The organism is Paraburkholderia caffeinilytica (assembly GCF_003368325.1).
GTDB classification, from domain to species: Bacteria; Pseudomonadota; Gammaproteobacteria; order Burkholderiales; family Burkholderiaceae; genus Paraburkholderia; species Paraburkholderia caffeinilytica.
On record NZ_CP031468.1, the window covers coordinates 115,344 to 173,014 of the forward strand.

The 57,671-nt window shown below is 58.1% G+C and carries 47 protein-coding genes and 3 pseudogenes (2 of these 50 cut by a window edge); 18 read left to right on the top strand and 32 right to left on the bottom strand.

Annotation, left to right across the window (positions count from 1 at the left end):
* The 3 genes in view from DSC91_RS37030 to DSC91_RS37040 are tightly spaced (at most 43 nt apart) and all read right to left on the bottom strand, a layout consistent with a single transcriptional unit that may run on beyond the window.
* On the bottom strand, window positions 1-242 hold the 5' end (the start) of the coding sequence (locus DSC91_RS37030) for an amino acid ABC transporter permease (protein ID WP_115783749.1). Its footprint begins 487 nt before the window's first position; only the first 242 of its 729 coding nucleotides appear in the window; the start codon lies at window positions 240-242; the stop codon falls past the left edge of the window.
* Between the two features lie 8 nt (window positions 243-250).
* Window positions 251-976, bottom strand: coding sequence for an amino acid ABC transporter permease (locus DSC91_RS37035; RefSeq protein WP_115783750.1), 726 nt, complete (start codon window positions 974-976; stop codon window positions 251-253).
* A 43-nt stretch (window positions 977-1,019) separates the two neighbouring features.
* Entirely contained in the window at window positions 1,020-1,910 is an 891-nt protein-coding gene (locus DSC91_RS37040; RefSeq protein WP_115783751.1) for a transporter substrate-binding domain-containing protein, read from the bottom strand.
* 260 nt (window positions 1,911-2,170) lie between these two features.
* On the opposite strand from DSC91_RS37040, the pseudogene DSC91_RS38740 reads away from it, so the two are divergent.
* A pseudogene (locus tag DSC91_RS38740) lies at window positions 2,171-2,300 on the top strand (IS3 family transposase); the annotation flags it as partial.
* 292 nt (window positions 2,301-2,592) lie between these two features.
* Here DSC91_RS38740 and DSC91_RS37045 read toward each other — a convergent pair.
* The 6 genes from DSC91_RS37045 to DSC91_RS37070 all read right to left on the bottom strand — a co-directional run bounded on the left by DSC91_RS37045 (window position 2,593) and on the right by DSC91_RS37070 (window position 8,870).
* Window positions 2,593-3,921: an MFS transporter gene (locus DSC91_RS37045; protein ID WP_115783752.1), complete on the bottom strand. Its 1,329-nt coding sequence runs from the start codon at window positions 3,919-3,921 to the stop codon at window positions 2,593-2,595.
* The gene (locus tag DSC91_RS37050) at window positions 3,918-4,688 is read right to left on the bottom strand and encodes an HpcH/HpaI aldolase family protein (RefSeq protein WP_115783753.1); all 771 of its coding nucleotides are present in this window, start codon (window positions 4,686-4,688) and stop codon (window positions 3,918-3,920) included. The genes DSC91_RS37045 and DSC91_RS37050 overlap by 4 nt, the downstream gene beginning before the upstream one ends.
* Before the next feature lie 54 nt (window positions 4,689-4,742).
* Window positions 4,743-5,906: a porin gene (locus DSC91_RS37055; RefSeq protein WP_115783754.1), complete on the bottom strand. Its 1,164-nt coding sequence runs from the start codon at window positions 5,904-5,906 to the stop codon at window positions 4,743-4,745.
* A gap of 62 nt (window positions 5,907-5,968) precedes the next feature.
* Window positions 5,969-7,291: an MFS transporter gene (locus DSC91_RS37060; RefSeq protein WP_115783755.1), complete on the bottom strand. Its 1,323-nt coding sequence runs from the start codon at window positions 7,289-7,291 to the stop codon at window positions 5,969-5,971.
* Between the two features lie 102 nt (window positions 7,292-7,393).
* Window positions 7,394-8,056, bottom strand: a complete 663-nt coding sequence (locus DSC91_RS37065; RefSeq protein ID WP_115783756.1) for an RraA family protein — start codon at window positions 8,054-8,056, stop codon at window positions 7,394-7,396.
* A gap of 13 nt (window positions 8,057-8,069) precedes the next feature.
* Window positions 8,070-8,870, bottom strand: coding sequence for a carbon-nitrogen hydrolase family protein (locus DSC91_RS37070; protein WP_115783757.1), 801 nt, complete (start codon window positions 8,868-8,870; stop codon window positions 8,070-8,072).
* A gap of 212 nt (window positions 8,871-9,082) precedes the next feature.
* Between DSC91_RS37070 and DSC91_RS37075 the strand changes: the two genes are divergently transcribed.
* Window positions 9,083-10,000, top strand: coding sequence for a LysR family transcriptional regulator (locus tag DSC91_RS37075; RefSeq protein ID WP_115783758.1), 918 nt, complete (start codon window positions 9,083-9,085; stop codon window positions 9,998-10,000).
* A 99-nt stretch (window positions 10,001-10,099) separates the two neighbouring features.
* Here DSC91_RS37075 and DSC91_RS38440 read toward each other — a convergent pair whose 3' ends face one another.
* The 4 genes from DSC91_RS38440 to DSC91_RS37090 all read right to left on the bottom strand — a co-directional run bounded on the left by DSC91_RS38440 (window position 10,100) and on the right by DSC91_RS37090 (window position 13,836).
* Window positions 10,100-10,417, bottom strand: a complete 318-nt coding sequence (locus DSC91_RS38440) for a hypothetical protein (protein ID WP_229758342.1) — start codon at window positions 10,415-10,417, stop codon at window positions 10,100-10,102.
* Window positions 10,356-10,508: an IS4/Tn5 family transposase DNA-binding protein gene (locus DSC91_RS38445; RefSeq protein ID WP_229758341.1), complete on the bottom strand. Its 153-nt coding sequence runs from the start codon at window positions 10,506-10,508 to the stop codon at window positions 10,356-10,358. Before DSC91_RS38445 ends, DSC91_RS38440 begins: the two co-directional genes overlap by 62 nt.
* Before the next feature lie 650 nt (window positions 10,509-11,158).
* Window positions 11,159-12,304 (bottom strand): porin, encoded by a 1,146-nt coding sequence (locus DSC91_RS37085; RefSeq protein WP_115783759.1) that lies wholly within the window; start codon window positions 12,302-12,304, stop codon window positions 11,159-11,161.
* Window positions 12,305-12,696: 392 nt separating this feature from the next.
* Window positions 12,697-13,836, bottom strand: coding sequence for a branched-chain amino acid ABC transporter substrate-binding protein (locus DSC91_RS37090; protein WP_115783760.1), 1,140 nt, complete (start codon window positions 13,834-13,836; stop codon window positions 12,697-12,699).
* 903 nt (window positions 13,837-14,739) lie between these two features.
* On the opposite strand from DSC91_RS37090, the gene DSC91_RS37095 reads away from it, so the two are divergent.
* Window positions 14,740-15,480, top strand: coding sequence for a FadR/GntR family transcriptional regulator (locus tag DSC91_RS37095; protein ID WP_115783761.1), 741 nt, complete (start codon window positions 14,740-14,742; stop codon window positions 15,478-15,480).
* 432 nt (window positions 15,481-15,912) lie between these two features.
* On the opposite strand, the gene DSC91_RS37100 is transcribed toward DSC91_RS37095, so the two are convergent.
* From DSC91_RS37100 to adh, 4 genes are all read right to left on the bottom strand, one after another.
* Window positions 15,913-17,313, bottom strand: coding sequence for an amino acid permease (locus tag DSC91_RS37100; protein ID WP_115783762.1), 1,401 nt, complete (start codon window positions 17,311-17,313; stop codon window positions 15,913-15,915).
* A gap of 986 nt (window positions 17,314-18,299) precedes the next feature.
* A complete protein-coding gene (locus DSC91_RS37105) occupies window positions 18,300-19,076 on the bottom strand; it encodes a gamma-glutamyl-gamma-aminobutyrate hydrolase family protein (RefSeq protein ID WP_115783763.1) in 777 nt (258 codons plus the stop codon).
* 1,353 nt (window positions 19,077-20,429) lie between these two features.
* Complete coding sequence (locus DSC91_RS37110; protein WP_162831544.1) at window positions 20,430-21,125, bottom strand: sigma 54-interacting transcriptional regulator; 696 nt, start codon at window positions 21,123-21,125, stop codon at window positions 20,430-20,432.
* 238 nt (window positions 21,126-21,363) lie between these two features.
* On the bottom strand, window positions 21,364-22,884 hold the full coding sequence (gene adh, locus DSC91_RS37115) for an aldehyde dehydrogenase (protein WP_115783765.1): 1,521 nt from the start codon (window positions 22,882-22,884) through the stop codon (window positions 21,364-21,366).
* A gap of 1,093 nt (window positions 22,885-23,977) precedes the next feature.
* Here adh and DSC91_RS38595 point away from each other — a divergent pair.
* On the top strand, window positions 23,978-24,973 hold the full coding sequence (locus DSC91_RS38595) for a helix-turn-helix domain-containing protein (protein WP_115783767.1): 996 nt from the start codon (window positions 23,978-23,980) through the stop codon (window positions 24,971-24,973).
* A 115-nt stretch (window positions 24,974-25,088) separates the two neighbouring features.
* Here DSC91_RS38595 and DSC91_RS38745 read toward each other — a convergent pair.
* From DSC91_RS38745 to DSC91_RS37170, 9 genes and pseudogenes are all read right to left on the bottom strand, one after another.
* A pseudogene (locus DSC91_RS38745) lies at window positions 25,089-25,778 on the bottom strand (cytochrome c oxidase assembly protein); the annotation flags it as partial.
* Window positions 25,779-25,808: 30 nt separating this feature from the next.
* Entirely contained in the window at window positions 25,809-27,788 is a 1,980-nt protein-coding gene (locus tag DSC91_RS37135) for a primary-amine oxidase (protein WP_115783769.1), read from the bottom strand.
* Between the two features lie 127 nt (window positions 27,789-27,915).
* Window positions 27,916-29,298 (bottom strand): ethanolamine permease, encoded by a 1,383-nt coding sequence (eat, locus tag DSC91_RS37140; RefSeq protein WP_115783770.1) that lies wholly within the window; start codon window positions 29,296-29,298, stop codon window positions 27,916-27,918.
* Window positions 29,299-30,112: 814 nt separating this feature from the next.
* Window positions 30,113-32,572: an NACHT domain-containing protein gene (locus DSC91_RS37145; RefSeq protein ID WP_115783771.1), complete on the bottom strand. Its 2,460-nt coding sequence runs from the start codon at window positions 32,570-32,572 to the stop codon at window positions 30,113-30,115.
* A gap of 305 nt (window positions 32,573-32,877) precedes the next feature.
* Window positions 32,878-33,156: an HU family DNA-binding protein gene (locus DSC91_RS37150; RefSeq protein WP_115783772.1), complete on the bottom strand. Its 279-nt coding sequence runs from the start codon at window positions 33,154-33,156 to the stop codon at window positions 32,878-32,880.
* A 1,283-nt stretch (window positions 33,157-34,439) separates the two neighbouring features.
* Window positions 34,440-37,682 (bottom strand): LPD7 domain-containing protein, encoded by a 3,243-nt coding sequence (locus DSC91_RS37155; protein WP_115783773.1) that lies wholly within the window; start codon window positions 37,680-37,682, stop codon window positions 34,440-34,442.
* A 4-nt stretch (window positions 37,683-37,686) separates the two neighbouring features.
* Window positions 37,687-37,920 carry a hypothetical protein gene (locus DSC91_RS37160; RefSeq protein WP_115783774.1) on the bottom strand — a complete coding sequence of 78 codons (234 nt, stop codon included), beginning with the start codon at window positions 37,918-37,920 and terminating at the stop codon, window positions 37,687-37,689.
* Between the two features lie 5 nt (window positions 37,921-37,925).
* Window positions 37,926-38,291, bottom strand: coding sequence for a plasmid mobilization protein (locus DSC91_RS37165; protein ID WP_115783775.1), 366 nt, complete (start codon window positions 38,289-38,291; stop codon window positions 37,926-37,928).
* Complete coding sequence (locus DSC91_RS37170) at window positions 38,291-38,548, bottom strand: hypothetical protein (RefSeq protein ID WP_115783776.1); 258 nt, start codon at window positions 38,546-38,548, stop codon at window positions 38,291-38,293. The genes DSC91_RS37165 and DSC91_RS37170 overlap by 1 nt, the downstream gene beginning before the upstream one ends.
* 332 nt (window positions 38,549-38,880) lie before the next feature.
* On the opposite strand from DSC91_RS37170, the gene DSC91_RS37780 reads away from it, so the two are divergent.
* On the top strand, window positions 38,881-39,402 hold the full coding sequence (locus DSC91_RS37780) for a hypothetical protein (RefSeq protein ID WP_162831546.1): 522 nt from the start codon (window positions 38,881-38,883) through the stop codon (window positions 39,400-39,402).
* A 344-nt stretch (window positions 39,403-39,746) separates the two neighbouring features.
* Here the strand turns inward: DSC91_RS37780 and DSC91_RS37180 are convergent, their stop codons facing one another.
* On the bottom strand, window positions 39,747-41,801 hold the full coding sequence (locus DSC91_RS37180; RefSeq protein ID WP_115783778.1) for a ParB/RepB/Spo0J family partition protein: 2,055 nt from the start codon (window positions 41,799-41,801) through the stop codon (window positions 39,747-39,749).
* Between the two features lie 220 nt (window positions 41,802-42,021).
* On the opposite strand from DSC91_RS37180, the gene DSC91_RS37185 reads away from it, so the two are divergent.
* The 9 genes and pseudogenes from DSC91_RS37185 (at window position 42,022) to DSC91_RS37215 (ending at window position 46,766) form a co-directional block, all read left to right on the top strand.
* Window positions 42,022-42,435, top strand: coding sequence for an antirestriction protein (locus DSC91_RS37185; RefSeq protein WP_115783779.1), 414 nt, complete (start codon window positions 42,022-42,024; stop codon window positions 42,433-42,435).
* A 62-nt stretch (window positions 42,436-42,497) separates the two neighbouring features.
* On the top strand, window positions 42,498-43,331 hold the full coding sequence (locus DSC91_RS37190) for a DUF932 domain-containing protein (protein ID WP_115783780.1): 834 nt from the start codon (window positions 42,498-42,500) through the stop codon (window positions 43,329-43,331).
* 51 nt (window positions 43,332-43,382) lie between these two features.
* The gene (locus tag DSC91_RS37195) at window positions 43,383-43,682 is read left to right on the top strand and encodes a hypothetical protein (protein WP_097397482.1); all 300 of its coding nucleotides are present in this window, start codon (window positions 43,383-43,385) and stop codon (window positions 43,680-43,682) included.
* Window positions 43,683-43,727: 45 nt separating this feature from the next.
* Window positions 43,728-44,090: a single-stranded DNA-binding protein gene (locus DSC91_RS37200; RefSeq protein WP_115783781.1), complete on the top strand. Its 363-nt coding sequence runs from the start codon at window positions 43,728-43,730 to the stop codon at window positions 44,088-44,090.
* 447 nt (window positions 44,091-44,537) lie between these two features.
* On the top strand, window positions 44,538-44,783 hold the full coding sequence (locus DSC91_RS37785) for a hypothetical protein (RefSeq protein WP_162831547.1): 246 nt from the start codon (window positions 44,538-44,540) through the stop codon (window positions 44,781-44,783).
* Between the two features lie 199 nt (window positions 44,784-44,982).
* A pseudogene (locus tag DSC91_RS38750) lies at window positions 44,983-45,150 on the top strand (DUF7673 family protein); the annotation flags it as partial.
* 154 nt (window positions 45,151-45,304) lie between these two features.
* Window positions 45,305-45,529, top strand: a complete 225-nt coding sequence (locus DSC91_RS38755) for a hypothetical protein (RefSeq protein WP_425272062.1) — start codon at window positions 45,305-45,307, stop codon at window positions 45,527-45,529.
* Between the two features lie 31 nt (window positions 45,530-45,560).
* Window positions 45,561-45,827, top strand: a complete 267-nt coding sequence (locus tag DSC91_RS37210) for an XRE family transcriptional regulator (protein WP_115783782.1) — start codon at window positions 45,561-45,563, stop codon at window positions 45,825-45,827.
* A 405-nt stretch (window positions 45,828-46,232) separates the two neighbouring features.
* Complete coding sequence (locus DSC91_RS37215) at window positions 46,233-46,766, top strand: hypothetical protein (RefSeq protein ID WP_115783783.1); 534 nt, start codon at window positions 46,233-46,235, stop codon at window positions 46,764-46,766.
* A 215-nt stretch (window positions 46,767-46,981) separates the two neighbouring features.
* On the opposite strand, the gene DSC91_RS37220 is transcribed toward DSC91_RS37215, so the two are convergent.
* The 3 genes from DSC91_RS37220 to DSC91_RS37230 form a co-directional block, all read right to left on the bottom strand.
* The gene (locus DSC91_RS37220) at window positions 46,982-47,458 is read right to left on the bottom strand and encodes an RES family NAD+ phosphorylase (protein WP_115783784.1); all 477 of its coding nucleotides are present in this window, start codon (window positions 47,456-47,458) and stop codon (window positions 46,982-46,984) included.
* A complete protein-coding gene (parS, locus tag DSC91_RS37225; RefSeq protein ID WP_051495252.1) occupies window positions 47,458-47,916 on the bottom strand; it encodes a type II RES/Xre toxin-antitoxin system antitoxin in 459 nt (152 codons plus the stop codon). Before parS ends, DSC91_RS37220 begins: the two co-directional genes overlap by 1 nt.
* A 186-nt stretch (window positions 47,917-48,102) precedes the next feature.
* The gene (locus DSC91_RS37230) at window positions 48,103-49,599 is read right to left on the bottom strand and encodes a replication initiation protein (protein ID WP_115783785.1); all 1,497 of its coding nucleotides are present in this window, start codon (window positions 49,597-49,599) and stop codon (window positions 48,103-48,105) included.
* 1,224 nt (window positions 49,600-50,823) lie between these two features.
* Here DSC91_RS37230 and DSC91_RS37235 point away from each other — a divergent pair.
* Together DSC91_RS37235 and DSC91_RS37240 are read left to right on the top strand one after the other, a co-directional pair.
* Window positions 50,824-52,041 (top strand): AAA family ATPase, encoded by a 1,218-nt coding sequence (locus DSC91_RS37235; protein ID WP_115783786.1) that lies wholly within the window; start codon window positions 50,824-50,826, stop codon window positions 52,039-52,041.
* Window positions 52,038-53,012 carry a ParB/RepB/Spo0J family partition protein gene (locus DSC91_RS37240; protein ID WP_115783787.1) on the top strand — a complete coding sequence of 325 codons (975 nt, stop codon included), beginning with the start codon at window positions 52,038-52,040 and terminating at the stop codon, window positions 53,010-53,012. Before DSC91_RS37235 ends, DSC91_RS37240 begins: the two co-directional genes overlap by 4 nt.
* A 433-nt stretch (window positions 53,013-53,445) precedes the next feature.
* On the opposite strand, the gene DSC91_RS37245 is transcribed toward DSC91_RS37240, so the two are convergent.
* The gene (locus DSC91_RS37245; RefSeq protein ID WP_115783788.1) at window positions 53,446-55,395 is read right to left on the bottom strand and encodes a phage integrase family protein; all 1,950 of its coding nucleotides are present in this window, start codon (window positions 55,393-55,395) and stop codon (window positions 53,446-53,448) included.
* Complete coding sequence (locus DSC91_RS37250) at window positions 55,385-56,401, bottom strand: hypothetical protein (RefSeq protein WP_162831548.1); 1,017 nt, start codon at window positions 56,399-56,401, stop codon at window positions 55,385-55,387. The genes DSC91_RS37245 and DSC91_RS37250 overlap by 11 nt, the downstream gene beginning before the upstream one ends.
* Window positions 56,402-56,589: 188 nt before the next feature.
* Between DSC91_RS37250 and DSC91_RS37255 the strand changes: the two genes are divergently transcribed.
* Together DSC91_RS37255 and DSC91_RS37260 are read left to right on the top strand one after the other, a co-directional pair.
* Window positions 56,590-57,282: a hypothetical protein gene (locus tag DSC91_RS37255; protein WP_115783790.1), complete on the top strand. Its 693-nt coding sequence runs from the start codon at window positions 56,590-56,592 to the stop codon at window positions 57,280-57,282.
* Between the two features lie 188 nt (window positions 57,283-57,470).
* A protein-coding gene (locus DSC91_RS37260) for a hypothetical protein (protein ID WP_115783791.1) crosses the window boundary here: on the top strand, window positions 57,471-57,671 show its beginning. It continues 642 nt past the right edge of the window; only the first 201 of its 843 coding nucleotides appear in the window; its start codon is at window positions 57,471-57,473; the stop codon falls past the right edge of the window.

Genomic DNA, 57,671 nt, shown 5'->3' on the forward strand with positions numbered 1-57,671 from the left:
AGCGGCACAAGAAAGAAAAACCAGAACAGCACCATGATGAGCGGAATTGACCGCATGACCGTCACGTAAGCCCAGACGATACGGTCGAGCACCGGGACCCTGATGTGACGAATCACGGCGAGGACTATTCCGATAGCGAGACCGCCGAGAAACGCGAGGAAAGTGAGCTTGAGGGTGAACACCATGCCCTCGCCGAGATACGGGAGTGCGCGCTGGATGGCGCCAAAGTCATACGTAGTCATGCCTGCCTCTATACCTTGCTGACCGTTGCGACGTTCGATTTCACGGAAAACCGCCGCATGACAATCTCAGCCGCGCCATAAATGACTATGGAGAGGACGAAGTACGTCGCTGTGACGACGCTGAACGATTCGAACGTTCTGAACGTGAACTCATTCATCTGCTGTGCCTGCGCTGTCAGGTCCAGCAGCCCAATTGTCATTGCAACCGATGTGTTTTTGAGCAACGCCAATGCCTCACTGGTAAGCGAAGGCGCCATTGTTCGTAGCGATTGGGGTACCAGAATGCATGCGTACGTGGTGAAGCTAGACAGCCCCAGCGCATTTGCCGCCTCGCGCTGTCCTTTAGCCAACGACTGAATCCCCGCGCGGATCTGCTCTGCGACGCGCGCCCCGGTGTACAAGCCGACAGCAATCAGTGCAGGCACGAAGCTGGCCCACGGTGGTGGCATCTGCTTGATTGCATGTCCCAGTCCGACAGGCAAAATCTCAGGGAAAACGAAGTACCAGAGAAACGCCTGAAGTAGCAGAGGGACATTTCTGAATACTTGAACGTAAGCGCGACTTAACGTGCGGAGCATCTTGCTACGCGATGTCCGACCCGACCCAACCAGCACTCCGAGCGCCGCCGAGATGACGGCGGCGCCGAACCAGAGCAGCAAAGTCCAATAAAGGCCTGAGAGCAACCAGTTGAAGTAGTGATTTCCGTCGACGGTTGTTTCGAACAGGAGTTGCATGGGTGCCCCCAGTTGAAGAGCAGCGCTGCTGCTCCGCACAGATTTATGAAGGCAACTTGTCGCTTGGAGCCTTGACGCGCACCTTCAGGTCATCGCTCATCGGGAAGTTCAGTTTGATTCCGCGCGGAGGAATCGGGTCTTCGAACCATTTAGCGTAGATCTTGTTGAATTCACCTGAAGCCATCAGCGACTTCAATGTGTCGTCGACCGTCTTCTTGAAGGTGGGGTCGTCCTTCGCGAACATCAACCCGTAGACCAGCGAGTTATATGATTCCGGGAGGAACGTAAAGGCAGCCGGGTTCTTGGCGTCAGCTTTCTTCGCGGCGAGGAGAATGTCGTCCTCGATGAAGGCAGCCGCGCGACCGCTTTCCAGAACGAGCATGGACTCGCCGTGGTCATGTGCCGGAATGAACTTAAGGTCGAGGTTGTTCTTCTCGCTGATTTCCTTCGCGAAACCCAAAGCGTTTGAGCCCTGGGTGTAAACCACAGTCTTACCCTTGAGATCAGCAGCCGACTTGATGCCCGAATCTGCTTGCACGAGCCAGCGCGTATGGCTGACAAACGTACCGACCGAGAACCCGACCTGTTTTTGGCGGTCAAGGCTGTTCGCCGTACTCGCGCATTCAATGTCGACGTTTCCGTTGTTCACGAGCGCGATACGATTGGCCGAAGTGACCGGAACATTCGTCAGCTTCAACGCCGGCATGGTCTGCTTCAGTTTGTCGACCACTGCGTGACACAGGTCGACCGAGAACCCGACGTAGTTCTGGTTCTGGTCGAGGTACGAGAACGGCACAGAAGCATCCCGCACTCCCAGCCGTATTTCGCCAGTGCTTTTGATTTTGGCGAGCGTGTCGGCGGCGTTGGCCTGCACCGAAAACATCGTACTTCCCGCAACGAGAAGAACCGCTGGAACGAAAAGTCTGAACAGCATTCCGAACTCCTGTGTTGTCGCGTATTCACTGGCGCAACGATGTCTCCCGGCGCCGGCATTCGTAGGTGGATTTATGCGCACCGAACGACTGGGTGCAGGAAAACTGTAGGCATCCAAAAAGAATAAAAAAAGATGACCTTTTCTTTCCCAATAGGAAGGAAAAGGTTTCGTTTATTTTGGTGCTGGATGCCGCGAGAACGGGGAGAACGCACGCGTGCGAAGCGCGAGGGGCGCCCGCCATTACGCCGTGAGATGCGGCGGAGTATCTGCGACCGCAAACCAAGCGTGTCTTGCAGTCCAACATGCGAGGCTACGGCGCGGACAAGGTCTGGAAGCAGATGAACCGGGAACGTATCACGATGGCACGTTGCACAGTCGAGCGGCGGATGAAGCAATAGGTTAGCGCGGCGCGAATCGCAGCAAGCAAGTACGCACGGCCATCCCCGAACCGCTGGACGGATCAAGCGTCAATTCAAGGCCGACTGGCCGCACGAACTGTGGGTTTCGGATTTCACATACGATACGCCCAGCTAACGTCCCTGATGAGCGAGAGGTCGGCGTCCTTGTCATAATCCACTTTCATGCTGAATCCTAGACTGTCATTCGTTAAACAAAACGTGCCTTGAGCACTGCCCCGACAACTGCTGATGCGCTCCCTGCGCTACGAGACGCCCCCGGCTCTCTACTGTATCCCGGAACACGCAGCGCTCTCTATTCTCTCGATGGGTCCCAGCAAAAATATATAACTTAGAATTCCCAACACCACGACCGCCCCGGAGATAAAGAAGGCAGCCGAGAAGCTTCCGGTTTTCTGCGCCACAAACCCGGTCACGATCGGCGCAGACAGGCCGATCAGATTGGCAATACAATTCACGATACCGCCCAGCGCCGCCACACTTCCCTGAGGCGCGATCAGTGCAACAATGCTCGACGCTGTCGGCGCCGTGATGGCGAGTCCCGCAGCGCCTAGCGACAGGAACACCAGCGCCATTTGCAGTGAAGTTGCGAACGCCGCGCCAACTACGGCAAGCGATAAAACCATGCTCCCTACCAAAACAGCCCGGCGCACCTGGGTTGCTTCCTTGCCTCGCATGATCAGCTGGTCTACCAGCCAGCCGCCGATCACGAACTCCGCGATTACTGCCACGATCCAGGGAATCGTCGTGTACATGCCGCTCGCAAGAACGTTTAGGCCTAGTTGTTTTGCGAGGAATCCCGGAAGCCAGGTCAGCAGAACGTAGTAGGTGTACGTGTAACTGGCGTATCCCAGGGCAAGGCCCCAAGTCTTGCGCTGTGTGAGCAAGTAGGAAATCTTCGTGGGGCGATAATTTTCCGAAGCACGCTCGGTCTGAGCTCCGCCCTCCAAAATAAACTCATGCTCCGCGGCCCTCAGCAAGCCACGCGAGCGCATTTCAGAGGGATTTCTGTACAGCGCCCAAAACAAGACTGCATAGCCTACGCTTACGATGCCGGTGAGATGAAACGCCGCCTGCCAACCCCAGCGGTTGACCACATAGGCCATCGCCGGAATGCCAATTACATTCGACAACTTCGCCGCGCCGTCTAGCAGTGACGTGCACATGCCTCGCTCACTGTTCGGAAACCAGTAGCCCGTCGCCTTCCATGCGGCGGGAATCATCGGCGTCTCAGCCACGCCCAGGATCAACCGGGCCACGATCAGCAGTCCCAGGCCGCCCGCTGCGGCGGTCATAAAGGTTGCAACGCCCCACATGACCGTGGCGATTCGCATCACCCACTTGACGCCGACCTTATCGATAAACGCTCCTATGGGTATTTGCAGAAGCGCATAGGTCCACAAAAACGATGAAAAGACAATCCCCAACTGGGACGGATCGAGGTTCAGCGCATGCGCCAACGGTTGGGCGGCGATCGACAGGTTCACGCGGTCCACGTAATTGACAAACGCACCGGTGCCGAGCAAGCCACCAATCAGCCAGCGTGTACGGCCGGGTGCGGACAGGTCTTCGGCACCGTTCGAGATCGAGTTCATTTGTCGTCAGCCCCTGCCGCTTCCTCAAAGAGCTGAACGGTTTGCTCCCAGGCTGTGCGTAGGCCGAGTGCAAGCGCACCGTGCTCCATCGTTAGGACCATCTTGTAGGCGCCGTTTTTGATGGCGAAAGCCTTTTCTTCAACACTCCATGCTGGCAGGATCCACGGCTTATTCGCTTCGTGCGCCGCTTCGGCAATGGCCTTCAGGTCCTGCCAGTCTCCTTCGATGCGTTTGTATGAGCCACGTGAACGACGCAACGACAAGTCCGACGGACCGATGAATACGCCATCTACGGAAGGAAGCGCAAGAATCTCGCGGACTTCCGCCAACGCCTGCGCGTCTTCGATCATGGCGAAACACAAAGTCTCGCAATCTTGCCGTTTCAGCCATTCGTCGTCAAAACCGCCGTAACCCGCCGTGCGGCCACCAGCAAAGCTCCGCGCCCCTACAGGAGGAAACTTGGCGAACGCGCAGATCTTCTCTGCGTGAGCCGCACCCTCTATGTGCGGAATTACGATCGCGTCCGCGCCAAAATCCAACGCTTGCTGGATCGGTTCACGAGACGGACCCAGCACTTTCGCGAACACTTTCAGCTCGAGACCCTTGAGCGCCGGAATGAAACGTTCCAGTGCGGCGAGATCAAAGGTTCCGTGCTCGATATCCAGAACCACCGCCCGGTATCCGATCATCGCCGCTATCTCCGCGGCGGCCAGATTTGGCCCGGACAACCACACAGCCGAACGCATTCGCAGGTCAAAGTCTTTCATGGAATTCCCCACTGAGTAAAAGGAAGATGGTGTTAGTCCAACTCGTGCGGCACGTCAGAACTTGTGGTTGATGCCGGCGCGCAAGAAAAGCTGATGACTGGACCTCGAGGCAGTCAGTCCGTTGATGGACGCAACCGCCGTGGTACCCGTCGAATCGATACCGCTCGCGTCCTGCGCAACGGCCAGAAGATACGCATCTGTCCGTTTCGAAAGGAAGTAGTCGAGCATGGCGTTCACCTGGTGATAATGCGCACGCTCTGCCTTTGTGAAATCGTACGATGCGTCCACCATCAGGGACGGCGTGATGTACTGCATCACGCTGACCTCGAGGTTATGAAACTTCACACTCCCGGCGTTCGGCGTCGACGACGTAGTGACGATGTCGGCGAAACTGGTATACGTGTACATCGCACCGAGAGTCGTTCCCTTAAACGTGTATTTGGTGGCAGTACCGAACACCGAATAGGTCCGCGCCGATGCATATCCACGATAAACCGGGCTCGTGACCGGATTGAGATAGGTTGTACCTGTGACGGGCGTCACGGTGCCGCCATAAGCTGCTGTCGCGGGATTTTTGACGTTTAGATACGCGGCGTTCAGGGTGAATCCGCCCGCGGTGTACCCGCCGCCCGTGCTGAAGATTCTGTTTTTCGTCGTACTGCCCGCCACTCCTCCCGGCGCGATCAGGCCGTTGAACGTGAAGCCGTTCAGATTCGGACTTGCATACTTGAAGGCGTTGTTTTCACGAAAGGCATCGTTCACGTTGTCGTAGTCTCCCGGGTGCGCGCCAGGGTAGCCCGCCCACTGATCAGAGGTCGCCAGCGCACCCAAGTAGTTCGCAACCGAGTCGTACTGACGGCCTGCCGTGAACGTTCCGTAACGGCTGCTGAGGCCGACGAACGCCTGTCTTCCGAACATCAGGCCGCCCTGGCCGAGTGCACCTGAAAAACCATCGAAGCCATTTTCGAGCGTGAAGATCGCGGCCATGCCCCCATCCAGATCCTCGCGGCCCGTGAAACCCACCCGACTCCCCCATTTGACGCTACTGAGCGCTTGATAGGAAGCCTTGCCGCCGCGGTTGCTCGTGTAGTCGACACCATTGTCGATACTGCCGTACAAGATGACACTGCTTTGAGCAAAAACTGACGTATTGGCAATACCCGCAGACACCAGAACGGCAAGCGCGGCTTGCCTGAAAGCGAGATTCGATAAGCGCATTATATTTTGGATTCCTAATTACTTGTGAAGCATTCATTCTTCTAAGATTTTTTCCACGACGGCTACACGCGCATTCGTGGCAGTCGCAATGCGAGGAAGCCACCGATCAGCAGGCAGAGCGCGATGAGATAGAGCCCCCCCGAGATGTGATGAGTCGCATCCCGAATAATGCCCAGCACGAACGGGCTGATGTAACTTGGCACGCTCGAGATAGAATTGATCAACGCGATACCGACCACGGCCGCTTCACTTTTCAGAATCGACGTGGCAGATGACCAGAAGACGCCGAAGCACGACAAAATGCCAAGGTACGACAAGGCAAGCCCCGCGACTGCCACGACCAGCGAGTGTGCGAAGAACGCGCATACGAACAGGCCCAATGCGCCAGCGACGGAACCCATTGCGTAGTGCCATCTGCATTCTCCCCTCCTATCGGATGAATATCCGACCGCGATCATGCCTATGCCGGCGACTAGGTAGGGGATGGCCGTCACCAGCCCGTTCGTGACGAGATCGGTTACGCCCAGGTCCATTACGATCTGCGGAAGCCAGAACGAGAAGCCAGCGTTGCCCACGATCAGGAAAAGGTAGATGAACGTAAGCAACCAGAAAACACGCGAGCGAACCGCTGCACCGATGCCATTGGACATCCCGTGCGGCACCTGCACTTGCGCATCGACACGTATGGCGACCAGGGACCTCTCCTCGGCCGACAGCCAGCGCGCGTCTTTCGGCCGATTGTCCAGATAGAAATACGCCCAAATCCCGACCAGAACGGACGGAATACCTTCGAGCAAAAACATCCATTGCCAGCCACGCAGTTCGTGCGTGCCGTTGAACGTCCGCATGACGAAGCCCGACAGAGGCGCACCAATGATTCCTGACACCGGGATTGCCGCCATGAAGATCGCGATCATGCGGGCCCGCATGTCGGCCGGGAACCAGTATGTCAGGTAGAGAATGACGCCCGGCACCAAGCCGGCTTCAGCGACACCGAGAAGAAACCGCATGAGGTAGAAACTGGTGGACGAGTGAATGAACATCATGCCGGTGGACAACGCTCCCCAGAGGATCATGATCCGGCTAATCGTCACGCGTGCGCCAAAGCGATTCAGCATCACGTTGCTGGGCACTTCAAAGCACAAATACCCGATGAAGAATATCCCTGCGCCCAAGCCATAAACCCGATCGGAGAAGCCCAGATCTGCGCCAAACTGCAGCTTCGCGTAGCCGATGTTCACCCGGTCCAAATACGAAAGGACATACACCAGGAAAAGGAAAGGCATGATCCGAAGCGCGATCTTCTTGAAGATGCGGGCTTCATTCTCTGAAGAACTTACGCAACGAAGTCCGGCAGCAAGTGAACTCAATTTCGAATCAGACATTTTCCCGCCTAGATGCAGATGAATGGGAATGAGCGTCGTGCAATGCGTCGATGGTTACCGCCACTGGGCCACGGGAGCGATCGGGTGGTGGTGTTTCTTGGGCTAGCCTCTACGCGTATCGACGAGGGCGGTGGCTCCGGAGATATCGGGAAGCCGCTCGCCCTTTGCAAGCCGTTCCAGAAGCAACAGTTCCGCCTGCTGCATATCGAGCGCCATGCGGCCGATCTGCGCAGCGCGCCCCGCTTCGAGCACCACGACCCCGCTTTCATCGGCGAGAATGGCGTCTCCCGGATTCACGGACTGCCCGCCTACGCTGATCGGCACGTTGAAGGCGCCTTCGAGGCCAAGGATCTTCGTGGTGATCGGCGATGGTCCACGGCACCACACGGGCATTTCGCAGCGCCGGATTTCCGAGAAATCGGTCGCGACTCCATCGATCACGGCGCCCGCGACACCTGCGCGCTTCGCAGTATTGGTCACGACGCCGCCCCAACAGGCGTGCCGCGTATCCCCGCAACGCTCGATAACGACAAAATCTCCTGGGCGTAGATGCGGCAGGATGTAATGCAGCAAGGTCGAGTCAGCCCCCGGGATTCGCAGAGTAACAGCCGTCCCCGCGACACGACGCTCGGGCAACACCGCGCGGATCGCCGGATCGACGAAGCCACTGTGTTGCACGTGCCCAATCGTAGCCGTTTCAGCTTGCGCCAATAATTGGAGGGTTTCGGTATCAATTTGACGAGGCAGATCTTTCAGGATGAACATGGTGGCTGCCTCTTCACAGTACGTGGTGGCTGGCAACGGGGACATTGCGGCGAACGCTCGCGGTATAGTCATCGTCGAGCGTTGCGACGATGAATCCCACGCGGTCCGATGCCTGTGCAACCACGCTGCCCCAAGGATCGATCACCATGCTGTGACCCCAGCACGCTTTCGTGCCGTTGCCATGCGTGAAGACCTGACCGCAAGCCACAAAATAGGTTTGCGTCTCGATAGCGCGAGCACGCGACAACACTTCCCAGTGGTCCTTGCCCGTTTGCAGGGTGAAGGCGGCCGGCAGCACGATGATGTCGCATCCTTCGTCGCGCAGCTTTCTAAACAGCTCCGGAAAACGGATGTCGTAGCAGATCGCGCAGCCGACTTTCTGACCGTCGACTTCATAGGTCACGATTTCCGTACCGCGCCCGACCCGCGACGACTCGAGATAGGTGATACCGCCCGGAACTTCGACGTCGAACAGATGGATCTTCCGGTATTTTGCGATGACCTCACCGGTCGGGCCGAAGACAGCGGTGGTGTTGTATCGGGCGGCGCCCTCGCTTTCAACCACGCTTCCTGCGTGGAGCGTGACCTTCAGTTCCCGCGCCAGCGCGGAGAAGCGGTGGAAAATGCCCCCTTGCGGAAACGGCTCGCCGCTTTCCCGTTGGAGGGAATCGCTTGCGCTCAGGCAGGCGAAGTATTCAGGCAGCACGATCAGTGTTGCTCCGTCCGCGGCCGCGGCACGCACCAGGCGCTCAGCTTCTGCGCAATTGGCGTCCTTGTCGTCTTGTGAATTCATTTGGATTGCAGCAATTTTCATGGCGGTTCTCTGTTGGGATGATGTGTTGCTATCCTCCCGCCTTTGATCTTCCCCGTAAAACGAGAAAATCTATTCAAATTCTCAAATTTTTCCGATCAGTGCCCCACGGTACAATCTAAAAAGTGCCGAGTCGGACGTTTTCGGGGTACGCGAGCAGACCGGACGTGCGTGCCTTAACCCTTTATTGATCACTTGCTTAATTTTGGCGTGTCATGAACCTGCGTTTTCTCGAAACCTTCGTTTGGGCGGCCCGCCTTAATAGCTTTCGTTTAGCGGCAGAGAAATTGAACCTGAGCCAGGCGACGATTTCAGCTCGAATAGCGGCACTGGAACAAGAGCTGGGCATAAAGCTGTTCCAAAGAAGCGGTAGGGACACGAGCCTGACAGTGCAAGGTGAACGCGCGCTCACGGGCGCCGACGAACTACTAAGAGCCGCTGCCAAGTTTCGGCTCCAATTGAATGGACTTGAACACGCACGGGGAACGATTCGAATTGGCGTGATCGACGCAATCGCGTTCACGCTCCTTCCGCTGATCGTGGACCGATTGAATACGACCTACCCAAACGTCAATTTCGAGTTACATGCTGATACGAGCATCAACCTCGCACGGCAACTGACAGAGAGCAAGCTGCATCTGGCCTTGCTCATGGGTCCGGTTCACGGAACAGACATTGTCAGTCGCCCCATGTTCAACCTGTCTGCAACCTGGATCGCGGGTCCATCCTTTCCTAACGCAGAAACGCCGATCGATCTAGACGTTCTGGTCAGCCATCCCATCATTTCATTTCCAAAAGGCTCCGACCCGCATGAAACAATGCGAGGCTATTTTCGCCGAGACGTCTTCCAGGCAATGCGTGTTTATACGTCCAATTCCGTTGCCACAATTGTCAAGCTGGTCAGCGATGGATTGGGGGTGGCAGTTCTCCCGGAAGCAATCGTGAAAGACGAGATAACGAGCGGCAAGCTCCTGAAGCTCGACGTGATCCAACCATTTCCCGCGTTCGCTTTCCATCTTGCGTATGTCGACGCGCCGGAGACTTCGCTACCCGGACTCATTGCCGACCTAGTCAGCGCTGCAGCACATGACTACTGTCGGCAGGAAACTTCTCGAGTTGCTTGGGTTCCGTGAGTCGCCAGGTGCCACTCTTTTTTCATCGCTCTGTCGTAACACGGCGCGTAACCGCAGGGGCCCGCTCGCCGAACTTCTCTTCGGGGCGCACCCAGGTCTTCATCCCAAGCACGCTAACGGCAAGCCCCTCGGCGTGATCGCCAGCAGGCTGGGCATCATGAAGCCTTGCTCATGGTTGCCGGTGCCGCGACCCAAACGCTCAGTCGCTTGCAGATGAGACAGGTTGAACTCCGTTGTGTCCTGAACCGCCAGCACGATCGGCACCTGCCTCATGCGATCGAGCGTTTGCGCAATATGGGGCGCGAGGATGCCGTCCTTGTCGACCTGCGTATTATCGAAGAAACAGTAGGCTGGCTTAAGCGATTGTGGAAACCAACCGTTGCGGACTGCACGCGAGTCGGCGAGCCAGCGCAACAAGGCGCTGCGCCAGGCGTGCATCACCCAGATTCGCCTCCCCGAATTCGGCACTTGCCCAGTCACCCGTCTCGTTCTCGTTGACGAATTGCAACTGCCGTTGCGAACAGAATGGGCCGAAATCAACATCGACGCAGACTGTTTACAAGCGATCATCCATCACGCCGCTCACGAAGATGTGGGGCCTTATTGCAGCCGATACAGTCACTGCGGATCCCTATGAAATCCGCTGACTCGCCCCTCATTGGCGTCACGAGCTAAGGGCTCTTATGCACATTCAGGTTTAGCGAGTTCAGGTCCAACCTGTCTAGTCATCACATTCGACTGCCGACGCAACCTTTCGACGTGCCATCCTGTGTAAAACGTAAACTCCCTACGCAGCGCTAAACCGTTCAGGCTTTGCGCGTGGTCGCGGATCGCCTTATCGCCCGTCGTAGGAGCACTTTCGACGAAGAGCTTGGGATCCTGGTCCCACTCAGCCTCAGTGACGACCTATTACGGCCGGATCGGCCAGATGGCATCCAGATGACCATGCATGTGAGAAGGGACATCGAAATGGACCGAGTAGTGATCATATAGTTCTCACAGCGCGGCGGCGGCACATCGCGATGCTGCCGCCGCGACCCCTACGGGATTCGCATCCTCCTTGGAACTCGCCAATGTCGGACCCGAAAGCAAGCCCATGGCTTGTGCCGGCGCTTGGATTCGTCGCAGCCTTGTAGCCCAAAGGGCACCACTCTTTGATCAGAACCTGTGACGGATACCTAGGCTGGCGATTTCCTGCGAGCGCGACCCCGATGGGTAGTCGTAGTCGGCCACCGTGGCTGTCGCGCCGGTGCCGGACGCACGCTGATATGCACCGACAACATAAACGTCCGTACGTTTGGACACACTATAGTCAGCGCCGAGCGAAACCTGGTTGTACGAAGCCGACGGTCCGTTCCCCGAAGCATGAGTGAATGTGTAACCCAGGCCCAGCAGCGTAGCCGCCGTCAGTTGATAGCTCACAAAACCTGCACCAACGTCGTAGTGCTCGGTGAAGCTGAACGTCGAGAATGCATCAGGCTTGTACTGGGCATTGCTATACCGCAAACCAGCAGTGAACGGGCCGCTCACGTACTGGCCTGCAATTGAGACGATGCGGATTGACATCGCCGATTGGTACGGCAGGTTAATCGAATTGAACGTACCGTCCGACGTTGCACCGGCACTCCAGCTCCCATTCCGAGACGCTGCCGAGCCCGCATTGTCCATGCGAAGGTAACCTGCGGCGAGGCTAAAAGGGCCATTAGAGTAGCTAGCCGCTCCCGACCATGTCTGCCCCGATCCAGTTGAACCTGCAACCCCGCCGAACGCATACATGGCTTCGACCTGGAAGCCCGCGTATGTTTGCGACGTGTACTTGACTGCATTGTTTGTACGCGAGCTGTTATCGTTGTTATCGACATCGCTAGGCGTCGAAAATGTAGAGCCCCAGTAGTTGTCAGCGGTGAATTGCTGAACTTGGTCAACGACCGGGTCGTACTGGCGGCCAACGGTCACGGTGCCCCAATGGTCACTCGCGAGCCCAACGAACGCCTGGCGACCGAACTGGCGACCGCCTTGATTGAGCCTACCTGTGTTCGGGTTGAACCCGCTCTCCAACTGGAAAATTGCCCTTAAGCCACCACCAAGGTCTTCTGCGCCTTTGAGTCCCCACCGCGGGCCCTGCAGGTTGCCACCCGCCATACCAATAAAGTTCGCGTCGCTGCCTTTGTTGTCAGTCGTGTTGTGCACGAATTGCAACGAATCGTCGATCACACCATACAACGCGACACTGCTCTGGCCATATGCCGTATTGATGGCACAGACAAGCGCAAACGGAATGACCGACAGTCTGATATTTATCATTTTCATCTCCAAACAATAATTTTTTATATATTTAAATTGGCACTAATCGTATATAGTACTTCTAACAAATTAGCGATTATCGTATTACATACATAAACCTAATTATCTTTTTTAACTAATATCTATAGCAGGCTTCATTATGAATACACCACAGCCCGACAACCTTTCAGTTGTCAAGTGATTCGCACTAGTCACTCCATCGCCCAAGATTTGCTGTGAAAGCGGCCAGAATGGCAGCTTGATCGTCTTGTTTCTAAGTCGCGTCGTTAGTTGAAGTCCCTACCTGACTGACATCCGAAACGGCTGGTCTAGCCCTCCGTAAGTCGACATGCGTTCGCCAAAGATAGTTGTCTAAGGCGCACATGGGACTTCGACTGTGTGTCACGAATAAGTTACATGCGAATTTCGTCGAGCAACGTCTTTTTTCCGTTTTTATAATTGAATATTGAGACTACTCCGTGGAGCAAGTCACCCCTCGGATCAAACGCAATCGGACCGGTAACGCCCTTATAATCAGTACCTTGCATAGCTGCGAGGATTTTTTCCGGATTTGTCGAATCAGCGCTTTTCATGGCTTTGACTACGACGTTCACGGCGTCGTAGGAGTAAGGGGCATATGAGACAACCGGTATACCGAAGCGCTTCTGATACTTTGCCGCAAATTCAGCGCCACCAGACATTTTTCCAAGTGAGATTCCAGGCGACGAGCAGATGACGTTATCCGTTGCGGGACCCGCTAACTCGGACAAGGCCTCCGTACATACTCCGTCTCCGGCCAGAACCCTTGCATGCATGCCTAGCTGCCTCGCTTGCTTGGCGAAGGCCCCCCCTGTCGCATCCATCCCACCGAACATAATTGCATCGGGGTTTTCGCCTTTAATTTTTGTCAGAATTGCACGGAAGTCGATCGCTTTGTCGTTGGTCGCGTCACGTGAAACGATCTTCAGTCCCAGCGATTGAGCGGCGTTTTCGAATTCCCGAGCCAGCCCTTGTCCATACGCAGTTGCATCGTCGACGATCGCGACGGTCTTCAACTTCAATGTGGTCGCCGCATACTTCGCAAGCGCTGGTCCTTGCTGCGCATCGGTGGCAACCACTCGGTAGGTCGTCTTGAAGCCTTGTTGCGTGTAGGTAGGATTTGTTGCGGACGGCGAAATCTGGACGATATGGGCGTCGCTGTAGATCTTCGATGCGGGAATCGATGTGCCCGACGTTCCATGGCCGACAATCGCGACTACGTGTTCGTCAACTAGCTTCTGCGCGACCTGCGTTGCGATACGCGGATCACCCGCATCGTCCTGTGAGTCAAGACGAAGCAAAACCTTTTTGCCTTGAATCACGAGACCTTTACTATTGATCTCCTCTACTGCCATGAGCGCGCCATTTTCCTGATCCTTCCCCAAGTGGGCGATGCTACCGGTTGTGGGCGCGACGTTCCCGATCAGAACGACTTCGTCACTCCACGCGGGATTAGAAATCACAACACTAATCACCACAGATGCGAGTTGATACTTGTTTCTAGAAATACTCATTCCAATTTTCTCCAAAGATTGGGGAAACTACGGTACAACAATGAAATTTGGGTACACCTTGCGATGACCTCAGAGGATGTAAGTCACCCAGACCAAGTGCAGCCCACTTGTGACTCGCCTAGAATCGCGCCTCAGAGGCTCAGAAAATCTCGCGCGACCCCGAGAACCTCCCGAATCGCCGCTTTTCAGCGAGACGGAGAACAGCGTCGCGCGCTCCTACTGATGCGGGACGGAGCCAAACATTCAACTAACGTTTTCTTGATTCCCGTATTCTCGTCTGGTGCCTAATCTGTAAGCTGGACTACCAGTGACACCTATACTTCAAGTCTCAGTCCGGAATTGCGTGTGGAACACTCCCCCAGCCAACACCGCCTTTCCCGCTCGGTTTCACTGTGCAAGAGCTCTGACATGAAAACCACACGTTGATTGCGGAGACCTCGCCTCCCAAAAATCTGAAACAGCAATACGCGGTGGAGTCAGACTAAATTTTTCATCTTCTTGTTTCGTTATACTAATAAAATTGATGGAGAGTTTTTTGAACAGGCCAGAATGAGTGCCTCAAACGCAGACCGCTGTTGAATTCAATTGCATAGCGCCCATGTCGCCATAATCTGGCGCGTATCGGGATGGGAGCAGACGTTCGCGCAGACACCGCACTGCAGCGCGAGCGCCTTGGGCATCCTCGCACTCTGCTCTGACCTGCCAGCGGAACCGAAGGGTGTCATTGCAAGCCTCATCTGTAACCATCATCTTTGGCGCCGTGTTGAGTCGCGGTCTCGCGGAGGTAGAAGCAAACGAGCCGGAAACCAGCACGCGCGATTGTCGTATATCATCCAGCCCTGCTTTCTGTATCATGAACGTAGCATTGCTGTCCTATGTTTAAAACTCTAACATTTAAAGCTTATGGTTCAACAACTTTTTGTGTCGGGACTTACCCCGATCAGCGGGTTGAGCGCGCCCGAGGCAATCGTGCGCCGACTCACTGAGGCGATCATCGCGGGCGAGTTGAAGGCGGGCGACCAACTGCCACGCGAGGACGAGTTGGCCCGGGTGCTGCGAGTCGCACCGATGACGCTACGCAACGCGCTTGCGTCACTTAGAGAGATGGGCCTATTGGTCACGACTCGTGGGCGATACGGCGGCACCTTTGTCGCGAGTGACATCGGGGAGAAACTACGGAAAGCCGCCAAGTCCAACATAATGACCAAGCAGGAACTACGTAGCCTGACGGACTGGCGTCGAGCAATTTCCGGGGAAGCATGCTATCTCGCTGCGGAGCGCGGAAATCAACGAGACTTTTCAAACATACAATCCGCTGCCGAAGAATTCTCCAAATGCTCATCGGACGTCTCTCTCCGGCGACTGGCAGACGCTCGCTTGCATACACTGATTGCAGAGGCGTCCAAGTCGGCAGATCTGGTGCGCCAAGAGATCCATATTCAGGAGCAACTTAACTCCATTATCCTACCGCTGACCACTCCCTCGCTTGTAGGAAACACTCGCTCCATGCATCATGATTCCCTCGTTTCAGCCATCGTCGAGAGGGACGCCGACGGTGCAAGGCGGGAACTTATCGCCCACGTCGAATCGACGTTCGACTGGTGTGTCAGCTTGATGATGTCGAGGCAGACCACCAACAATTGACGCTACCACGTGACGCAGATGACCCATCTCGGTGCGCCAGGCAGCAGGCGCGGCAACACCGCCCCTGTCGCCTGCAATGCCCGGGTTCAACCGTTTAATGAGAAGACAGCGTAGCGTGTAGCTTCAGCGCTTCCGCTTGCAAACCATTGCTTCCGCGCACACGCGTCCAATCGCACCGAGCAGCAATACCTTTGTTTGGCAGGTCCGGCATCCTTCTGCACGACAGGGCGCTGCCGAACTCAATTCCGTCGGAGATTGCCGGCACGTGCAGTTGACAAAGCGCTGACCGAGATCGTCGGTGGCTACGGAGCCATGTGCACGACCACTTCTCGAATGCGAAGCCAGCAAAGCTCGCCATTCACGGACGGGACGCTCCCCCAATCACGCACTGAGTCTACCAATTCGACGATGAGATGTTTGTTCAGTAGAAGTCTAACGACTTCGCTTCCATCGATAAGAAGCCCAGACGAATATGAACCAAAGCGGCGAGACGAGAAGCGCAGCGCGCGTGTCAGCTCTAATCGCGAGCAAGCACAATACAAGAAGAAGAAAAACGAGTGTAACCACAGCGGCAGCTGCACCGCCAGGGCTGCGGAAGCGTGACAGACGGTGAACGTCCGGACATTTTCGCGTGTAGGAGATGTAAGCGGCGAGAATCATTGACCAGGTGAAGATCACGAGAATCGCTGAGACGGTCGAAACTAGGGTGAAGACGGTCATCACCTCGGGGATGATGACCAGAAGCAACAATCCCACAAGCATGCACATACCTGAGAAAATCAGGCTAAAAACCGGCACGCCGTTCGAAGATAGTCGGCCGAACGCTACTGGCGCGTTCTTCCACGCCGCCAGACCAAATAGCATTCGACTACCAGAATAGACGCCGCTATTTGCGGATGAGGCTGCGGAGGTCAAGACGACGAAGTTAATGATACTTGCAGCGGCAGGAAAACCTGCGAGTTTGAACAGCTCGACAAATGGACTGCGAGTGGATGGAACGTATTGCCAAGACACAACGCTGATGATGCACACCAGCGACAGGACGTAAAATAAAAGGATCCGCGCTGGGATCGTATTGATCGCCTTCGGCAGAGTCTTTTCGGGGTCTTTGGCCTCTGCTGCTGTCGTTCCGATTAGCTCGGTGCCAGCAAATGAGAAAATGGCAATCTGGAATCCAGCAAAGAACCCGGTAATGCCGTGCGGAAATATTGTGCCGGGGGCCGCCATATGCGAAAACGAGGCGACGACACCGTTCGGCGAAGTGAATGACGTTGCGATCATTACAAGTGCAGTAGTGACCAGCGCCACAATCGCCACGATTTTTACGATCGCCAACCAGAACTCCACTTCGCCAAATATCCTTACCGCCATCATGTTCAGTGCAAGAAGAAGCGCCATCGTGAAAAGAGCTGGCAACCACGCAGGCACACTCGGAAACCAATACTGGACGTAGCCAGCGACCACAACGACGTCGCCGATCACTGCCACACTCCAGCTCAACCAATAGGACCAGCTCAGTACGTAACCGGCGCGAGGCCCAAGATAGATGCCAACAATATCCGCGAATGACCGAACCCGCGAATCGGACAGCAGGAGCTCGCCCATCGCTCGCATCACAAAAAACAGGAAAAATCCGATGATTGCATAGACGAGAACAATCGATGTTCCTGCGAGCTCGATTACCTTACCGGAGCCCATAAACAGCCCTGTACCAATCGCACCTCCAATTGAAATAAGCTGCACATGTCGATTATCGAGTTTGCGCTCAAGGCTTTGGCGATCAACCTCATACAAATCAGTTGTACTATCATTGCGTGTAACACTAGTGTCCATCACATGTCTCTGTATTTCGTAAAACGTTAAATGTATTGGCAGATCATTTCTATACTGAATTGTCGATACTGCTATGTGAGGTTCGAGAGAAATGAGGTCGAAGGTCTGCCTGTCCGTATCGTGCTCTGGCCACCGTCTCGCTTGTTTGTCCAAGCAAAAACAACGACGACACACATCCGTCCTGCCGGAGTACCACGACTAATCCGGACGTTTTGGTTCTCGATGGCACCAGGTCGGCCACACCCTTGCCCGCCAGAGATTTTTGGCCGCGTACCTCCCTGACGGCGCATCCTCTCCGTACCACCGTACGGCGTCCTCAAGCTGACGCCCACGCAGGAAACAATCTGCTGTTCACTGTGAATTGCCCAGGGCCATCAACACGCGTGGCGCCGTTCGAGGATAAGATAGTCCGTACGTTTCTCCAGTGGTATCGCGTTATGCGTCGATCTTATCGACTGGTCGCCGGTAGTCTTCCATGGCGTCGCAACCAGTCGAGTTGGATCAGGCAGACACGACCCGTGCTCCCTCGATCTTTCTCGACCCCTTCCGTCGCTCAGATAGGTTAAGCACGGGTTCTCTCGCTCGAACTGAGCGTCAATATATTGACATCCAATCGGAGGACCAGTCAGGCTGTCCAAAATCCGACATCGATGCAAATAATCTCCAGAATGAGTACAGTGAGTATCGACGACTGCTACTTGCGATCGCTATTGCCACGTGTATGTGCGATCTAAATAAGGCTCAAAACGGTCGCCTTTGCGATGCGCGGCGGAAAGTAGGTCGCATGTTTTTTGTGGCCCTACGATTCCCGCAACCTACTTGCATGGATCTCACGGTGAACCACCGGCGACAAAAATATGTAACTCTAGTTACCCTATTGATTGAACGTCGAGTTCAGCATGAATATTCATGCACGCGGAACTCACGTCTACTCAGAAAATAGCGACGCGGATGGCTTTCGCGTCGATACCGTCAATGAACCTGTATCAACATGACACTCGACGTTCTGCGTAGGTAGCGCATTGCAGCGCGAATGACTCGAGGATTCGTCCAATTTGCGCCTGGTCGGCCATCGGATCCTCAGGGTGCCATTGCACGCCAACTCCCCAGGCTTCTCCCTTTAGCTCTATCGCCTCGATAATTCCGTCGGGAGCAACCGCGGCGACTCTCAACTCATTGCCTAACGTGCCTATCGCTTGATGATGCGCAGATCGAATCTCAATGTCCTGTTCCCCGAAAATTGACGAAAGTCTCGTCTCGGGCAGGATGCGAACGCTATGCCCGGTCAGCGCAGAATTGTCTTCGGCGACATTGTGTACAGTACTGGGGCCAATGTCCTGAAGCAACGTGCCTCCTTGAGCAACGTTCAACAACTGCATACCACGGCAGATCCCGAAGATCGGCATCTGCACTTCGACGGCGCGGCGCAAAAGGGAAATCTCGAATTCATCCGCATTTGGATTGATTCCGTACGAGCAGACACTTTCCATGCTCTGACCATACTGTGCCGGATCGACATCGGCTCCGCCAAGAACTATCAGCCCGTCGTATAAGTCGGCCAGAACTTGGGGCTCGCAGTTGGGCGCAACCGCGTTGACCGCGTGCCCCGTCACACCGACGATCAAAAGCTGGTCATGCACGCTGTCCGCAAGAGTCTGTAGCGTGGAATTGAGCTGTGGTGTCGCAAGCGGTGAACCAAAGGAGCCGGAAACCAGTACCCGCAATTGTCGCGGAGAGGGCGTATCAGATCGCTGTTCCATCATCTCGTGGGCAAGTATTTGATGGATAAAACTCTAACATATAGATGTTATCTTTAAAAACGCTTTTATACCAGGGCTTACCCCGATCGCGGTGGAACAGGTGGGGCTACGCAAGAGACTCATTCGCTAAGCAAAGATCCGCCCCTCAAATAACGCACAACCAGTGATGTTCCCGCTCAAGTACATGTGTCTTGCTGATTTCTGATACTACCCACCGTTTCGGCTGCATAGATCGGGAGTTCTCCAACTACTCCGCCGAGTTCACCATGCTACCGTCAACACACCCGCGTCAGCCCACGCTCAATGCGTGGCACCTTTGGGGTTGTGTCTGCCCCCGGAATGGTGCGCTCTCGAAAATGGTTTATGGTGCGGCTCCCACAGCACGGAAGCCGCGATTTTCCAGTCGTCGTCTTTGGGACCGTTGTACGAGCGCTGGAATAGACAATCGCCTTTCAGGAGATGCATGGAAATTACACTCGGCGCGTTGATGTGCCGCGACCAATTCATCGAGCGGGGCCGTGTGAAGCTGATGATCGTAAAGTGCAAGCAGTCGTGCGGTCGGTTGAACTGCATTCGATTTCAAACTGTAATGAGACCCGAGGCTGCGGGACATTGCGAGTTCACCTAGGTTGAGATCCGCTTCGGTGTATATCGACAGATCTCCGTTACCGAAGCCGGCGTCAAACAAATAAAATGATGCAAACATTGTTCGAACGATGACTCCCAAATGGAATGCGGTGCCGTGCTCAGTACGTAGAGCACTGAAACAGAGATGATTTCGAAGCGACAGATCGATAATCGCCGCAGCGGAAAGCCTGACGGCCACCCTTTGCGTGGTGTTCCGGACGCGTAGTGCCATGTCGAGTAGGAGGTAAAGATTCGTGCAGATGCGAGACCACTGTCACAAACGGCAGCGAAAGGCGGAATCCACGCTTCGCACCGGTTTTGCCCTACAGGAATCGTAGGGCCGGCGTCGCATGAGTGACAGTGTCTAGCGGCATGGAAATCCCAGCAGCTCGCCCTTCCCAGTCCAAAAAAACGCTCACAAGAAGGCGCCCAAACGGCGCGACGCACTGCGCTACAGCATTCGGCGGATACCTCGCTATCGCTGGTGTGTGCCTTCTTCAGCTCATCTAGAGAAAGCCATCTGATTAATTTCCGGAGAACCTCTAACGTTTTTCGTTTGCATGAAAAACACATCCGGATGAATTACGTAAGATCAACCGCACGCAATTGGTAATCTTGTTTTCACGAACTTTTTTAGATATTTCTTAAACCGTTCCGCCTGATAGCAAAAAGCTCTAATTAAACTAAATTCCAGCTTGACATTCTTTTGATGGAAATAATGGAATCAACTCAAAAATCACCAGAAAAATGATCCGTGTCAATCACAACTCCATCCGGCTCAAGGAGCGCACACGCTGTTTTCAGTAAATTTACAAGCTGTCGGAGATTTCCTGGCCACGGATGCTGGCGAATTGCTCTGACAGCTAAAGGAGTAAGCGTGATTTCTGATCGGCCTCCACAATGAATTTTCAAAATCTTGTCAACCAATAACATTATGTCCTTCCTATCACGTAGAGGTTGGAGAAACACTTCTACCCGACCGAAGAAGCGATATAGGTCTTCAGAAAACTCCCCCCTGGATACAGCCGCACTTAGATTAATACTCGTTGCACAGATAACTTTTGTTTTCATTACCCCGCACTCGGGAGCCGACGAAGCCATCTTTTCCACCACAGGAAGCAAGCGTTGCTGGATTTCCTCAGACATCTGGTCAACGTGATCCAAAAACAGGATTCCAGCACCGGTGCGATCCATTTTAAGAATGATATTTTCCGGGCTCAGAGGTGGCTGATTTGGTTCGTATCCAAGCAGCATTTTATGCAAAGAATTTTCTTGCATTGCTGAGCAGTCAACCACGCAAAGCGGCCTGTTGGACCAGGGTGAGATTGCGTGCAGAGCACCCACAAACGCCGTCTTTCCAGTACCAGTTTCACCGCCGACTAGCAAAGAACCAGCGCGCGCAAATGCTGTGAATACTGGCTCCATACAAGGGACTGTGTCGCAGTGATTGCTTGAGCAAAGGCAGCGATTTGGGTAGGCGATTTCAAAGTAGGCGCGCTTAGGCCGCGACCGCCGCCGAGTCCCGTCCCCTTCTTTTACAGTGAGAAAGTTAACTCTATCCATACTTGGCAAAGTTCGATAAATAGCGTCACGATCTGACCTCAATTCTTTGGCTTCGCCGTCGCCCTCCGACCCTTCTCAGATCCGAGGGCAACCCTACTTTTTAAAAGAACCCTAGAGGTTCTTGACTGTAGTTGACAAGCAGATTTTTCGTTTGCTGGTAGTGATCGAGCATCATCTTGTGATTCTCGCGGCCAATGCCCGACTGCTTGTAGCCGCCGAACGCTGCGTGTGCCGGATAGGCGTGATAGCAGTTGGTCCATACGCGGCCCGCCTGAATCTGACGGCCGAAGCGATAGGCGCGCGTGCCGTCGCGCGTCCACACGCCGGCGCCGAGGCCGTAGAGTGTGTCGTTGGCGATCTCGAGCGCTTCCTCTTCGGTCTTGAACGTCGTGACCGACACCACCGGCCCGAAGATCTCTTCCTGGAAGATGCGCATCTTGTTGTGGCCGCGGAACACAGTCGGCTTCACGTAATAGCCTTTGCTCAACTCACCGCCAAGCGTATTGCGTTCGCCGCCAATCAGACATTGGGCGCCTTCCTGTTTGCCGAGGTCGACATACGAGAGAATCTTTTCCAGTTGCTCCTGCGATGCCTGAGCACCAATCATCGTCTTGGTGTCGAGCGGATGCCCTTGCGTAATTGCCGCGACGCGCTTCAACGCACGTTCCATGAAGCGGTCGTAGATCTTTTCATCGATTAGGACGCGCGACGGACACGTGCACACTTCACCCTGATTCAGCGCGAACATCGCGAAGCCTTCGAGTGCTTTGTCGAAGTAGCTGTCGTCAGCATTCATCACGTCGGCGAAGAAAATATTCGGGCTCTTGCCGCCGAGTTCGAGCGTCACCGGAATGATGTTCTGGCTCGCGTACTGCATGATCAGGCGGCCGGTCGTGGTCTCGCCGGTAAACGCGATCTTGGCGATGCGCTTGCTGGAGGCGAGCGGCTTGCCGGCTTCAAGGCCGAAGCCGTTGACCACGTTCAGCACGCCCGCGGGCAGCAGGTCGTGAATCAGTTCGACCAGCACGAGAATCGACGCCGGCGTTTGTTCGGCTGGTTTGAGCACCACGCAGTTGCCGGCGGCGAGCGCGGGGGCGAGCTTCCACACGGCCATCAGGATCGGGAAATTCCACGGAATGATCTGGCCGACCACGCCGAGCGGTTCATGAAAGTGATAGGCAACCGTGTCGTCGTCGATCTCGGAGATCGAGCCTTCCTGCGCACGCACGGCGCCCGCGAAGTAGCGGAAGTGGTCGATGGCGAGAGGAATGTCCGCGGCCATGGTTTCGCGCAGCGGCTTGCCGTTGTCGATCGTCTCGGCTACGGCAAGACGTTGCAGGTTAGCTTCCATCCGGTCGGCAATGCGGTTCAGGATGTTCGCGCGCTCGGTGGTCGAGGTCTTGCCCCACGCAGCTTTCGCGCGATGCGCGGCGTCGAGTGCGAGTTCGATATCGGCTTCGCGCGAGCGCGGAATCGACGTGAACGGTTCGCCCGTAATTGGAGAGATGTCGTCAAAGTACTCACCGCCAACCGGCGTTACCCATTCACCGTCAATATAGTTCGCGTACTGCTTCTTGTACGGGAATTCGGTGGTCAGATATTGCATTTCCGCGTGATTCATCTATCGCTCCCAAGGTAAACTTGCCTATTGCGTTGATTTTCCGACCTGGGATCAGCTTTAATCCTGGGGAAAGGCGACATGCATCCGACAACGCATCGAATGAACAGGTTACCGACCTTGCTCCGCTGTGGGTATCAAAAATCGGCAATGTATTCGCCCCAGTTTCGGCGCGGCTGCATCGGCGTTCCCCCGATTTGTGTCGGTTTGTGGGCAGTCTCTTCTATGCGAGGAAACAGCTCCGTCCTGTCGTTCTGTTCGCAGCAGCGGACACATAAATTGAGGTCCAGTGCAATCCAGCATCATGTTCGTCGAAATCAGCAAAGTGGGGGTTTAAGCACGTAGTCCATTGTCTGTCTAAGAGCACACGTGGGAGAGACGAGCCACGAAGGCGGATATAGTACGGATTCCTCATGATACTACCGGACTACAGCTGCTGGCTTTGCGCTGTCCCCATCAGCCGATTCAATCGAGCACGCCCGATCGCCGCGGCGAACGAGTCTACGCACCCAAGGCGCAACTGCACCACGATGGCCCCCGGAAGCGGCGCGCACGTTGAAGGCAGCAGTGTATGCATGTTCGAGTAGTGCGGCGGCCTGATCGAGCAGCACGCGGCCAGCAGCGTTGGGGCGCAGTGGCCTCATCTCACAATCGAATAGAGCTCCGCCATGTTCCACTTCGAGGGATTTGCTGGACTGGCTGATCGCGCCTTCCGCCCCCAAGCGCACGCGCGGCTTCGATCATCGACGCTGCTTCGCAAACGATGACAAACGCATGCAAGGCCCGCAGATCGGCGAATGGCGTGATCCCCCGCATGGCACCAAGGCAATTGTGTTATACCGCGCTCACCTAATTCGAACGGATGTTTGGGCGGAAGGAGGTCCGCGCGGCACCAGATCGAATGACGCATGAAGCGAAAAAGTTGCGATTAATATTCGTCGTCATACGGCTTACTTTGAATGACCACGATATGGCCCCAGTGCCTCTTTCGTGCGTATCGTCACGCGCGTTTTTTTGGCGAGGTACACTGATGTCCAAAGCGGTGTAGAAACAGAAATTGCATCCGCAAACCGCATTCGAATGAGGATGCCGGGCCATGGCAACGAATGATTTTCCAATCTCTTCCGAAAGCGCATTTGGCACCGAGTCGATCTCGGCGTCGGTGACGCATGCCCTTGCTGCGGATGTCTTTGAGCAAGCCGACAATTTGCCGGAATGGCGCCAGTCGTACTGGCAGTTGACCAACGGCAGGTTTGCTGGGGAGACGTGGTCGGTGAGCACCGCAGGGATGCAGATCTTTCGAGAACAAATGAACCGCTCTGTCGATCAGCATGGCGAAGCGCCCGTCGGACGTTTAGTTGTCGGCGTCGGCAATCGCTTGATCGGTGAAGGGTTTTGGGGCGGCCGAGGTCTTCATCAGGACAGCGTGTTGCTGCTGACTGACGGCGCTGAGCTTACTTTCAAGACGCCCACAGAATCCGACTTTTCGTTTATGACCGTTAGCCAAGAATTGCTCGGCGAATCGTGTTCGTCAGTCGAACTGGAGTCGCTTGAGAAGGTATTGAGGGTTCGGCCGGCGGCAGAGCGTGTATCGCCAGTTCACGCCGCGAAGCTGCGGACGATGCTCCTCCTCGCGTTGGACGGGACGGTAGACAAGCACGCGTGCGCCTTTGATTTACTGGCCAGTGACCTTTGCCTTGCGGCGCTTGCCGCGCTGGGTACGCCCAGCGTCGAACGCGTAGCACGGACCACCCAACGCGTTCACCGATACATCGTCAACGCCGTTCGCGACCGCATTCTCGCCGACCCCGGCAGCCCGCCTACTGTGAGCCAGCTTTGCATTCAGCTGAACATTAGTCAGCGCAGCCTGCACCATGCATTCCATCAGGTGCTGGACATCAGCCCAGTCAAGTATCTCCGAACGGTTCGCCTGCATCTTGCGCGACGCGCTCTACGCGCATCGCCGCCCGCGCCGGGACGCATTCAGCAGGTCGCACTCGACTGCGGCTTTTGGCACCTCGGCATGTTCGCCAAGCAGTACTTTGAACTGTTCGGCGAATTGCCATCCAAAACATTGCTGTTGCCGCATTGAGATGCCATTGCGGCAACGCGCCCGATTGCACGATTTTCCAATCCTTAACTGTTGCTCCTTGACACGCTGTATTGCGAGCATAGTTGAGGCCGTGCCAGCCAGCAGTAAACAGGTAAAGCCCGCCCGCGAGCCGTTGATCCGCGCTCCACGACAGCGAATGAACGAGTATCCACGCAATGCCGCCGAGAGACGGGCGTGCAGCAGAGCGGCATAGCGCCATGTCGAATGCATAGAGCGGCGAGGAAAGGCATAGTTCGAGACCGAGGATTGCGACCGGGGTCACGCAAAGCATCCAGAAGAGCGCCGATCGCGTTGCAAATGGTCTTTGATTGCGAAAAGCTAGGACAAGCCACGTCCCGCTAAGCAGCATCGAAGCGCTCATTGCTGAAAGCACGACGGCGCTCCTCATCGCGAGTGCATGCACGACCGGGATCATCCACACGACGCTGATAGTAGCGAAGGCCAACGCGGCAAGCGTGCTCCATAGTTTCACGTATGTGCTGCAATTCGCGTGGCCTGCGTCGCCCTCTGCATCCATTGCCCCGGCAGAACATGCTCCAGAGAAAACGAGGCTGGGTACAACGTGGTGAAGCAACACGCTTTGGACTGCATGAATCCAAAGCGCTTGTCGCGCGAACTCGTTGACGACGCCACACTGCGCAATCAGCAGCAAAAGCGCTCCACATACGACGCGCCCGTGCGGCCTGAACGAGAGTCGACGCATGTTCGAACGCCGTTGTGGAGTCAGCAGCTCCCACCGGGCTGACACTCCCGTGAGGACACGGCTTTGATTTAGAACAGGCATTCGACTCTCCACGCAAGTGCTCTGCGCCCCTTATTTCGCACTATGGCAGCAACTCGAACCGCTCCCGCCACTTGCGCTAACACTCTTGCTATCTTTGCCACCCGGCAGATCCATTGCAGGGTTGGCTGCAAAGAAGTTATTCGGCTTGAGCTTGAAACCGACATACTCGACCGGCATCACCGGGAAATCTTCGGGCTTGCAGATATGGGTGTGGCCGAAGGTATGCCAGAGAACGAGATCCTGGTTCTCAATGCTGCGATTCTGCTTTACATAGGCAGGAAGCCCATCGCCGCCCTTGTGCTGGTTCGGATATTCCCCCGAACCGTACCGCTCGCCCGGAGAGTAACGCGTGACCCACACATGCTTCGATGCAAAGCCGGCCCGTTGATGGAAATAGCTTCCGGGCTGCGCAAGCATGACGGGATTCTGCTCGGCGACAAGCTTGTAGCCTGGATGATTCCCGGCGGCATTGCGCACGTTGGGGTTGATAATCTTCCAGAAACGTCCGGTTTGCCCGTTCGCTTCGCGGCAGGCGTCGAGCTCGTTCTTGAACGTCGTCGTCACTGCGTCGAAGACATTTCCATAGCGGTTCCCTTCCCCGACCGGTCTCGGATGGAAGTCTGTCTCCACCACTGAATTCTGCTCGCCGTCGACCATCATGTGCAAACGCGCGCTGAAGAAGTGCTGGTGGCTAGGTCCGTATATATCCGCGGCGACCTTTCCGCCGTTCTGAACCTCTCCGGGTACAAGCGCAGCCGTCTGGATGATGCCGGTCAGCTTCGCCTCGAGCTGGATCGTGCCGTCCTGGTAGAGGTACCAGAAGAAGCCATAGTCGTAGTTGGCGACCGTACAGAAGAAACTGATAACAAGGCGCCGCGAGCGACGCATTTCGAAGACGCCGGTGCGAAACTCATAATGCTTCCAGAGCGTGCCGTAATCTTCCTCGTGCATGCAAATGGCATTCTTCATGACGAATGCCTCACCCAGATCGTTTACCGCGGGCACGTCGAAATAACGGATCGCGCCGAGGCAGTCACAGCCAAGCTCGAGCGAATTAGCGAGTCGGCCGAGTCCATATTCGCCGCCGTCGAAAGCGCATTTCCAGAAGTGATTGAGTTCGTCGCTCGAATATGGCACGCCCATGTCGGTCACGCTCGCGCGATAGATAATCGGCCTGACCTCCTCGCCATCGTGGTAACTGAGGTTATGAAGCACAAGGCCCTCGCGCGGCGTGAAGCCTACGCGGAAGTCCCAGTTTTGCCATGACACTCTCCAGCCGTCCACCGAGAATGTCACACCTTCGGGCTGCGTGATGTGCAGGGGCTTCAAGCCGTCGCGAGGCGCGCCGAGCGACGGCGTATCGTAGTTGCGTTTTGTCTTCGGGATCGGTACGTTGCGACCGTCGTCAAGCAGGTCGATAACCTTTTCCTCGTTCAGATCGATGATCGCGACCAGACCTTCAATCGGGTGCGCGTAGCCGTTGTCGGTGATGACATCACGGTAGAACGCGACTCCGCGCATCAGGCGGCGACCGCGATAACGCTCCTCATCGCCGAAGTAGCCAAAGGACCATGGATCGATCTGCACGTTGGCAATGTCCTCATCGGTCAAACCACGCCGCTTCACCGCAGCCCGCCATTCGGGATCTTCCTGAACTATCTTCACGCAGAGGTCGAATTCCTCCACCATGATCGGCGCCTGACCCGTAACTTCTGTATCGAGCGCGCGCCAGGATACAACCTCCGCTACGCGGAGATCAACGAGCGACTCGTAGGTTGCCCCGGTCGCCTTATCGAGTACGAGCACAAAAGCTTTACGCGAATACGGCATGCCGGGCTTGAATGCCAGCACTTCGCTTTTACTGGGCTCATCGAGATAAACATACGGAAAACGGCATCGTGGACCAAGTGCTTTCGCGTCCCTCACGATTTTGCATGCCGCTTCGATCTCGGCAATCGACAAGGGATCAAGAGGATGTGCGCTAAGCACCGCGCTGTGATCGTTCTTCATTGAGGGACCTTCAATGTCTGGGTTGGCGGCTGCGTAGAGCCGATAGATTCATTGTTAGCGGAGCAAATTTGCGTGGATATCAAGTTTCAGCAAGACTCGCCGGGCAACAAGGTAGGGGCGCCGGAAGTCAATCGCCCTGTAGCGACGCGAGCGAGGGAGCCTCTTCGTGCACGCGCTGGTCGCGTGTGAAGTGGTAGTACAAATAGAAGATGCCCATCATGACGAGATACAGCCCCGAAAGCATCGCGTTGTAGTACAGCATCGTGACAAGGCACACGACCGCGAGACACAGCGCAAGAGCCGGAAAGAGCGGATAGGCGATCGCGCGATATGGGCGGTTCAGATCAGGCTCGCGACGGCGCAGCGCAAAGAGACTGGCCATCGACACGATGTACATCGTGATAGCGCCGAGCACCGACAACGTGACGATGTTGGCCGTTAGCGTCTGGCCACCGAACGTGACGAGCGAGTCGCTGAAAATGGCTGCGATGCCGACCACACCACCGGCGAGAATCGCCCGATGGGGCGTATGGAACCGCGGATGCACGGCTGACAGCCACCGGGGCAAGTAACCTTCACGGGCCATTGCAAAAACGCAGCGTGAGTAGCCCAGAATGATGCCGTGGAACGACGCCACGAGACCAAACAGGCCGAGCCACACGAGCATGTGTAACCAGTTGCTGTGATTACCGACTACCGCCTTCATTGCTTGCGGAAGCGGGTCGTTGATATTCGCGAGCACACGCCAGTCGCCGACTCCGCCTGCAAACATCATCACGCCAATGGCAAGCACGAGCAGCGTCAGAATGCCCGTGATGTACGCGACGGGAATCGTACGAGTCGGGTTCTTCGCTTCCTCCGCAGCCATTGCCACGCCTTCGATAGCGAGAAAGAACCAGATCGCGAAAGGCACCGCCGCGAACAGACCCGGCACCACACCGAGCGAGAAATGATCGTGACCGGCCCAGCCATGCGCCACGAAATTAGCGACCGAAAATCCGGGCGACACGACGCCCATGAAAACCAGCAATTCGATGATCGCGAGTATCGTCACGATCAATTCGAAGGTTGCCGCCATGCGCACGCCAAGGATGTTCAAACCCATGAAAACGACGTAAGCACCGACGGCCATCCACTTCGGATCGACGCTGGGAAACTGGACATTGAGATAGGCGCCGATCGCCATCGCGATTGCAGGCGGTGCAAACACGAATTCGATCAGCGTCGCAAAGCCGGCAATGAACCCGATTCTCGGGCCGAACGCGCGCCGGGCGTATGCGAAGGGGCCACCCGCGTTTGGAATAGAGGTGGTGAGTTCCGTGAAGCTGAAAATGAAGGTCGTGTACATCACCGCGACGACGACGGAGGTAACGATGAATCCAAGGGTACCCGCGGCAGACCAGCCGTAGCTCCACCCAAAGTATTCGCCAGCGATGACAAGGCCGACAGCTAGGCCCCAAAGGTGCCACGCATTAAGCGTTGGCTGAAGGGATTGGTTCGACGGTTGCATGTTGGGCTCGTCAAGTTGGTGGGTGAGCGCCCAATTTATGCAGCCGAAATTTCTGCACCTATCTGGAATCAGCAAGACATGCGACGTTTCCGGAATGAAACCTCCTTCCGGCATCCATCCGCATTCTCTTTGTTTGGATTTCGTAATGTTAATGACAGCATTGTGCTTTTACGGGGGGCGAGCAGCCACCGGGCCGGCGAGCCCTCCAGTGCTAACAATCTTGGGTACCCAGACATGTCAGGCGAGTTGTCGCCTCACCCGAACTGATTGGTGTTGCCGTTCGTCAATTCTGCTAATGATGTCCGTTGGAGCGCTAATCGTGCCCATTAATTCTGCTAGCGCGGCTTTTTCTACCGCAACGCGAACTCACTGCCCGGCACGACTGACAAAGCGCAGGACGACGCCGTGCTGACCAACATCCACACAAGGGGATGTTGAAGGCCCCCGATGTGACACACAAAGTGCCGTACTGTATGGCGTTTTTGATCTGCGCACTGAGATGGGCACCTTCCGAAGATCAAAAAAATGACCTCCGATATTTACACTTGCTGCCGCTTCAAGCGAATGCACCTATCGCGCTCCTCTACAACCGTACTAGCCGAATTAGCGGACACGACAAACGCGTTAGCAAAATCAACGGACATCCGAGCGTGCGTGTGTTGCTGAAACGCAACGCCTAGAAAAGCGTGCGAAACCGCCGCTATGCCTTGTTTTGCAGGGCCAAAATGCAGTCTTACATTAGCGTAATCTATGGACACGATTAGCAGTTTTTAAGGACTTCAACACATACCGCCCGTTTTGCACTAATGCACGATTACTCGCGCTCGTCGTAGACAATGGTGAGTTCGGCCTCTTCATTGCCGCGGTAGATACGCCGCGTCCGATCGTTGACGGAAACGACGTTGAATCCCTCCCCGCGTGCGTGGAGAATTCTCCCCGCCAATTTTCGCAAGTCTTTGTCTTTTACAGCTTCGATGACCCGGGCGGCAGACAGTGACAAACGGCTCTCAACCCTTGACGCTGCCCCGATTTCCTCGCTGAACGGCGATAGTGCCAATTGCATCTCGGCGTCATAGGCAGGCTTGATGTACTTGCCGGTCACATAGGCATGCAGCAACAGGCAGGCTCGCTGGACATCGACCTGCACAACGACCCCATCCCTCACGTTTGTCGACTTTCGCACCCATTTACTAAGTAGCTCCTCGAGCGGGCCGTAGCGCTGACTCGCGATGGTCAGCGACTTGTCAACGTCATCGGTTTCGCGAACTCGTTGCGCAATTCGAACGATAAGTGCCGCCAAAAACGCTTTGGTCGCCGCTGTGTCTCCGTTGTGGGCCATGCGCAGCAGACACAGCGCAGCTAGCGCAGATGTCTCCTTGTCAAACCGAAGTACGGCGTAGGCTAGGGTGTTAATCGTGTCGGCGCGCGACAGCGGCCAATCAGCACGATCCTCATGTGCGATACCGACAATAGCGATGTGCGCGGGCGAGCAACTGGATGACCTCGCCGTCGCGGCGATTTCCTTTACAAGCGCAGCGTCCGATTGGAAATAGCGAAGGTAGTCTATGGTGAGCGGCCCTTCGCAGGCGCTCAGCGTTTCGAACCAGCTCGCGAGATGGCTTTGGTCCGGCGCAGCGTCGAGGAAACTGCGAATGTCCGGCGTGATGGCGGAACTCATGAGGACGTGTTGATCCGGCGTAAGCCGGACAGTGCGCAGACGGTCGGCAACAAGAAACTCCTGAAATGAGCGGTGTGCAAAGTACAGGATGCCCGCTTCCTTCTCTTCGGTCAGACTCGACACGATGTATTCGGTCAGTTTGGCCGCCCCATCAGTCGCATCGCCATCCGGCAACTGATCGACGAGGGCTTGAGGGATCTCGTCTCGGTTGAAGTAACCCTGACCATCACTTGCTTTCGTCCAGGACCACCACCCCAGTTCCTTCTGAAACGAATACCTTGCCTCGAGGGGGATAACCCCGCGTGCACGCTTCTCCTCCGTATCGCGCGCGATCAATTGCCTGATGAACTGGTCGTACAACGTGTAGCTGGTGAAGCCATCGAGCCTGAAATTCGGATCATAGGCCAGCTCAGCGACGATCCTTGCTTGCACCGGGCGCCGGAGAAGGTCAGGGCTAACCTTTAAGATGACTTCCCGCACACGCAGATCGACGAATTCGGTCACAGTCACGCCGTTAACGTGCGTCAGATGTCTCAGCAAATGTCCGAGGTACGCACGCAAGAACCGTTCAATCTCCTCGGCATTGAAGAAGGCAATCTCCTCCTCGCGCCACGGCGCAAACTGAGGATCATTTACCGTTTGCGATCCAACGCGTCGCTGGCCGCGGAGCACATGCGTACGCGCCTCGGTTGGCAGTGCGTTCGGACGGCCGAGCAGCAGTACTCTTGCCTTCGGCCCGAGCAGGCGATTGAACTCCCTAAACGTGGCATGAAAGTCCGCGACTGACATCGCGTGCTTCATCTCGTCAAATCCGTCAAGGACGACGAACAGCCGCCCCTCGGCATTCAGATGCATGAGCGTGTGAAACCGAAAGTCCGTCGCGGGAAAGCGGGCCGTGAACTCCTTTCCGAAGAGAGCCTCGAGCTGTGTCTCGTGTACCACCTGTCCCAACCGAATGAGGATTGGGATGCGTTCAGCGGGATCCGCACGGTGTCGCGCAGCCTGCTGCGAGACGACCCGCAGCGCGAGGCTCGTCTTGCCTTTTCCATATCCCCCAAGGATGGCCAGCGGCATTGGATCGTCGGATCGCATCCAATCTTCGATAACGGCTAGTGCGGGTTTTTCGTGTCCCTCGAAACGGGCGTCCACGTAATAGCTTTCCAGATCGCTGGCTTTGAACGTACCAGCGAGCTGTGTCACATAGTCGTTCAACCCGATCAGGCTGTCCTCGAACTGCTCGTACGTCTGGAACCTCAGTGACGGTATTCCGTCGACATACGCACGCGCCATCGCGTTAATGTCCTTCCTGGCAACGATGATGACAATATCTAGCTCGTGTTTGTCGACGAGCGGGTCGTAGTCCGACCAGATCCTCGTTCGGATATCATCCTTTGTAAGCGGAGCTGCTTCGTTCTTACATTCGACGCCGACGGTGATCCGCCGGCCAAACTCGACGTACGTGTAGACCACGTCGACCTTCTTATGGCCAACTAGGACTTCCGTCCGGACATCGGAATATTTCGTGCGCAGGAGGCTCGCAACGGCGTCGCGAAAAGCGTTGCCGACTTCCGTTGTATTGGCAGGGTTAGCGCGCATCGTAGTGTTCTCAGTTTGTCTTCACTGTCGTCGCGACGCGCATGGCCGCGTCGCGACGTCGGACCGCCCATGGCAGTTTCATCGCGAAATGCTGGGCGCCGCGCTCCCGCAAATTGTTCCATTTGTCGGTGTTAACGAATGTCCTGCCCCTTCGTATCAAACGACTCGATCATCGCGCGCTGCCCACGCGCTCAGGCCTTCTGCCAGACGCGGCCGTTCTCTACCGTCACGATCTGCGGCAGCGATTTGGCCGGCAACGCTACCGTCGGCACGTATCTTATCTAGCCGACGACGTGTGCCCGGTCTCATCCGCCGTTCACCGCATCCTTGAAAGCCTTGCCCGCGGTGAACTTGACCGTCTTCGCGGCCGGAATCTGGATCTCGGCGCCGGTTGCCGGATTGCGGCCGACCCGTGCGGCGCGCGCGCCTACCGAGAACGAGCCGAATCCGATCAGCTGTACCGTTTTGCCCTTCGTCAGTTCGCCTGTGATGGCCGCGATCACCGCGTCGATCGTCTCGCCCGTGGCGACCTTGCTGTCGCCCGTCTTCGCGGCCACGGCATCGACCAGCTCCTGCTTGTTCATGGCTATTCCTCTTGATGGTTGTTGACTGCGCCACCGTACCCGATCGGTGCCGGGTCGCGCAATGGCCGCACTGTTTCTTTGGCATCGCAGGTAGCCCGTGCACTGGCTCTCCGCCCGCCTCCCGTTTCTTCTCACCTCAACAGCAACGTTCCCATCCGCGTGGGATTCCGTCGCGTGCCGGGCGATGAAGCCCAGCGCGCGCAAGTGTGCCGTTTCGTCAGTCGCCGGACAGTTTGCGACCAGCAGCTGGCTTTCATTGCTGGCTCGCGTCATCCCAATGCTGCCTGGCGCCTCCACACCCGGCGCCTGAACGCATCTGAACAGTCGCTCACGGTAACAAAATTAGTTGTGTGCGCGGTAGCACATCACCCATAAAAATTGGGGACATATCAATGGCAGTTTTGATAACTGCTACAAGCAATACTGCATTTAATGACCTGAATCCATCGATAGTCAGTCAAACCTCCAGCCTGTCGCCCCTCACCGACGTGTCTGTCGCAGGGTCGTTGAATCGCTTGGGCGAACTTTGCACGTGCAAAGTTCGGCGCACCTGAGCAAAGGTGAACGTCTATGGTTCCGCTTCCAGCTTTCCAGACCGGACGCCGGTTTCCGACGGCACCAACCGCCGGGGCGCCCAGCCTGCCGGGCTCCGGCTGTTGCGGTGCTCTCTGCGGCGCACGGGCGTGCCGTGTGACCTTCTGGCGCATCACGTCAATGCGGTCACCCGCTAGCCGACTTCTTCACCGGGCCCGGTTGCGTGCCATGGCAAGTGTGGGCCATCGCATAAGGGACGCCCGCAGCGTGGCCTTGAGGTGAAACCCCAGCGGCAATTCCGGAACTTGGGCCCGTGTCCACAAATGAAGGGGTAGATAGCCCTAAACTATCTACCCCTTCATTTCACTCATGCAACCGGCTACGTTCGTAGCGGCCTTTACAGGTTTGATGTCGGCCGACGTAGGCGCGGTCCGTTAGTTGCTTTTACGAATAAAAAAGCAGCAACCTTCGCTGGTCGCTGGCTGGCGCAGATTCGGCTATTCGGAGGGCCATACCGAACCCGAAAGAGGACAACAGTTTGCGCGATCCTCCGCTAATGATCGTGCGAGTACGCACGACTCATACCCTGTTTTATCGGTATCGCCAGCGCGGGCTGCCGGCGTCAGGTAACGAGCGCTTATACTCGGCCCATGTTGACCTCGCGAATGCCCACGCCGGGCGCGACCGCAATCGGGCCGTCGCGATCGATGTGTGCAAGCTCGTTCATTTTCTTCGCTCAGGTTGATGGTTCATCGGTCAATATCCGGCCCGCTGTCCGGTGCATCCGGATCAGCTGGCGGTGCTACATCCAAGTCGGGATTGGACGGATCTTCCGGGGTGGGTGGCGGCGGATTGCGCACAACATCGCGCAGCTCGTCACGCTCCCATGCCTCGCGCTCACGCTGCGCCGCCCGACGTTCCAGCGCTTCGGAATCGAGCTCCGCAAGCCGGACCTGCCGGATGCTCTCCAGCTCCGGTTGCTCGAACACGATGCGCATACGCGTGTCGGCCGCCACACGCGCCGCGGCCGCCTGGAAGTCATCAGGTCCGGACAGCGACAGCGTGCTGCCGAACTTCTGCTGCGCGAAACGCAGCGCAATCTCGATCGCCTCGCGCTCGCTATCCCACAGGCGCAACGTGCGGCCCTCGTCGACGAGGAACGCCACACCGTCCTTCCGGTAGTCGACCTCGCCGCTGGCCCGCACCTCGTACGTGATCGCCGGGCCCGCGTAGATGATCTCGTTGCGGTCGTAGGCTGCCGGTCGGTTCACCGCATGAGACGGCGCACTGAAAATGACCGCGCGTTCGTCGTCTGCACGTTTCGTCCGCAGGAGGATCTGCTGCATCCGGCGCAACTCACGCAGCGCCCGTTCGTCGCCTTCCTGAGCGCGCTCCTGAAGGAAGTCACGATACCGCTCGGTCAAGGGCCGGCTTGCGGCGCCCTTCAGCGCATCCCGCTCTTTCGCGATCTGCACACGCAGCGCAGCCTCTGCCTCAAGGCGCGCAACACGTGCCGCGGAAAGCTGCTCGCGGCGCTGCGCACCTGACAGGTCCATGCGCGGGCGTTCAACCAGCGCGCTACGGGCACTGTAGAACTCGGATTTGACCGCCTTTCGCCGCTCACTCTCATGATCGGCCTGCGCATCCCACGCGCGACGTAGCTCGTTCCGGTATGCCGATCGCCATTGCTGGAACTCGCCCCATAGGTCCCGTTCAGGCGCACGCCTCTGTGCATGCTCCGGATCACGTCCTGTCTGTGCACGATAGGTCTCGCGCAGCAGCTCAGCCGCCTCCTCCCATGACAGGTTCATCTCCTTGGTGAGGAAGTCAGACACATTCAGATTGCGCGAGCCGGCCTGGATCCTGTCACCGCCGTCCGCGCCTTTACCGATCGAATACTTTTCGACGATCACTCCGTGCGTATGCGCGAGCACGGCCAGCAACCGGCCCGCGTCGAGCGTCGCGCGAATCTCTGTGAACTCATCCCGCTCCCGGGCACGTCGCACCGTGCGAGCCTCGGACAGGTCACGCGCAAACTGGTCGCAAACGGTATCGGCTGCCCGGCCCGTCGATGCGCGCGCACCTGCATTGAAATCGACCGACGCCGCGTCCGTCGGCAGCGGCGTATCAGTTGGCCGGATCTCGAACGGCAGCGATTCGATCGCATCGAACGATTGCACATCCGCGAGGCTGCGGATTTCCTCACGCGGTCCGAACCCTGCAGGCAGGCCGCCGCCGCTCAGACCAAAAGGCTCGCGTGAGCCGAACGGTCCTCCTGCCCGCATGAACTTCCCGGCAGCGGTGCGGGTGAGACGCGTCCGCCCTGCCTCGTCGGCCTGGTCCCACGCGACAAACATGCGATCTACGATCGCTTTCCATTCAGGCTCGCCGGCGGAACTGTCAATGGCATCGGGTTCGCCCGACCATTGCCACCGATCCTCGAACTCGCCGTAATTGCGGCCCACGTCGAAACCGCCCTCGGCACCTTCGCGCCATCGCGGCAGTGGCACCGAAATGACTAGCTGTTCTCTTCCCGCTCGCTCGCGATCGCCAGACCATCGCAGTGCGTCAATTCGTTCGGCTTGCTGGTTTCCCAGCTCCAGTAATGCATCAGCCGGCAGAAGCACTTGACGTCGCGCGGCGTCGCCATCCACACCGCGGCCGGGCATGCCATGCACACGGTGGGCGGATTGGGACGGCGCGCCGGATCGATCGAAGCGAGCGTCAAAGTCGTGATCCGCTCCGGCTCGCCATCGCCCCGTGATTTCGCGGTGCGCGCGTTCGAGCTCGTTCCACCATTGCTGCGACTGCCCTGTCCTTTCCGGTTCCCGCCCGGCACCGCGCTCTCGCGCCCGCCCTCCTGCTCCGGCGGCTCCCATCCGCTTCCAATCTCGCCAGTGTCCGGATCGATCGTGGCGCTGTTGTGTTCGCTCTCGTGTGCGTTCATTAAGCCCTCCTGTTGCGTCATAGAACCGCTGTTCGCGGTGATCGAGAATGCGCCGCTGCTCCGCCGGCGGCGCTGCCTGATACGTCTTGTAAAAACTGCTGCCGCTGTTCAGATACTTGATCTCTCTCGCGCGCGTGTCGTGCCACGTCTCGAGCGAATCGAGATAGATCCGCGGCGTATCGCGCGGTACGCCTGGCTCGACGTACTGCGCATGCACATTCGATTCGAGCGCCTCACGCTTGGCCGTAGCATCGAGCTCGATGAACTCGCGCGAAAACACGAACTCCTTCAGGTTCACACCCTTCGCGGCACCGGGCGGTTTGACGTTCTCGTACTCCGACTCCCTGCCGGCATTGCGTGTGCGCGTCTCGCCGTACTCCGTGATCAAGGCCCTGAAGTCGTCATACCGGGTCACATCACGCGTCATCACTGCCTCAAGAATCGAGGCCTTCAGCTCGCGGTTAGCGCCCTCGAACACATCGCCCTTGTACCGGCTGATCATTTCGGACGCGTCCGTGAACTGCACACGCCGGTTGTCCTTTGGGCTCGCCAGTCCGTACTTCGCGTTAATGTGCTCCTGAAAAGCCTCCAGATACCGCTCGTTATGGTCAACCTTCCCGAACGGATCAAGCCGTCTGCCCGTTACCAGATTCATTTCCGGGATCACCACATGCACGTGAACCTTGCGCTCGACAGCCTCGCCCGTCTTGCGGTCCGCATAGCTCTTGATCCGCGGCACATGCGCTTCGGCGTAGAAGTTGTATTCGTCCCGACGGTATGCGGCAAACGCAAACGCCTCGAACTCGCGCACGATCTCACCCAGCAGCTCGCGGTCGACCTCGTCTTCCTTGAAAGACAGCGTGACATTCAGGTAGCGTTCAGCGTCCGTGTCGATCGACTGGATGATGTCGTTCGTCAGATCGAGATCGCCGGCGAGTATCACGCGCTCGTCCATCTCGTCGCGTTCCATTTCGCGACCCTGCTTCTGGCCCTTCTCCAGGTATGCCTTGATCCCGTCGTGATAGCCGCGTACGCGTATGAGCATCGTCCTACTCCAGCATCCCGCGCTCGGCGAGCCAGCGCTCAGCCCCTTCGATGCGCAAAAGCAGCGTGCTGTTCACGATCGACAGCAGCAGATGGCCAGCGGCATCGACAGCCGCCCGGGCGCTGTCGCAGTCCGGCTGCGTCAGCGTACGCGCACCGTCATGGTCGCGATCGAAGTGCAGCTTCGTCTCCAGCTCGATGACCGCCATGATGGCGGCCTGCTTTTGATCCATTCCCATCGATATCAGTCGACCTTGTTCAGGGTTGCCTTGAGGTACTGCCCGATGAGCTGCAATTGCGCGAGCAGTTGCTCGTAGGTCGCCTCCGAAAGCTTCCCGCGAACGTGCTCCGAGTTCGCGCGGTGGGCAATCTGGTTCAGGTTGTTGCTGGTCTTGTTGAAGATGTACAGCAACCGCTTGCGGTCTCCGCTCGCCACCGGGCGCGCAATCACCTGCGTACGGTTGGTGAGCACCGCCTGCCTGAAAAACTCTGATTGCGTCATCCCGCTTTGCGCCACCTTGGCAAGGTACGCTGCGCGATCCGCATCCGACAGACGGAACGCGATCGGCTTGCCCAGCCCTGCCCCGTCATTGCTCTTCTGCCGTGGCATTACCAGAGCCCCGTCGAACGACTACGGTCGATCTCGGCGCCGACCATCGCGAACGGCCTGCCGTCGTCCTCGATCGGATGCGCGCGAAACTCGTATTCCGGCCACCGCAACTCGCACTCGCGCAGCGCGCGCATTGCCTGGTCACCCGTCATTGGCAACGTATAGCCTGCCCACGGCAGATAACGCGGCTCGCTGCCGCGCTCGTCGGCACGCGGCCCCACTACAAGCTGGATCACCCATTCACTGCTCGGAATCATCGCCAGACCTCCGTATTCATTACGCATACCAGGCAGTGCTTAGTGTCAGTAACGGAGTTGCCGACACGCGGACGCGGCAATAGACCGCGGCGGGGTTTCAAAGGGGCCCGCCCCTTTGGCACGAAATATTTTACGGAACGCGTAGCGTTACGTAAACATATTCGACGTGCCTCGCCCCGCTCTTGCCACACATTATTTCCTACGCATATTCTACGCCCCTACTACACCAGTACATCACGCATTGCGTGGGAGTACTACCCAATACAACCTTGCCCCTACATGCTGTCGTCATTCATACTACGTCCATACTACATTTATTCGCCATTTCCCCAATGGATCACGAACAACTTGCTTCCGCGCTGCGCCGCCTTGCCAGCACAAGCCCGAAACGCAGTAAAGCTTCCCATCTCAAGGCCCTCCTTCCGGACATTGAGGCGGCGCTCGCCGCTCGCGTTCCCGCCGCTGATATCCTGAATACCTTGCGCGAACAGGGACTCGATATCTCCCTTCGGACGTTTCACGGAACCCTGTACAGGCTTCGAAAGATCACCTCTCCGCCCGATTCCGGCAGCAAATCCGGCGCTGCGGCAGCCCGCCCCAGCGCCCCGCCCCCCGTTACAGCCTCCCGAGCGACAGCCCCTCTCGAAACGCACAAGCCTACCCCTCCCACGACCGATGCACCGGCACCGGCACAGACTCGCATCAAAACCTTCGAGCAATTGCAGTCTGAGAATCCCCACCTCTCAAGCATGCAGTTGAACCGCCTCTACGCCGAACAGTACGGCGAACCTCGCGTGAGCAATGCCGATATTGATGCACTCAAGAAAAAATACCCTCAGCACGCGAAACCCTGAGCCGCATCGGCCCGCCGCACTGCGCCGGGTCGGGCCGCTCCCCATGCATCCTGCATGGGTCCCCGTGGCCCTCGATACGGGCGCGCGGCGCGCGCGATACCACCCTGGTTCGCACACGCAGTTACATTCTGTTTCGCAAAACGCGGCGCCTTCAGGCGTGCTCCTTGGCACAATCGCCCTGCCCCTGCCTAGTCCCCAAAGCCATGCGGTAGGAGCCTCGGAAAGCCGGTCTGCGTACCGGCTTCTTTTTTTCCTGTGCAGAACCCGTAAAGCAAAAAGCCGCCCGGGCGTTCACCCGGACGGCGGCATGTGACAACCCGCACTTACGCGAAGTGCATCACGGCTCAGGCGACTTCGGCTTCCTCCGCGTCCCCGTCGTTGCACTCATCCTGCGTGCTATCGGCATCGCTTTCCCCGTCATCCTCCCATTGGCCGTACGTGACGTGTTCCGGCACCTCACGGTTGCGCAGCACTTCCGGCAACCAGCCCGCGTCCGTCATGCGAAGCTCGGCGGCAGCTGCGGCATCGCCCTTTTTCAGCCCGCGCAGTTCGCCTGCGGCCTGCGGCGAAACCGTCTCGCCGACGACGGTCACGATACGATCTTTCGGGACGTGCTCGAAATACCCTGCACGCGTTGGCTTCCAGTAGCGCGTGAGGTCCAGTTCCAGCGTGTTCGCCACTTCGTTGACCGGGTGCGCCCGGTCAACGGGACTGATGCTGTCTACCGTCGCGGCCACGCAGAATGCAAACAGGTTTGACATCACGTCCACATCCTGTTGCAGCAGCCACGCGAGCAGTTCATCGGTGCGCTTCGGCAGCATCCGGCTCCACTTCGCCCGCTCGCCTTCAAACGCCTTCCATGCAGCGCTGTCGGCCATGTCGTCGGCGTTCGACACCAGCGCATCGCGCGATGTATGCACGTCGATCCGCACCGCATGGTCGATGTATGACTGTCGGTACACGTCATCGAACACAGCCGGAATCATCCGGTACATCAGCACGGCCAGCGCAACGGTCGGCTGCTGCGCAAGCTCGATCTGTACCGCAGCCGTGCGGTGCGCGGTAAGCCGTTTGCACAGCTTTTCGCCGTGCAGGGGCCGGGCCTTCGCGGGCAGGTCGCGATTTCGCTGCGCATGCGCGAAGTGAGCGATACTGCCCGCGTCTGCGTCGTTGATTTCCCGGCACCGCAGGCCGCGCGTGATCTGCACCTTCCCGTCCTCGTCAATGGCGACGAACGCACCGGCCTGCTTCATGTCGTCGGCGGCGAATGTTTCGAAGCGCTCGGCATAGGCGTCAACAGCAGCCGAAGCATCGTTGAGCGCGTTGTCCAGCTTTTCCCAAAGCGCCTCGTCTTCCTCGCCGTCCTGATCGGCGTAATACGCATCAAGCGCGGCCTTCGCCTCGTCGCGCGTGGCAACAAGCTTCGCAAGCTCGGCCTTTTCCGCTTTGGTCGGCTTGCGCGTGGTCGATGCGATCCGGTCGTACTGGAACAGTTCGGCCTGGTCACAGCGGGTCCGCGTTTCCACGAAACACCAGCCCTCAGTGGCCACGGCTTGGGATAGCTCGATCAGGCGGTCAGTTGCCAGGCGATGCAGCAGGTCAGCGTCCGCGATGTATCCGGCGTTCTGGTCGTCGGAAAACAGATCGCGACGCACGTAGCCGCCTGCCGCCTCGTAAGCGTCTAGCCCGACAAACTTCGCGAGCGGATTCTCGCTGGCGTCGAGCTCCGCTTTCGTCAGCGCTGCGCGCAGTTCGGATGGTCGGCGTTGCCAGGCATTTGGGGCATCGTTCCACACGCGTTCCTGCGTCGCGTGATCGTCGGCCAGTGCAAGCACCTTCGCCTGCTCATAATCCAGCTTGTCGTCGCGCAGCAGGTCAAGCAGCGCCGGAGCGAGGTTCGAAATTTTCAGTGCACGGCGCACCACCATTTCGGAGACTTTGAACAGCGCCGCGACGTGGGCCACACTTTTGCCATCCTCCGTGAGCAGGCGGAACGCTACGCTTTCATCTGCGATCGACATGGCTTCCCGTTCCCGGTTCTCGATCAGCGACGCAGCCACCGCCTCGCCATCACTTACGATCAGCACCGGCACCAGGTAATCCTTAGTAATGTGCCCCTGCGAAAACAGCAGGTCCAGCGCAGCGAGCCGCCGTTGTCCGGCGCACACGCCGAGCTTCGGCACCTTCGCGCGGCCTTTCATCTCATGCACGACGAGATTCTGTATCAGTCCTTTCCCGGCAATTGTTCCGGCCAGCGCCTCGATGCCGGTGGGTGCCTTTTTGCGGATATTCAGCGGTGAGCGGCACAGCCGTCCGTACGGGACGTATTCGATCTGCGCTTCGTTGCCGAAGTTAGCTTCGAGAACGGATTCAGTTACACGGATTTCAACGACTTCCATTATGGATGCCTCCGGAAATGGGCCGCAGCGGAATGCCGGGCCACACTGATATGATAGGTCGAATTGCCCTTATAGCACGTAATTATTCGATTTATATTTTAAATTGATTTATCTTTATGATTGAAACATGGGATCGTTAAAATCTTGATGTAACGGTCAATACGACCTAATATAAAAGCGTGGCCCGGCATTCCGCTGCGGCCCATTTCCGGAGATAACCGTGATTGACAATGAAACCAGAATCTCGTCAGCAGTCGTTGTCGATGAGTTGCGTCTGAATTTCCTTCCTCACTACCTGGGCGCGCAATACCTTCGGGGCGAGGCATTGGTGTACGACTGGGCTGCCCGCCTTTCGAGTGCCTACAAGGGCGGTTCGTGGGACTTCTTCCAGTTGTCGAACAGCGGCTTCTATATGGCTCCAGCGAATTGCGGACGGGTGCATGTGCGGTGGCACATGAACGGCTACAGCGACACGATGGGCGCTGACGCGTTCGGCATCGTCGTCACGCTGTTTGCCCTGTGCCATCTCGCGGAAAAGTGCGGCGATGACAGGATCGTTGACCACTACCACGCGCTGCGGGCCTACGCGGCGCAGCACGTAGAGGCCGCCAACATTCTGCGCGCCATCGACTGACGCATTGACCACTCACGGCCCTAGCCTGTGGGCTGGGGCTGATCCTGATATTGGGGAACAGCATGGATACCACTTACCTGACAAGCCGCTTCGGACGCAACGCAGTTGGCACACGATCGGATCGCCCGCTGACGAATGACGAGATTGCAGAGGTTGCCCCGTCGATCTTCGCGCTGTCCGCGCACGAAAGTCGCTCGGAACGGTACACCTACATTCCAACCAGCGATGTACTGGACGGCCTGCGCAAGGAAGGTTTTCAACCCTTCATGGCCTGTCAGACCCGCGTACGCGCCGACGACAAGCGCGCACACACAAAACATCTGGTCCGCCTGCGCCACGCCGACCAGGTCACGGGCCGCGAAGCCAACGAAATCATCCTTCTGAACAGCCATGATGGCAGCAGCAGCTACCAGATGCTCGCCGGGATGTTCCGGTTTGTGTGCCAGAACGGTATGGTCTGCGGGGACACCATTGGTGATATCCGCGTGCCTCATAAGGGCGACGTAGTCGGCCAGGTAATCGAGGGGGCGTTCAAGGTGCTCGACAGCTTTGAGGCAGCGACCCATCAGCGAGAGGGGATGGCCGGTCTGGCATTGACCGACGGCGAACAGACCGCTTTCGCACGGGCCGCGCTTGCGCTGCGGTACGACGACGAGAAGCCCGCGCCCATCACTGAGCAGCAACTATTAACACCGCATCGCATGGAGGATCGCGCACCGGACCTATGGACGACATTCAATCGCGTGCAGGAAAACATGATCAACGGCGGCCTGCGCGGTCGTAACGCGAATGGGCGGGCAACCACAACCCGCGCCGTCACCGGCATTGACCAGAACATCAGGCTCAACCGCGCCCTTTGGGTGCTCGCCGACGAACTGTGCCGCCTGCGCGGATGACAGGTGCGCCCGGCCTTCGCGCCGGGCATGACCTCAACTATGGAAACCGACATGGATACCGCTCACATCCGCCCAACGTGGCTGACCGCCCTCCTTCCGCTGCTGGCCGTCTATCAATACGGCGATCGTTCCCTGGTGCGCGCGGAACTGTTCCGCATGGCCTTGTCCGCCGATGCCGCCGCGCGCTCCGCCGAAGCACTCGACCGGATTGCCAACATGCTGGACCGCGACGGGCACCCAATCGACATGCACCGGGAAGAGTTGCGCGCGATAGCCCGCAACGCTCTCTCCGAGTTTCATCGTGTGCCGCCCCGTGCCCCGCAGCCTGCCCTACCCGAGTCAGGATTTTAACGAAAGTTGCCCTCTGTTTCATTCAAACTGTCAGGAGTACAAATCATGAACAAGCTTTTCTTTACTGGCCGTGTTGCCGCCGCCCCTGTGCTTGCGAATCACGGTGATTCGAAGGTGACGAAATTCACCCTGATTTTCAACGAGTACGCCGGTCGCGACGAAGGCAGCGGTGAAGCGAAAGAGCGTCAGGTGAGAATCCAGTTCACCGCCTTTGGTTCGCGCGGTGGGGCCATCGCCAGAAACGTTCTGAAGGGCGATCAACTGATCGTTGAGGCGAAGCTGTCGAACAACGATTTCACGGACGGTGAAGGCATCGAGCGTTACGGATACAACTTCACGGTCGATAACTTCGACTTCGGCGCGCCCGGTGAACTCAAACGGGCGCAACTGGCGCGGCGTCAGGAATGATGCATGGTGGCCCCGGTTCATGCCGGGGCTGTTGATCAGTACAGGAGATGACGCTGAAACCGTGGGCTGCGGTGGTTCCTTCCGGCCCATGCCTGGCCGAAATAGCCTCAGCGGCATGGGCGTCCCAGGCGTCCGGAAAGGGCACCCCCTTCCTGCCAAACCTTGAGTCCGGATAACCGCAGGCGTCACGCGCGCGCCGGCGCGCCCGGATCGAGGCGCACGGGGACCCGCGCCAGTAGGCGTGGGGAGAGCGCCGGCGCGGCGCAGTAGCGCCGGGACGATCCGGTACAGCGCAAGCGAACCGCAGCCGGGGTCGTCAAGCAGCCGCAGGCTGCGTGTTTCCTCCGCGGCGAAGCCGTGGGGGCTGGATCCAGGATCGGCTTGCGGACCTTCGAGGCCAGCGCTGTCGTACGATCCCGTACACGGACTCAATCAACAGGACCAGAGATGGAAGAGAGAACGATTTACGCTGGTGCAGACGGACTGGCACGTCTCGAGGTGCACATGGTTGTGGCCTGGCGCGAACGGACGCGAGGAACTGGCGTTGGGTACCGTCGCGAATGTTTCGGCGGCATGGTTGTCGGGCTTGCGCTGGCCGATGCCGTCGATGCAACAGTGCCGTTCGGCATCGCCGCTTTTATCACCGAACGCGGGTACGAGGCCGAATCCTCCTACTCCGGACAATCAAGGTAACACCATGAACATTGCGCCCCGGCCGAAAACGCACCGGATTACCAGCGACGTGCCCGAGCACCTCCTCGAGGCATTCCAGCACACCATCGCCGAGTTTTTTGCGAACGCGCACGGCGGCCAGACGCCGGCGCAGCGCGCAGCGGAGATCCGCGCTGGCGATCGTGACCGCGGCCTCGATTCGCTCCTGCAGCTCGTTGACATGGCCGAAGGCGACACCGAACAGGCGGAGACCGTCGCCGAATTTCTCGCGGGCCTGTACAACGGCACCGACTACCGTCTCGACCTCACGGCGCTGCGGGCGCCGGACGACGATCTGTTCGAGCACTGTCTCGCCGTGCTGCGACTCGACCACCGCCCGACTGGTGAAGTGCACGGCTATTTTCCTGGCGGTGAGCGGCGCCGGCAGCAGATAATCACGCGCTGGAATCTGGACAAACGTCCGGCCAGAGCCGGCGCCGCTTCATGGCGAACGCTATCAGGCCAGCTATGTGACGTATCAGGAAGCACCAGGTTATCGCGATATGACGCTGGTAGCGGTGATCGACGGGAACCCTGCACGCCAGCAGCCGATCGAACTAGACTTTTCAACTGGCGCCTCGGAGCGTATAGCCGCGATCTTATCTACCTGCATCGCGGGGCCTGGCGGCCGCGTGAGTGGCACGAAGGGCCACTCGACATGTAGGAAGGCGAACTGCGGCCGCAGTGGCTTTAGATTCCGGGCGCACGCCTTATGCGCCAGTAGTTGAGACGAACGTAAGAGTACCAGGGGGAAAGCATATGGCAGTTGACACAAACACGACAATCCGACGCGAATGCTTGCAGCCCGCGATCTACTGGGCCAAACCGACCGGGGCAGAAATCCAGGAGGTAGTGCGGCTGGCCGGTTTTACGGGACGTAGTGCAGCGGAATTTCTGGACCTCGCTGACAAGAGCGGGCGGCAGATACGTCGTTGGATCAGCGGCGAAAATGAAATCCCCTATTCCGCATGGGCGCTACTCTGCCATGCCGCCGGATTTGGCCATATCTGGGAAACAGAAGAGTAGCCTCGATACGCTGATGATTCGCAATCCTGCGGTTCCTGTATCACGCCGGGGGCGCGACTAATCGGGGTGCCCCTTCAAGATTCGGACGTTTACGTACGCGAGGCTGGGGCCATCCCAGTATTTCCGAGTCTTCAGATGCCCTCTTCCCTGACGGCCTCCCCGAGTGTGTCAGGTAACAAAACGAAAAAAGAGCGATGCCATGTCGGGTTGCAACCGGCTTTGCGCCGTGAGCGATCCTCTCCGGGGAACGACACCCGGGCTGGGACCCGACACCTGCAACCATCTGCCCGGATGAATACATGCCGTGCAAGGCAGCTTGTGCACATTTGTTACGCGTAACGAAATAGCATATTTATCGTTATGTATAACGTAAAATAGATTTGGTCAACCGCACCAGGATGGATCATGCCTTCACCGGCAAACGACAAGGTAACCGGCATCACGGAAAAGCGTGGCCGTGGCCGGCCACGGAAACCGGATGCGATGTCGAACGCTGAGCGTCAGGCAGCGTGGCGAGCCCGACATGGCGCGCACACAAAATCCGTTACTGTAACGAAAAATACCCCTCCGCCTGCCGACGCCCATGACGCCCTGGTGCGGGAGTGCGAGCAGCTGCGTGGTGAACTGGTACAGGCGCGGCGCGAGCTTAAGACTGTGTCACGGGCGAAGCCGTCTGCCCAAGCTCCTTCTGACGTGGCGACAGTCCTCGGACGGCTTCCGCGTCAGGAAGACGCCGATTCTGGCGAGCGGCGTCTGCACCTGACGATGACTGGCACCCAGTTTTTCGCGCTGGAGCGGTTGGGCGCGCACTTCGGCCTGTCCCGGCGCGCGGTGATCGAGCGCATGATCGACTGGGCCGACGACACGTTTTCGAGGTCGCTTTACGACGACGAAGCCGCATTTAACCGTTACATCGACCGTGACCGTAACGAAAAATAATCCCCCTACTGACTGGATCGGCACGAGCCAGTTCAAGAACCTGCAGGACCGGTTCCGCCAGTGGTGGTCCGTGACAGGCGACGTCCCTAAACGCATGATGTAATCGGTTTTGACAACGCACAGGCACCTTGAATGGCGGCACCCCGCGAAGCATGGCCGGCGGGTTGGTTGATCACACGCCATCGTCCGCTTGCCACTGCCACACGAAATGCTCGTCACGATCCCTTCGCAGCAGCGCGCCGCAATAACCGAGGGTCGGTCAACCACTCATCACGCGCTCCAACCAGGACGAGCGCGAAGTCCGGATGATTGGGATTGAGCAAATAATTGGATTCTGCAGGAACGACCGCACTGGGAACAGCCAGCACGGCGCTGGTTCGCTTCCGCTCCCACGCCGATCCAAGTTGCTGCAGTTCGGCCCGCGCTGAAATGTCCCGCCAGTCGCGAGGCAAACTGGCGGGATCGATACGTTCGACGATTTTCTCCGGGATAGTGGCCGGGATCATCACATAGCGGGCGCGCAGCGGTGAATCCTGGACCAACATCTCGAGCAGCGCGAGCGATTGCGTCTGCGCCGTATACACCATCGCGACGCCTTTGGGATTCCACCGGCCACCGTACAATCGCGCTCCTTCCCCAGAAAAAGCGGTATCCGCATATCGTTCAGTCACCACCCGCCATGCCGTGAACATCACGCAAACACGCCATGCTCGATGCGTCCCAGCGTATCCATCACGCTATCGGTGCCAATGTCGGTATCGACAAGACTCAGTGGCGTGGCGTCTTCCAGGGCAGCAACCGGCATCTTAAGCCAGGCGAGTGCCAGGTCGAGATCGTCAAACACCTCGGCAGCGCGCGCTGCGACACGCGCGAGTCGCAGCAGCTTGGCTGACTCCTCACGGCTCAACACCCCTTCCCGCTTGCGACGCGCCAAGGTCCGCTCCGGGATATCGAGCGCCTGCGCCAGTTCTGCTTGCGAAAGTCCGATGGATTTGAGCATCGCGTCCAGCGCCCGCGACGAAATGCCGTGGCGGACGACCTCCACCCATTCAAGGCCGGATCGGGGAGAACGCGGAAATACCGACCGGCCTCCCAGTAATGAATCGGCTGATACCTTCTCGATGACGTTCACGGTTTCACCTCCTGCCATTTGGCATCTATTTTATACCAAAATGGCAGAGACGGTAGCTGCTGCTGGGGCGTCGCCGGTCCGGGCGGGACTGCCGGCTACTTTCAGCGAGAGATTGCGCCAAAACCCCTTGGGGGGTGTGCCATGAACGTGTTTGTAATTTGAACGCGATGTTGTACCCGAGACGGAGGAAGTGCACCTTTGCCTCTACTTGCGTTGCACTCGCGCGGCCTTTCTAAGTTCGCCGGCAACAAAGGAACCAAACGTATTGGCGATATCCGGAAAGGTCAGGATGTTCGCCTCTGTTACCTGGGCAGGTTTAAGCATCTGGCGTTCAATCGCCCGGAGCCCCATAGTGCTCGATGCGACAAACTTGCGGACAAGGTCCTCCCGTTTCTTCTTGTCTGCCGTGTCAAAGTATTCGCGCGCGAGGCGAATCTCTTCGTGTCGACGGTGTTCGGCTGCGGCGTTAGCTGCCGCCAAGTTGGCAGCTACCGCTTTTTGAATGTTGGAATTGGAGTCCTGTTGAACCGTCGCCGCGTCAACCAGTTGCGCCTGAATTAACTCAACCTGCTTATCGGCTTCGGACACTCGGTAGTTGTCCGAAAGGGCTTTCATCATGTACCCCGCAGCCGTTTTAATCTTGTCGCCCTGTCGGATTCTCCACCGGGTGTATTCGATGGCCTGTTGAATGCGCTCATCGGTCCACACTGCCCGGTTCTGCGCGATTGTCTCAAACTGCTTTTCGGACAGCGCGAATTCGTTCTGCAGCGTCATGAAAAGCGCTACCGAATTGAGCATATCCGCCTTGGAGGCCACAGCTGCCTCCTTGCGCTTGAGCCTGAAGCGAATCTGGTCTTTCTTTCGCGAACCCGGAGTCCCTGCCCGGGTTTCATACGACAGCTCGATGTCAGACAGCTCGTTGATTTGGCTCACGGCTGGCTCTAGGTAATCACGCTTGAAGTATTTGAATTCAGCGTTGTTTGCCCATGACTTTCCGGGCAGGTTTCTAACGAGGTCCAGCGGCAGCCACTCCGTTACCGCGTTCGGAACAAATGGCAGGACATGGTCGTAGATTGCGCGCGCATAGATAAGCGTAAATCTCGAGGTGATTAACAGGCTAGTCCAGTAAGAATTCTGGGGGTCCTTGATGAGGCGTTGCAGCTCAACCGGCACCCTGAATCGAATCCGACCATTTCTGACACTGACGCGGCCTATCAGCTCAAGCCAGTCGCCATCCTCATTTTCGACCACCAAGTCGTGGTCATCCGCCTCATCATCGACTGCCCTGCCCTTTTCCTCACCGCTTTCAACGGACTCTTCCACCATCCGTCCAGCCGAATCGACCGACAAGACTGGCGCGCTTGTCACTTCGAGCATGGAAGATTTGACGCTACGAATGACGCTGGAAAAATGCTTCTTGTTTTTACTGTCATAGCGCATCAGCCATTTGAAAAAGCTGAGGGTGACATCGTAGGCTTCCTGGACTTCAGGTTCCTGCGCGACGATAAAGTAGGCGGCGTCAACGAAACGCCTAGCGGATAGACCGAGGCCAATAATGCGGGCAAAGACCCGGTTCTTTTGATAGCCGATATCCTTGTCAGAGACGGCCTCATTGATAGACCCGCGTGTCGGCGCCATTTCGACGAAAAGGTCAAGCGCATATTGAAGCGGGGTCACTCGCCGTTCGACGCTGCTGGCCATGCCTGTTCCCTGAAAATGCAGCTATTCTTAAGCCAAAATTTCAGCAGACTCTAAGCATATAAAGGTGAGATGTCAATGGATGCGTCTCACCTTTCGCGCCGTCGACGACCGCGGGTACAACATCTCTCACCTTCGGTACAACAAGTCTCACCGTCAATTCAGACACGTGCGCCCAAACCTCTGCGCGGCCGGGATTCCGCCCGCTTATCCACAGACCTGCCGCCAAATCTCTCACCTCGGGACCGGCTATGGCACCTTCTCTCACCTTCGGGTCCACGGAGTCTCACTTTTTACCCTTCTGATTTCTCACCTGCGAGGTACATTATCTCTCACCTTTGACACATCAACTCTCACCCCACAGGTGTTAACCTGTTGATTTTAAAGGATCCCAATCTTCCCTGTTAGTTTGTAGGTTCGTTTTTTTTATAAAACAACCTACAAACGGGTGACCAGTTCATTGCCCTATTGAAAGAGCATGACGCGGATGGTCGCGGACAGGCGCTTTGGCAAGATACGACCGGTGATTGCTAATTGGCCTCGCCGAATTCGCGGCACAAAAGCAGCCGTCGTCAAGCGCCAGTGAGGTCGGAACAGTCAGCACATCGGCTGCTCGGATATAGCTGAAGTTGCTCTTCGAAAGGTGAGAGATTTTGTACGCGTGGTTTGGCTTTGAGATTGCACAAGGAGCGCACGGTACGAAATCTCCCACCTATTCGTTAGGCCGCCGATGGCCAATGGAAATGCGCTTCCGTGGCGAGCATCCGTGCATCCGTAGGATGAGAAACTTTGTGCTCAATATGCTGGTGCATGGGCAACTAGGCAAACTAGGTACACAATCTCTCACCTTTAGCTCTGGTTCGTGGTTAGTGAAAGGCGAATGTGAGATGGACACGGTGTGGAGACGCCATTCTGCGTGCCGCAGGCCCGCTTTTCTGCCTCGACATGTCTGATTTTTCCTAACTGCGGCAGCAGCCCGATTACTTCGTTTCTTAGTACCTTGACGGGAATACGCTCACCTCGGCTCGTGTAGCTCGTCAAAGGTGAGAGATTTTGTACCTGCAATGGCGGAGACTCATCTTCTGTCCGCGCTGGGACTGGGTGAGTGAATATATAGAAAACAGTGGCTTACGGGCGACTCTTCAGAATTCAGACGATGAAACAAGCATGTTTCTGCGTTTTTCCTGTATTCTCCGTTTAGCTTCAATTTTCAGGGAAAACTCAGAAATGGCCAATGTCAGTCAACCGATGCCGATAGACCGAACCGTAACGCTTGAGGAAATCTCCGATTTCGCGGACGTCGTCACCGATTATGCAACTGAATTGCGAGACCAGATTATAGCGCCGCGCCCGCGCAAGGAAGCGCCGGTGTTCACTACGGGAGAAGTCGCCGAGCTATGTGGGTTGACGCGTCAGCAAGTGCAATATCTTGCAACGAAGGGGGACGGTGTGTTGCCGGAGGGGCAGTCGACAGGCACTGGCCGAAGCCGTAGTCGTCTATTTACATTGGTTGAAGCTCGAAACTGGGTACAGAAGGTATCGGACATTTACCAGACGCCGCTGGTAGTCGGTCCGAGTGACTTTGAGGGCAAAGTGATCGTTACCTCACAGCTCAAGGGCGGTTCGGCCAAAACGACGTCAGCTATGTGTCTCGCCCAAGGGCTGAGCTTGCGCGGGAGAAAGGTTGTCGTAGTTGATCTCGACCCCCAAGCTTCCCTTTCGGAGCTGTGTGGCTTGTATGCCGAGAAGGAAGTCTTTGCTGACGACACGGTACTCCCTTATATCTATGACCAGAAGGTAGAGGGCGGCCTACTGGCGAAGGTGCAGAAGACTTATTGGGACGGGCTAGACATCATCCCTGCTCATACTGAGCTAGTCGGTGCGGAGTATCACCTCCCAGCAATGCAGATGAAGATTCCTGGCTTCAAATTCTGGCAGGTGCTGCGCGACGGGCTCGCGCCTTTGCGCACGCATTACGATTACATCATTCTGGACACGTCGCCGTCTCTTTCGTACCTGAATCTGAACGCCCTGTTAGCCGCGGACGCGATGGTGATGCCCATGGTCCCGGAAAATCTCGACTTTTTCAGCTCACTTTCGTTCTGGCGGCTTTTCTCCGACGTCGCAAAGTCCTTTATCAAATACGAATCCAACAAAAAGTATGACTTCGTGTCCGTCCTGCTGACGCGTGTGAATTACAGCACCACTTCCGCGGCTCCTGTCGTCCGCACTTGGGCGCAGGGCGCTTACCGGCACTGGCTGTCCCAGTTCGAGGTTCCAGCTAGCTCCGTGATGAGTTCGGGCGCGCTTGCGTTCACTACCGTATTTGACATCAGCAGCTCGCACAGCCAGGCCAAGTCCTTGGCGCGGGTAAGACAGCCGCTCGTCGACTACTGCCGATGGGTCGATGACATGTTCGTCCAACAATGGAGGCCGGCACAATGAGCAACGGCAATATTCGTGACCAGATGCTGGCTAAGACCGCCGGTCTTCGCTCGACGGCGGAAAGAACCCCCGACGTTGGCCGGCGCGCGAGTCGCACAGAGACCGCGCCGGGTATGGCCGGGGCATTGGCGGCTGCGCAATTGAGGGTGCAGGAACTCGAGTCGACGGGCACGTCGTCGCAATTGCCTGTTTCCGCCATCGTCCCAAATCCCTGGCAGCCGCGGCGAGTTTTCAATGAAACCAAACTGTCTGAGCTCGCGGAATCGATTCGCGAAGTGGGGCTCATGCAACCCATCGTTGTTCGGCGCGTCGAGTCGGCGTACCAGATTGTCGCCGGGGAACGCCGTTGGCGGTCACATAAGATGCTTGGGCTTGAGAATATCAAGACAGTAGTGATCGAATGCTCCGACCAAGACATGATTGTCTTGGCGCTTGTCGAGAATTTGGGACGGGACGACCTGTCTGACTATGAGGTTGCCATCTCCATCCGGCGGTCTGAGACTGAGTTTCCGAGTCGCAAGCGTTTGGCGGAATCACTGGGCCTGTCGCGCACAGGCCTGTACCAGTTTCTCGCGTTTCAAAATTTGCCTGACTTCATCAAGAATGACCTCGATTTGCAGCCTGGTCTTCTCGGTTGCAACGCAGCTGAGGAGGTAGTTTCTGCTCTGAAGAAGCACGGGGCGGACGCTGAATTGGCAGCGCGAGAATTGTGGCCCGACGTGGTGAAAGGCGAGTTGGCCCAAGGCAAATTCGCTCCAGCAATCGCCGCCATGGTCACACGTCGCGCGACCGGGACAGCGGCTCGGGAGCGTCTCATTGAGAAGTTTTTCGCTGGCAAGGACCAAGCTGGAAGCATAACCAAGGACGTCAACAATTTCACGGTCAAAATCAAAACCGCGTCGTTGACCGAGGCGCAAGAGACTCGAATCCGGCAACTAATAAGTGATCTGTACAAGGGTGAGCCGCGCTGACCGTCCGACGCAGCCGCCATCGAAGAGCCCGCCTCGAGCGGGCTTTTTTGTGCCTGTAGAACGTCGGGTTGGTGTCAGTAATACTGACACAGCCCCCAAACCGAACAACCCGCGGTTTCACTTCTGCGGGACTCGCCCGAGTGTCGACCTGCACGCACCTCCGGTGAACAACTGCCGTGTCAGTATTACTGACACACTCAAACTGCTGTCAGTGAGCAAACAAAACAGTCAGGCTAGATCCCTGCTGTTTAGAATCGCGGGGGTGTGTTGATGTCTGGCCGTCCGTCGCGGCTCTGCCCCCATCGCGAAGCGGTCCGCGCGATCGGCCGCCGACGGGCCGCTTTTTTCGCTTCAATGCCGCTAACTCCTGTTAGCGGCATTGACTATGCGGACGGCACAGATGGTAAGGCTTGATCAGCCGGTTTCGGCCGGATCAGACTGGCGATGCGGCGGCAGCATCCTCCAGCGCTGCCTCAAAAAACCGCTCCACCGCGCGGTACTGCCGGGCCGCGTCGCCCTTGGTGTAAAGGGTCGTCGTGCCGAGACTGGCGTGGCCCAGGCCCGTCTGCACGTCCCGCAGGTCGCTGCCGGCGTCGAGCGCGTGATTCGCATGCGTGTGGCGCAGCCAGTGCGTGCTGGCCCGTTTCAGGTCCGCCGCGGCACCGGGGTAGCTGGGCGCGAGCGCGTCCGCGGCCCGCCTGAAGATGGCTTTGTACAGCCGGGCCAGCGCGTCGGGCGTCAGGGGCTTGCCGGTTTTCAGGTGGGCGATCAGCGGCGTGTCAGCGGGCGCGGTCTCGAGCGTGCAGGGCGTCGGCCGCAGCGGCAGCGACGCCGCGAGCGTCTCCATCAGCCGGTGTGGCATCGGCACCTGCCGCTCGCGCCTGCCCTTGCCCATGACCCGCAGGGTCCAGGCGTCCTCGAGGGCCGCATCTAGTGCCTTGCGCGACAGCGCGCCGGTGGTGGCGGTGGCCAGTTCGGTGCGGCGCAGCCCGGTCGCATACGCCAGCAGCAGCGCAAAACAGTCCCTTTGGTCGGCGAGCGAGCCGCCGGGCAGGTTCAGTGGCCGGCTGACGGTCTGGAGCACAAAACGCCACTGGGCGTGCGTGAGCGTGCGCCCGGTCACGTCGACCAGCGGCTTCGCACTGTCCACCTTCTGCAGCCCGTGAAACGGGTTGACCAGCAGGTAGTGCTCCTCCACCAGCCAGCTGCACAGGGCCGACAGGATCTTTCGGGCGGTCTCCCGGCTCGCGGGCGGCAGTTTCTTGGCGAACGGCCGCCAGGCCGTGTCGAACCGCTCGGCCTTGCCGTTGCCGATCCAGCGGTCAGCGGGTTGCGGGTCGGCCAGGAAGCCATTGATGTAGTCGCGGCAGTCCAGCGTATTGAGCGAAGACAGCGGTTTGCGCCGCACGATGATCGCCCACAGCAGCAGCCGCTCGGCTTCGCGCCGGTAGGCGCGGGCGGTGTGCGCGCTGCGTTCGCCGCGGATCGCGATCCACGCGTTGACGGCGTCCAGGTCGGTGGCGAGTTCCGCCTGGTGGGCGGGCACGGGCGCCCGGTTCAGGCCGTGCGACCCATCCAGTTCGGGCGGCACGCGCAGCGACTCCAGGGGCGCCACGTCGGCGCTGACGACCGGCCGGGTGAGCACCGGATGGCCCACGGCGAGCTGCCGGCGTGGCGTGGTCGCCAGCGGCGAGAGGATGCAGTCTAACGAGCGCGCGTGCAGATCCAGCCAGTCGGTGATGCGCTGCGCGCCTTTCGGACCGAGCCTGGGCACGGCGGTGTACCAGCGCTGCCGGCGGCGCTGGATCAGCGCGAGCAGGTCGGCGAGGGTGGTTAGCCCCGCGGCGGCGAGGCGCGCCGCGACCTCCGGCTCGAACCAGCCGTCGAGCGGGTGCTCTGGCGCAGGGTCCTGAACCAGCGCGCGTTCCATGCGCTCGAGCGCCGCGGCCTGGCGGGCGCGCAGCCGCGCATTGCGGGCGATTTTCCGGTCAAGGGCGGCCGAGGGCGGCGGCGGAAAATCACCCCGGTACAGTTGCAGGAGCTCGGCCTCGGAATAGAAGCCGTCGGGGTCCACCTGCGCGCGGTAGGCTTCGAGCGTAGGGACGTCATCCCGAGCGTGCAGTTCAGCCAACGGAATGCTGCCCGGTTTCAGCCGCAGCAGGTGCGCCGCCTCGAGGTCGCATGCGCGCCGCGCCGCGACGGCCAGCGTGTCGCGCAGCGTTGCGATCAGTCGGCGCGTGACACGCACGTCGGTGCCGGGCTCGCCGTACGCGGCGTGGAGTCCCCCGACCGCTGCGCCTTCCAGCCAGCCGCGATAGAGCGCGAAGTGCTGCCGGGTCAGGCGACGGGCCGCGCCAGCGTGTGCCGGCCGGCTACCGGTCATCGGGAGTCCTCGGTCGCAGGCGGCCCCCTTCGTTGATCCAGACGCTTCCGTGCTCCACGTTGTCCAGCTCCCCAGCGGCGACATGCTCCACGATGAACTGCCGCCAGAGTTCAAAGCACTGGCCGACCAGTTCGACCGCCGGCAGGTGCGACGCCGCTCCACCACGTTCGAGCGCGATCCGGATCTCGACTTTTGCCCGCGATACGTGCCCAGGCGCTGAGCGGCCGAGCGGGATAGTGATCGCTGGCCCCCCCGGTCGGGCGACCACGTTCGCGCGGGTGCCGCCCCTTGCCGGGTCGAGCCACGCGTGCTTGGCCGTATTCGCTAAGTCGGCACAGATCTGCAGTGGCTCGTGTTCGTCGATGTACGCATTGGCCTGCTCGTTCACCGGTTCGGGGAACCAGTCCTTCAACTGATGAAGATGGATGAAGGTCGAAGTCGCGACGTCCTCCCACATGTCGTGCCAGTCGATCGCATCATCGGCGAGGCGCGTACCGAAAGACGGCGCCAGTACGTTGCGAACGGAACGTTGCACGCGGTGCCAGTGCAGTCCGTACGTGCGCCGCGTCGGCGGTGTCCGGCCGAGGTGACCGTTGGGGTGGACTTCGCTTGACGCCTCAGGTGTCACCGCCGACGGGCGGCGAATCAGCGCCTTCAGCCGCTCGTGATCAGCCTTCACCTGGTCGGTGTGATTCGGGGAGGACGGGTCGGACAGTCCGCCGACGAGACGGTGCCACAGGGCCAAAGCTCCGTGGGCCATGCTGGTCTGTTGCTGACGCTGCGCCTTGGGCAACTGCAGCTTCCCCGCCCGGTCCATGAGCGCTTGGATTGTCTGCTCGGTGTGCGTCGTCAGCTCCGTGTAACTGTAGGTCTCGTTGGTCGTCATCGTGCGAGTGGCGTCTTCCCGGTTGAGTTGCCTGTCCGCCGAATGGCTGGAAGTGTTGCCGGGCGGGCCTTCCGGCGAAGTATGGCGGAGTGGGGCAAATCTGCCAAGGAAAATCATCACTCGTGATAACTCCAGTTATCAGATGTAGCGATTTTGCTGCAGCGGGGAAACGGCGGGTTTTTCTTGCGCCGCCGGGACACGCAGACCTTGAAAAGCAACAGGGCAGGGCCCACGTCGCCTTTCGCATGCGAAAAGGCGCGCGCGGGCTTCCGCGCGGGTGAGAACGACCACACAACGGGAATACAAATATGGATGAGATGAACTGGTTGACCGTCGCGACCTCGGTCCTCGGCAGCAGCGCCCTGGTCAGCGCACTGGCCTTTCTTCTGCGCTCCTGGATCAGTGAGCGGCTGAAGGGGGCGATCCAGTCGGAATACGCCGGGAAGCTCGAAACCCTGAAGGCCCAACTGAAGGGGGACGCCGATATGCGGCTCGAAGTCCACAAGGCCAGTCTGAAGGCGGCAGGCGACGTCGAGCTGGAAAGGCTGCGCTCGCAACTGGCCGCGACGGCGGCCGAACGCAACACGCTGCTCAATGCGCTCACCACGCGCCGGTTCGAAGCGATCGCCGCCATACACGCCCCGCTGCTCAAATTCCACATCGCGCTCGGACGACTGACCGCCGCGTTCCGGCCGGTCGGCGTCGACGAACAAGCATTGCTTAAGGAAGTCGCCGACGCATCGGAAGCCTTCGACAAGGTGCTCAGCGAGAAGCAGATCTTCCTGTCCCAGCGGACTGAAGCCAAGATCGTCGAGATCCGCCAGATGCTCGTCAGCAACGCCAACCTGTTCCAGTGGACGGTCGCGCTGAACCAGCACGACCCTGAGCGTCCCCTGAAGTGGATGGAAATCGAACAGACTGTTCGGGGCCCCGTCACGAAAGCGATCGGCGATCTCGCGGCGGAACTGCGGGCACTGATGGGCGACAAGCCAGTGGCGTAAGTACGACCGCTTCGCGCCGTCGTTCGCGCCACGCTGTCCCTGCGGGCGAAGGGTCCGGTAGATGGCTTCCTCGCGCTGAACCGGTATCCGATCTGCTAGCATCGGGACGGCCGCTCGCCGCATGCGGCAGCGGTCCGCAGGCACACAGTACGCGTGCCGCAGGGATCATGCACAGGAGGGGAGGAAGGATGCTCCAGTTCGACAGCGCACTGCGCTACACGTCGCCGGGTGAATTCCCGTCCGACCTATTGGACGACGTGTTTTCGGTGATCATCGCCCGTCTGGCCTCCCAGGCCAATCCGCAGACGGTCTACGAACTGTTCAAGCGACGCTTTGCACAAGCGTCGGGCCGGACCGCGACGCGCAGTTCGAACGAGAGCTGGGCCGAG

What these genes read in the sequence shown, in the direction of transcription:
- DSC91_RS37055 (WP_115783754.1), bottom strand. Translation starts at nt 5,906, where the DNA reads ATGCGCTTATCGAATCTCGCTTTCAGGCAAGCCGCGCTTGCCGTTCTG.
- DSC91_RS37200 (WP_115783781.1), top strand. Translation starts at nt 43,728, where the DNA reads ATGAACAAGCTTTTCTTTACTGGCCGTGTTGCCGCCGCCCCTGTGCTT.
- DSC91_RS37100 (WP_115783762.1), bottom strand. Translation starts at nt 17,313, where the DNA reads ATGGACACTAGTGTTACACGCAATGATAGTACAACTGATTTGTATGAG.
- DSC91_RS37195 (WP_097397482.1), top strand. Translation starts at nt 43,383, where the DNA reads ATGGATACCGCTCACATCCGCCCAACGTGGCTGACCGCCCTCCTTCCG.
- DSC91_RS37070 (WP_115783757.1), bottom strand. Translation starts at nt 8,870, where the DNA reads ATGAAAATTGCTGCAATCCAAATGAATTCACAAGACGACAAGGACGCC.
- DSC91_RS38595 (WP_115783767.1), top strand. Translation starts at nt 23,978, where the DNA reads ATGGCAACGAATGATTTTCCAATCTCTTCCGAAAGCGCATTTGGCACC.
- adh (WP_115783765.1), bottom strand. Translation starts at nt 22,884, where the DNA reads ATGAATCACGCGGAAATGCAATATCTGACCACCGAATTCCCGTACAAG.
- DSC91_RS37245 (WP_115783788.1), bottom strand. Translation starts at nt 55,395, where the DNA reads ATGACCGGTAGCCGGCCGGCACACGCTGGCGCGGCCCGTCGCCTGACC.
- DSC91_RS37075 (WP_115783758.1), top strand. Translation starts at nt 9,083, where the DNA reads ATGAACCTGCGTTTTCTCGAAACCTTCGTTTGGGCGGCCCGCCTTAAT.
- DSC91_RS37160 (WP_115783774.1), bottom strand. Translation starts at nt 37,920, where the DNA reads ATGGGAATGGATCAAAAGCAGGCCGCCATCATGGCGGTCATCGAGCTG.
- DSC91_RS37170 (WP_115783776.1), bottom strand. Translation starts at nt 38,548, where the DNA reads ATGATTCCGAGCAGTGAATGGGTGATCCAGCTTGTAGTGGGGCCGCGT.
- DSC91_RS37065 (WP_115783756.1), bottom strand. Translation starts at nt 8,056, where the DNA reads ATGTTCATCCTGAAAGATCTGCCTCGTCAAATTGATACCGAAACCCTC.
- DSC91_RS37090 (WP_115783760.1), bottom strand. Translation starts at nt 13,836, where the DNA reads ATGAGTATTTCTAGAAACAAGTATCAACTCGCATCTGTGGTGATTAGT.
- DSC91_RS37150 (WP_115783772.1), bottom strand. Translation starts at nt 33,156, where the DNA reads ATGAACAAGCAGGAGCTGGTCGATGCCGTGGCCGCGAAGACGGGCGAC.
- DSC91_RS37215 (WP_115783783.1), top strand. Translation starts at nt 46,233, where the DNA reads ATGCCTTCACCGGCAAACGACAAGGTAACCGGCATCACGGAAAAGCGT.
- DSC91_RS38755 (WP_425272062.1), top strand. Translation starts at nt 45,305, where the DNA reads ATGACGCTGGTAGCGGTGATCGACGGGAACCCTGCACGCCAGCAGCCG.
- DSC91_RS37105 (WP_115783763.1), bottom strand. Translation starts at nt 19,076, where the DNA reads ATGATGGAACAGCGATCTGATACGCCCTCTCCGCGACAATTGCGGGTA.
- DSC91_RS37155 (WP_115783773.1), bottom strand. Translation starts at nt 37,682, where the DNA reads ATGCTCATACGCGTACGCGGCTATCACGACGGGATCAAGGCATACCTG.
- DSC91_RS37210 (WP_115783782.1), top strand. Translation starts at nt 45,561, where the DNA reads ATGGCAGTTGACACAAACACGACAATCCGACGCGAATGCTTGCAGCCC.
- DSC91_RS37135 (WP_115783769.1), bottom strand. Translation starts at nt 27,788, where the DNA reads ATGAAGAACGATCACAGCGCGGTGCTTAGCGCACATCCTCTTGATCCC.
- DSC91_RS37060 (WP_115783755.1), bottom strand. Translation starts at nt 7,291, where the DNA reads ATGTCTGATTCGAAATTGAGTTCACTTGCTGCCGGACTTCGTTGCGTA.
- DSC91_RS37235 (WP_115783786.1), top strand. Translation starts at nt 50,824, where the DNA reads ATGGCCAATGTCAGTCAACCGATGCCGATAGACCGAACCGTAACGCTT.
- DSC91_RS37050 (WP_115783753.1), bottom strand. Translation starts at nt 4,688, where the DNA reads ATGAAAGACTTTGACCTGCGAATGCGTTCGGCTGTGTGGTTGTCCGGG.
- DSC91_RS37085 (WP_115783759.1), bottom strand. Translation starts at nt 12,304, where the DNA reads ATGATAAATATCAGACTGTCGGTCATTCCGTTTGCGCTTGTCTGTGCC.
- DSC91_RS37240 (WP_115783787.1), top strand. Translation starts at nt 52,038, where the DNA reads ATGAGCAACGGCAATATTCGTGACCAGATGCTGGCTAAGACCGCCGGT.
- DSC91_RS37035 (WP_115783750.1), bottom strand. Translation starts at nt 976, where the DNA reads ATGCAACTCCTGTTCGAAACAACCGTCGACGGAAATCACTACTTCAAC.
- DSC91_RS37165 (WP_115783775.1), bottom strand. Translation starts at nt 38,291, where the DNA reads ATGCCACGGCAGAAGAGCAATGACGGGGCAGGGCTGGGCAAGCCGATC.
- DSC91_RS37110 (WP_162831544.1), bottom strand. Translation starts at nt 21,125, where the DNA reads ATGGAGCCAGTATTCACAGCATTTGCGCGCGCTGGTTCTTTGCTAGTC.
- DSC91_RS37095 (WP_115783761.1), top strand. Translation starts at nt 14,740, where the DNA reads ATGGTTCAACAACTTTTTGTGTCGGGACTTACCCCGATCAGCGGGTTG.
- DSC91_RS37785 (WP_162831547.1), top strand. Translation starts at nt 44,538, where the DNA reads ATGGAAGAGAGAACGATTTACGCTGGTGCAGACGGACTGGCACGTCTC.
- DSC91_RS37220 (WP_115783784.1), bottom strand. Translation starts at nt 47,458, where the DNA reads ATGTTCACGGCATGGCGGGTGGTGACTGAACGATATGCGGATACCGCT.
- parS (WP_051495252.1), bottom strand. Translation starts at nt 47,916, where the DNA reads ATGGCAGGAGGTGAAACCGTGAACGTCATCGAGAAGGTATCAGCCGAT.
- DSC91_RS37180 (WP_115783778.1), bottom strand. Translation starts at nt 41,801, where the DNA reads ATGGAAGTCGTTGAAATCCGTGTAACTGAATCCGTTCTCGAAGCTAAC.
- DSC91_RS37255 (WP_115783790.1), top strand. Translation starts at nt 56,590, where the DNA reads ATGGATGAGATGAACTGGTTGACCGTCGCGACCTCGGTCCTCGGCAGC.
- DSC91_RS37780 (WP_162831546.1), top strand. Translation starts at nt 38,881, where the DNA reads ATGGATCACGAACAACTTGCTTCCGCGCTGCGCCGCCTTGCCAGCACA.
- eat (WP_115783770.1), bottom strand. Translation starts at nt 29,298, where the DNA reads ATGCAACCGTCGAACCAATCCCTTCAGCCAACGCTTAATGCGTGGCAC.
- DSC91_RS37040 (WP_115783751.1), bottom strand. Translation starts at nt 1,910, where the DNA reads ATGCTGTTCAGACTTTTCGTTCCAGCGGTTCTTCTCGTTGCGGGAAGT.
- DSC91_RS37045 (WP_115783752.1), bottom strand. Translation starts at nt 3,921, where the DNA reads ATGAACTCGATCTCGAACGGTGCCGAAGACCTGTCCGCACCCGGCCGT.
- DSC91_RS37145 (WP_115783771.1), bottom strand. Translation starts at nt 32,572, where the DNA reads ATGCGCGCTAACCCTGCCAATACAACGGAAGTCGGCAACGCTTTTCGC.
- DSC91_RS37190 (WP_115783780.1), top strand. Translation starts at nt 42,498, where the DNA reads ATGGATACCACTTACCTGACAAGCCGCTTCGGACGCAACGCAGTTGGC.
- DSC91_RS37230 (WP_115783785.1), bottom strand. Translation starts at nt 49,599, where the DNA reads ATGGCCAGCAGCGTCGAACGGCGAGTGACCCCGCTTCAATATGCGCTT.